Consider the following 57,671-nt stretch of genomic DNA (forward strand, 5'->3'; position numbering starts at 1 on the left):
GGTCAGCATTAAATGGTCTACTGATCATGTTTTTACCTTTACTCTTCTTACCGTTTTTAGGAGATTTAGGACTCGCTTCAACGACCTTCTCAGATACTGACTTTTTAGTTGTTGGCATTGTATTTGGTAATATCGTCAAATATTTAGGCATTGTGGGTCTGGTCATAGGTATTATCATTGTAGTTGCCGTCGCGATTGTATTACAAAAGCGCGGTCGTACAGTTTCAGAAGCGACAAAGTCTTAATGCATCTGCATTTAAAATAAACTTGCACCTTTCTTAAAGAGACGCTATAATAGTGTCATAAGATTTCACACATGTACTACACCAAACCCCCTCACTCTGGACCAGTGAGGGGGTTTTTATGGTGTGGCTACAATCGCCTATTTTTGTCTCTGTTGTCTTTTTTGTGTAGCCAATAGGCAAATAAAGCAACAGTACAGCCACTTAAAGTAGTGGCTATATAGTGAAAAAAGATTTCACACATATGTCTACACCTCCCTTCTATGCCAAAATGACACCTAAAGGATAGGCGATACCCTATTATATAACATTATAAATGCAAAAATAAAGTTATAATATAAAAATAGTCGTTTATTGTTTTTCTGCTGATGAATGGTTCTCTGTTTTTTTAAAAGTCAATCTCACATCGCGTGATACTTCAATTGTTCGACGTTCATTGACGTCACTTTTAAAAATTTTGTGATAAGCGCCTAGAAACATATGAGAGTAAATTTAGTTTTCATCAATAGAGTTACAATTTTTATAAAGAAAGGTTATAATAAAGATGTAAAATTTTACAATAGGTTTACACCTCACTTCCTCACTGTACCAGAGTGAGAGGGGTTTTTAATGGTGTGGCTACAATCGCCTATTTTTTTACCGTTATTTTTATTTCATAGCCAATGGACAATCAAAGCAATGGTACACCTACTGAGAACAGTGAGTGTGTATTGCTTTAAGATTTCACACACGACCCTTCACTTTTTATTCAAAGTGAGGGGGTTTTTATTATCGCTTATTTCTCATCTGACTCGTTTCTCACAATGCGATAATACATAGAGATATTCCTCATATTTAAAATCCATCCCCAACAAATCTAACGACGATACACGTGATTTAACTAAAAAAAATCGTACGATGAAGTTCCTTTTGACACCTTCTATCTCACAACGCTTTGTTCACATAATGTTAAAAAAGAAATGACAAATCGGTTAATGATTCAGATATCATTTGAAAATCACTATATATGGTGTTTATGATTGTTTATAGACACTACATATAGAAAAGAGTGATATTTTGACACAACTTGAAAAACAATTAACAGGTTTAATGACAAAAGATCCAACGATTGTAAATGAAAATGCTAATAAGGATAGTGAGACTTTTTCAACAATGCGCGATTTAACGGCAGGTGTCGTTTCAAAATCATACGCGTTACAACATTTATTACCCCCGCATGTTGCGATGGCGCATCAAAAAGGAGAAATTCACTTCCATGATTTAGATTACCATCCATTCCAACCGCTAACGAACTGTTGTCTCATCGATGCGAAAGGAATGATGGCACATGGTTTTCAAATTGGGAACGCACAAGTGACATCTCCAAAGTCAATTCAAACTGCCGCGGCCCAACTTGTTCAAATTATTGCGAATGTGTCTAGCAGTCAGTACGGTGGTTGCACGATTGATCGTGTTGATGAATTATTGAGTCATTATGCAAAGTTTAATGAAGAGAAACATCGTGAGGTTGCACGTGAATTTGTTAAGAGTGATCAAATTGATGACTATGTAGATAAACGGGTAACCCAAGATATTGCAGATGCGGTCGAAAGTTTAGAATATGAAATTAATACGCTCTATACTTCAAATGGTCAGACGCCGTTCGTTACATTAGGGTTTGGATTAGGCATAGATGAGCTTAGTCGCAAAGTACAAACAGCAATTTTAAAGACACGGATTAAAGGACTCGGTAAAGACCGCATTACAGCGATATTTCCAAAACTCGTGTTTTCCATTAAAAAAGGGACTAATTTTGCACCAGAAGACCCGAATTATGACATCAAACAGTTGGCGTTACAATGTGCGATGAAGCGGATGTATCCAGATATTTTGAATTACGATAAAACTGTAGAACTTTTAGGTGACTTTAAAGCGCCAATGGGATGTCGCTCATTTTTACCTGCATGGCAAAATGCACAAGGTGAGTTTGAAAATAATGGGCGCTGTAATTTAGGCGTGGTCACGCTAAACATTCCACGTATAGCGATTGAGTCGGCTGGTGATATGACGCGTTTTTGGGATTTGTTTGATGAGCGGATGCAAGTCCTACACGATGCGCTCGTTTATCGTATCGAGCGTGTGAAAGAAGCTGTACCGAACAATGCACCAATATTATACAAACGTGGCGCTTTCAAACACCGAATTAATGAAGAAGATCCGGTCGATACATTTTTCAACCAACGACGCGCAACGATTTCGATGGGCTATATTGGATTATATGAAGCAGCGACTGTGTTCTTTGGTCCAAATTGGGAGACGAATCCTGAAGCGAAAGATTTTACATTAAATATTTTAAAACAAATGAAAAATTATCAACTTGAATGGACAGATCAATATGATGTATGGTTTAGCATCTATAGTACGCCTAGCGAGTCGTTGACGGACCGTTTTTGTCGCTTGGATCGAGAAGCATTTGGTGACATACCAGATATTACAGATAAAGGTTATTACCAAAATTCTTTTCACTACGATGTGCGTAAAGATGTCACACCCTTTGAAAAGTTAGATTTTGAGAAAGACTACCCTTATTTAGCATCGGGTGGCTATATCCACTACTGTGAATACCCTAAATTAGATCATAATGTGAAAGCGCTCGAAACTGTATGGGATTATGCGTATGACCGAGTGAGTTATTTAGGGACTAACATTCCGATTGACCATTGCTATGATTGCGGTTTTGAAGGTGATTTTGATACGACTGAGACAGGTTATCGTTGTCCGGAATGTGGCAATCAAAATCCAGAAACGGTGGATGTGGTGAAGCGGACATGTGGTTATCTTGGTAATCCTGTGCAACGTCCGACGATTGAAGGCCGCCATAAAGAAATGTGTGCACGAGTCAAACATCTGAAGGTACGTCAATCATGAGTGTATTAGATGTAAGCACTGGTGCCGGTTATATTGCGAAAATCGAATACCAAAGTTTTGTCGATGGTGAAGGTGTCCGATGTAGTGTTTATGTCTCTGGTTGTCCATTTCAATGTCAAGGTTGCTACAATAAAGCAGCCCAACATTTTCGCTATGGTGAAGCAATGACGCATACGGTGATGGAAGAAGTGCTTGATGCGTGTGCGCCAGAATATATAGCTGGATTAAGTATTTTAGGAGGCGAACCTTTTTGCAATTTGAAAGTTGTTGCGCCACTTGTTCAAGCTTTTCGTGCACGATACGGTCGTGAAAAGTCATTATGGATATGGACGGGATATTTATTCGAATATTTATGGCGTGCTAATGACCAACGGACAGAGATCATAAAACAAACTGATGTGATTGTAGACGGCATGTTCATGCAAAAATTATATCAACCTAATTTGCCCTATAAAGGGTCATTAAACCAACGTGTCATTGATGTTCATCAATTTATTAAAACTAAGATGATGAGCCAGTCGATTTACATTGAATAAACAGATGCGTGCTGATTCTCATAAATATAATTTTTCGAATTTTTGCAACTTGCAAGAAAATTCGGATTTGTATATTGACATCGTTAAGGATGTTAGATAGACTTGTTGTAACATTAAAAGCCAGTAAAACACCCGCACGGTTATTGCATTGGCCGTTCTATTTTCGCGATACATCTTGCATTTTAACAATTGAATCATACTTATCAAGATTGGTGGAGGGACAGGCCCTTTGAAACCAGGCAACCTATTCAGTTAGGTGCTAATTCCTGCAGGTGATTTTACCTGAGAGATAAGTCTTCTAGTAAAAGTCTATCTTTATCAGGTAGGCTTTTATTTTTTATGATTAGGAGGAATGTCAAATGAGAAGTGATTTTAAATTTGAAACGTTGCAATTGCACTCAGGACAAGAAGTCGACGAAAGTAGCCATTCACGTGCTTTACCAATTTATCAAACGACATCTTTTACTTTTGACGATACAGCACATGCGGCGAATTTATTCGGTTTAGATGAACTTGGAAATATTTACACACGTCTGATGAATCCTACAACGAACGTTCTTGAAACACGGGTAACCGAACTTGAAGGGGGTGTCGCTGGTGTAGCGGTTGCTTCAGGTATGGCAGCGATTACTTATGCGATTCAAGCTGTCGCGCAAAAGGGTGATCATATCGTAGCAAGTTCTACATTATATGGCGGGACACATACACTGTTCACACATACGTTACCGAAATATGGGATTGATGTCACATTAGTCGATACGACAGAAGTTAGTCATATAGAAAATGCGCTTCAAGACAATACGAAGGCCTTATTTGTAGAAACGATTGGTAATCCAGAAGGTAATGTTGAGGATTTTGATGCACTTGTAACAATTACAAAAGCACAAGGTATTCCACTTATTGTTGATAATACATTCGCGACGCCTTATCTTTCACGTCCGATTGAACATGGCGCGAACATTGTTGTTCACTCTGCAACCAAATTTATTGGTGGACACGGAACATCAATGGGCGGGGTCATTGTTGATGCAGGTAATTTTAATTGGGATAATGGCAAGTTTCCAGGATTAAGTGAACCCGATCCATCTTATCATGGTTTAGTATTCAGTGAAAAGTTTGGTGAAGCCGCACTTGCTTTTAAAATTCGAACAACAATATTAAGAGATACAGGAGCAGCAATCTCACCATTTAATGCATTTTTACTAACGCAAGGATTAGAGACGCTTTCATTACGGTTAGAACGTCATGTAGAAAATGCTGAAAAAGTTGCACAATATCTTGAAAAGCATGACAAAGTCGCATGGGTTAAATATGCTGGCTTGCCAACGAGTGAGTATTATGCGTTAAAAGAGAAGTATTTACCAAAAGGCGCAAGTTCCATCTTTACCTTTGGTGTCAAAGGTGGATACGAAGCTGGCAAAAAATTTATTGAAGGCTTAGAATTATTTTCTTTGTTAGCGAATGTAGGAGACGCCAAATCGCTTGTCATCCACCCCGCATCAACGACACATCAACAATTGACGGAGGCAGAACAAACAGCAGCAGGTATTGCCCCTGAAACGATTCGTCTTTCTATAGGCCTTGAGCATATCGATGATATTATTGCGGATTTGGAAAAAGGCTTTGCTAAACTTTAATTTTTAAACGTCGCACAAAATAAAGGGAAATTCATGATACGGTAGATTGAAATGAATGCTTTTAAACAATGAAACTTCATATGGAAGATGCAGTTGTTCTACCGCCATGATTTTACCTTTCATTAATTAAAAAGTATCCCCATGAATATACATCATCGTCTTATCAAGAGAGATGGAGGGACTGGCCCAATGAAATCTCGGCAACAGGAATTGATTCACTGTGCCAATTCCAGTAGCACAATTGCTAGAAGATAAGTCAACTTTCACTATGCCTTATCTTCCTATTTTTAGGAGGTAATGTTCATGACACGAAAACAAATTCATTTTAACGGATTCGTCCAAAACTCTCCCGCTCCCCATGCTGCAGGTTTATGGAAACACCCAAAAGATAAAGGAGCGACACACCACAATTTAAAATATTGGACGAATATAGCTCAAACTTTAGAACGTGGTTTATTTGATGGTATTTTTATTGCTGATGTATTAGGTACTTATAGTGTTTATAATCAGTCCCATGACGCCGCAGTGAAACACGCAGTTCAACTCCCCGCACACGACCCTATCCCACTCGTTTCTGCTATTGCAGCAGTAACGGAGCATATTGGTATTGCACCTACTGTTTCTACTACTTATGCACAACCGTATAAACTAGCCCGTCAATTGTCTACACTCGATCATCTGACAAATGGTCGATTAGGTTGGAATGTTGTGACGTCTTATTTAGAAAGCGAGGCAGTGAACTTAGGTTTAAAAGAACGCTTGCCTAAAGCGCTGCGTTACAGTCGTGCTGACGAATTCTTGCAAGTGAGTTATCAGCTGTGGGAAGACAGTTGGGAGGACGATGCAGTTGTTAAAACGCGTGAGACAGATACGTATGCTGATCCTTCCAAAGTTCATGCGATTCACCATAAAGGTACATTTTTCGATATACCTGGACCGCATCTTGTAGAGCCTTCCCCTCAAAGAACACCTGTTTTATTTCAAGCTGGTGCCTCCGAAAAAGGTAAAACGTTTGCTGCGAAGCATGCAGAGGCTGTGTTTACTAAACATACCTCTATTGAATCATTACGAGCATATGTCACAGACATTCGTACAAGGGCACAACAATTTGGCCGTAATGGTGAAGATATCCTTGTTTTTCCAATGGTTTTACCTATTATCGGTGAAACTGAAGAAGAGGCTTATGAAAAATATGAAGCACTGCAAAATGAAGTCAGTTATGAAGGTTCAGTCGCATTGTTAAGCGGACATACGGGTATTGATTTTTCTCAGTATGATCCAGATGAATATATCGAAAATATAGAGACAGAAGCGATGCAAGGCAATCTTAATTTGTATACAAAAGATCCACATCGAAAATGGACATTGCGGGAAGCGGTGAAAAACCACGGGCTCGGTAATGGGACGGCTAAGTTCATTGGCACACCAACACAAATTGCTGATCAATTGGAATTGTGGGCGAATGAAGGCGGTGCAGACGGTTTTAATATTGCACAAGCCTATTCTCCAGGTACGTTTGAAGAATTTGTGGACTTCATCATCCCTGAATTACAAAAAAGAGGTATATATCGTACAGAATATGAAGGTGAAACTTTACGTGAAAACATGTTTGGCAAAGGCCATACGAAAGTGAAACCGACACATCCCGCGCGAAATAAAAAAGTCAATTTAGTACAAATATAGGGGGATGATTATGAATGACGTTAAAGTGTATACATGGATAGGCTTTATTGTTTTTATGGCGCTCATGATTACGGTAGGTTTTGTCAGTTCTAGAAAGATGAAAAGTATTTCAGATTTTGCGACGGGCTTTGGAAGGATTGGACCACGTACGCTAGGCTTGTCTTTTGCAGCGACGTATTTAAGTGCTGCAACCTTTCTAGGTTATCCAGGATGGTCGTATACGTGGGGCCTCAATAATTTATGGTTATTTTTAGCGATGTTTATCGGTGGACCTACAGGCGTTTTAATGGTCGCTAAAAGAGTCAGATCATTAAACACAACACAACAATCCCTCTCACTACCAGATTGGTTGGGCGATTTTTATGACAGTTCTATTTTACGTGTTGGGACAGCTATGATCTTATTATTTAATATTTTCTATATCGCAAGTCAGCTTGTCGCAGGCGCTTTGATTTTTAAATATTTACTCGGTATGAGTTACTTTTCAAGTTTAATTGTTATCACAGTCATTGTTGTGCTTTATGTATACGTAGGTGGTGCACTTGCAGATATTTATACAGATGCCTTACAAGTTATCATGATGGCAGTAGCTGGTCTCACCATTTTTATCTCTGGCATTGTGCTATTTTGGAAGGGGAGCATCCATGATACGTTTTCGGGTATTGTACAAAACTTAAACCACCAAAATCATTACTTAGTCCAAGTTTTTAATCCTGACTCTGTTCACTTTCACTCTTTTACAATGATTATCGGCGCGATTATTATTCAATGGGCTTTTGCATCAGCGCCCCACTTATTTAATAAAATTTTAGGTTTAAAAAGTGAAAAAGATTTAGGACGCATGATTCGAACTTATATTTTTGTAATGTCAATCTGTTTACTTGTTCTTTTTGGCGGTATTTTCAGTCGTGTGGCATTAGGTGGGCAAGTTGAGAGTTCAGATTTAGCCCTATTACAATATATTGAGTGGGCATTCCCTGCTGGCATTGTTGCTTTATTCGGTGTCGTTATATTGGCAGCAGCCATGTCAACTACAGATGGTTTGTTTGTTTCAATTTCTACAGTGTTTGCGAATGATTTATTTTTAAAACTGATTGTCAAACAGAAGTGGGTGAGTCTTGAAGAAGAGAAAGCCAATCGAATTGCTTTTCGCATTAGTCGTGTTTCTGTGCCGGTTGTAGGACTTTTATCGTTTTTATTAGTTTTGAAGCCACCGCTCTATATGAGTGACTTCATGTGGATTGGGATTTCGGGTATTGCAGCCGGTACAATGGGTCCTATTTTGCATGCGGTATATGCGAAACGAAAAGCACCTGGCCGTGCAGCAGAACTATCGATGGTTGTAGGCTTAGTTTCCTATCTCGTTATTTATTTTGGTGGTGTCATCCCAAGTACAATGTCTGCTGGGGCTATCGCAACAATATTAGGCATATTGGCAATTACAGTGATGTCATCTGTCATGCACCATCGTGCTAGCCAACTTTCTGTAGATAAGGGGGAAGCATAATGTTTGTAAATGAAATGTTATCCATTTGGCTATATGGTTATATAGGGATATTTGTTGGACTACTTCTCGCATTAAAATGGGGTTACTCAAATCATGACGAAAAGGAGAATGATTAATGCCAATAATTAAAATTGATTTGATTAAAGGAAAAAGCAAAGATTATATTAAGGAGGTTTTGGATATTTCATATGAAGTGATGCTAGAAGCCTTTCATGCACCAGTAGGGGATCGCTATCAAATTGTGACACAACACGAAGCGTATGAGATGCAAATCTTAGATACAGGTTTAGGCGTAGAACGGACGACGGATGTGTTAGTTTTTACACTTATCACGCGCCCAAGAACGCAAGAACAAAAAACGATTTTTTATCGCAAGCTAGTAGAAATATTACATCTAAAATTAGGCATTCGAAAAGAAGACGTAATCATTACTCTTGTAGAAAACACAGATGAGAATTGGAGCTTTTTCAATGGGGAGGCGCAATTCTTGAATGGAGACTTATAATATGACAAGAAAAATATCATCTAAAATCTCTCTGCTCTCTTGAGTTGTATTGATTGGTAAAAGAGTTCAGTGGTAAGCATATAAATTCATCAACACTGCAAATTATATGGTTGAGTAAGAAAAATTAGTAGTCTACAACTAAGCAAACGTTAAATGCCAACAAACGTATTCAGACAACACATAGCGATGAACTGTAAAATCTGATGATTAGAAAAGATTTTACAGTTCTTTTTATTGAATCTCAGGTGCTTTTCACTCTAATCACTGCCGTCATGAGGTCTGAAATCATAGTCGTTAAGCATCGTATTAAGTGCATAGAGAAAAGTTCGTTATAATAGTGAAAAAGACGAAAGATGTGTTCAAAATGAAAAAAATAATGATTGTGAATACGAGTTATGATCAATTTGATGGCTTTGATTTACCAACAGGTTTATGGTTAAGCGAACTTGTGCATTTTTATGATGTATTCCAAAATAATCCGAATTATCAATTGGATATATACAATATCAACGGAGGCGAAACGCCAATAGATCCTGTCAGTATGAATAAAGTGACGTTAGATCGTTTGACCAAAAAATATTATGAAGATGAAACTTTTATGCGAAAATTACACGATTCACCATCCATTGATGAAGCAGATGTGACACAGTATGATGTGATTTATTTTACCGGTGGCCATGGTGTGATGTATGACTTCCGAGGACATGATACGATTGCCCGTGCGGTAAACGACATTTACGATCGTGGGGGTCTCGTTTCTTCAGTTTGTCATGGTACGAGTGCTTTACTTGAAATTAAGCGCCCAAACGATCATTTTCTTATAGAAGGTCAGAAGTTGACAGGTTTCTCAAATCGAGAAGAAAGTATAGCGCGACGTAAAAAACAAGTACCATATCAGTTAGAAACCGCATTAAAAGAAAAAGGCGCACTTTACCAAAAAAGCATCATACCATTAAAAAGCTTTGTCGTTGAAGAGGAACAATTAATTACAGGACAAAACCCAGCGTCAGCACGTGATGTAGGTGAAGCAATTAAACTCAGATTAGATGTGAAGTGAAAACAAAAAAATTAGAATAGGACTTAAAGAGTTGAGGTGAAATAAAAGAGCCACTCAAACGGCTTTTTATTTCACTTTTTTAGTATCTTGTCGTAAAAATATGACCATCCTAACCTGTGATGATTTTAATGAAAAAGATACACTTTAAACACAATACATCTTGCAATTTCTCATTTTTAGAAAATAATGATTTTAAAAATGCATATTGCGCTTATGAAATGTTTAGCGTATAATTTTAAATCGAAATCATTACTATTTTAGGAGGAGACCACATCATGAAAAAAAGTTTCAAATTATTAGCGACTGTGGTATTGTCGGGTTCTATGTTAGCGGCTTGTGGTCAAGGTGACGATAAAGCATCATCAAACGACCAATTAAAAGTAACAACGACGGTTTTCCCATTACAATCGTTTGTTAAACAAATTGGTGGTGAGCATGTTGAAGTAGATTCTATTTATCCGAAAGGGGCAGACTTGCATAGCTTTGAGCCGACACAAAAAGATATTATCGATGCAAGCAAGTCTGATTTATTCATTTATACTGGTGATGATCTAGACCCTGTAGCGAAAAAAGTAGCAAATGCGATTAAGAAAGATGATCATAAATTATCATTAGAAAGTAGTTTAGATAAAGCCACTTTATTAACAGACCAACATGAACATGGTGAGCACGAAGAACATGGTGAACATGAAGAACACGGTGAGCATGAAGAACATGGTGAGCATGGAGAACACGGTGAGCATGAAGAACATGGTGAGCATGAAGAACACGGTGAACATGAAGAGCATGGGGAAGAGGGACACAAGCACAGTGAAGCGCATGATGAACATGAGCACCACCATCATCATGGGGGTTATGATCCACACGTATGGTTAGATCCACAATTAGATAAAAAATTCGTATCTGCAATTCGTGATGATTTAAGCAAACGTGACCCTAAACATAAAGCAGAATATGATAAAAATGCAGACAAAGTATTAAAAGATTTAGACAGCATTGATAAAGAGTTAAAAGATGTGACAAAAGATCATCAAGGTCATGCGGTATTTATTTCACATGAATCATTAGGTTATTTAGCTGATCGTTATGGTTTTGTACAAAAAGGCGTTCAAAGTTTAAATGCTGAAGACCCATCACAAAAAGAATTGACTGAAATTGTGAAAGAAATTAATGAAACGGGTGCGAAATATATTCTTTACGAAGAAAACGTTGCAAACAAGGTGACAGATACGATTCGTAAAGAAACAGATGCGAAACCATTGAAATTTAATAATATGGAAGCTGTATCTAAAGACCAAGCGAAAGATGCTACTTATCAATCATTGATGAAAGAAAATGTGAAAAACATTGAAAAAGCGCTCAACGACAAAATTAAAGTAGAAGACGATAAAGCAGCAAATAAACACAGCAAAGCGATTCAAGATGGCTATTTCAAAGACGATCAAGTGAAAGATCGTGATTTATCTGACTATGCTGGTGAATGGCAATCAGTTTATCCATTACTAAAAGATGGTACGCTCGATGAAGTTTTTGAACATAAAGCAGAAGACAAAGGTGACAAATCTGCAAAAGAGTACAAAGCTTATTATGATAAAGGTTACAAAACTGATGTAGAAAAGATTAAGATTACAGATAATCAAATTACTTTTACAAAGAATGGTAAGTCTATGACAGGCACATATACGTATGATGGTAAAGACATTTTGCAATATGAGGGTGGCAACCGTGGTGTGCGTTATACTTTCAAACTTGAAGGTGACGCGTCAGAAGGATTACCAAAATATGTACAATTTAGCGATCATAACATTGCGCCTACGAAAACAGGACATTTCCATATCTTTACAGGAAATGACCGTGAGAAAGTATTGAAAGAGTTAGAAAATTGGCCAACATATTATCCAGCTAATCTTACAAAAGAACAAGTTAAAGATGAAATGTTAGAGCATTAATATGATTTAATAAAAGAACCGGACGAGACGTGTATCTCTTCTGGTTCTTTTGATGTTTGAGGTGGTTGGGTTGCTTCTACATTGAGCAACAAGAAAGACTGATTGTTTAACGTAGGCCGCTTCTTCTCTATCGTTTAATTTTATGCTTTTTTTGGCTCGAATAGCTCTGTTGGATTGACTGCATATTAACAAGCCGCTATCCATTTTTTCATTATGAAAATATCATCCTGCTTTTTCTGTATGTAACTGTATCAAATTTTAAAATTGATAGGATGAAATACAAGATAATTTGAATATAGCAATAATCTTTTAAAACGGATGTCATACACTGAAAATGAGATGGCAGAGCGCGTTAATGCGTGTGAGTATATTTTGAATTGTAGCCAATTTGTAAAATAAAAATATGGATAACGTCATCATTTCAACATTAAGCAAAATGAGCGCTATCCATAATTGAGTTTTAGGGATGAGTTAAAAACTGAGCCATACCACTTAGACTTTATTGACTGATGCGTCGTAAATGGCATCAATCGTTTGGCCTAATAAGCGATCAAATTCTTCGTCAGATTGGCTCACACGTAAGTCATTAATTAATGCACGTGAGAAACTTGCGATCAAGCCGTGATTTGTTTTTAAGAACTCATTCGCTTTTTCAAGGCTGTAACCCCCTGATAATGCCACCACACGAACTACATTTGGATGGTTGATTAATGATTGATATTGATTTTTTTGAGTTGGAATGGTAATCTTTAACATCACATAATCTTCAGAACCAAGTTTGTCTAATTGTTTTTGAATAGATTCAGCTAAATAAGCTTCAATTTCGGCTTTTTGTTCTGCATCAATATTCACTTCAGGCTCGATGATTGGCACGAGACCTTTTGAAATGATTTGGCGTGCAATCCCAAATTGTTGTTCAACAACAGCGTCGATACCTTCTTTATTGAATTCTAAAATGTTAGAACGCATTTTTGTACCGAAGATTTTGTGTTCATTCGCACGATCTAATAAGCTGTCTAATTCAGGAATAGGCTTCATGAGTTGAACGCCATTTTCTTTATCTTCAAGCCCTTTATCTACTTTTAAGAAAGGCACAATACCTTTGTCAGCTAAATATTCACCAGTGTGCTTACCTTCTACTTCACGATCCATCGTTTGTTCGAATAAAATCGCACCAAGCACTTTATCTGCAGTAAATGACGGAGAAGTCACAATACGCGTACGCATGTCATGAACGAGGTTGAACATTTCGTCATCATTAGTGTATTGATCTTCTGAAACACCGTAGCCACGTAACGCTTTAGGTGTACTACCACCACTTTGGTCAAGGGCTGCGATAAAACCATTTCCATTTTTAATTTTATCAAATTGTTCTTGATTCATACTGACTTTCCTCCTTGAAACATTTTTCTACATCTAGTATGACGAATTATGATAACAGATTCAAATGAAATGAGAAATCTAAAAATTGAAAAAAGTAGCGATAAAACGCTGTCATAGCAGGCACCAGAGGATTTTGTCTATAAAGTGAACATTTTGAAGAAAGGTAAATGTGAGGAAATAAAAAACCACTGCACCACGCATTGTTGGAATATGCATGGTACAGCAGCGGATACATGGCTGACGTCTAAAATTGCGCATTTCATTTAATTCAAGACAAGTCATCTGACATTGATGATGGAATAAATTTTGAATACTTTCACTGCATCGATTTTGGTGGAAACTCATCTTTCTTATGATTTATTTGCTAAGGCGTCATATGATATCGTGTCAAATACTTAATGTTTGTTTATTCAGGGAAATATGGAATAAACAATGGTTCAACGGTTGGACAGATTACTGAGAAACCGTCAAAACTTTGGAATGATGCACGCGCAGCTACAACGTTAAAGCTCATCACTTTTCCAACGATATGATGGTGCTCTGAAACGAAATAGGCGCTAAACCCAGGCGGATGAATACCACTCAGCTCATGGGGTGTAAATAGAACTAAAATAGTGCCTTTGATTTCACGAATTGTACGTTCAACTTCGGATAAAGTAATCGGTTGTATGTGTTGAGATGATGGTTCGATGACTGGGTGTTTTTCATAAATGCTGAGATGTAAATCACTCAAGTCACCGTGTATTCTTGTTATGGAAAACAACTGATTGCTTTCGAACTTTTGTTTGATTCTTTCAAAAACATAGGTATGATGCATGTCAGTGATGTCAAAAGTCAATTGAGCACGGTCACGGTAAATGGCGCCATACGGTACTTTCTCTCTACCATTAAGTCCGTGATGCTCATCAAACTGATTCATATGAACGGGCTGACCATCAATAATCACAAAATCGCCATCTGCATGATTCAATGTGCCGAAGCCATAATCACCGTAACGTAACAGTTCAGCAATCGTGACTTCACTCTCTAGGTGACCTTCTAATAATGATTTCATCGTGCCAACTTGATGAATATAGTGACGATATTCTTTCATTGGATCAGCCTCCTTTTTATTTCTCAATACAATCTGAAATATCGCAGACTTCCTATTTTAATACTGTGCCTCATTGGCCAAAGATAGCAAAGCGCTTCGTCGACGAATAAGATTTTAAAATATATTTTGTTGCTTGCTATGTAAAGAGTATAAACGCCGGCAGTAAAAAAATCAACATAATTTTCTGAAAAAAATGACATAAATTTTCTGGCAATGGCATAATGCGCTGATTATCAGGCTTTTAATGTCAAAATTTGAACTAAAAATTATATACATTTCTGTAGTTGTGTGAACCATTTTCATGCGTCGAGTGTACAAAATCCAACGCAATATGTTTTAACCGCTTCATATGAATTTCAACAGTGAGATTTTAGAGAGAGTTAAAAATAATAAAGTATAAAAAGGTAAGTATGTTGACCTATTGGGGTAAAAAAAGAGGAACGCCTTGGCCAACTTACTTACCTCATTCAAGATGGTTAAAATGTCGTTGATTATTTCACGTGTTTCATTTCTAATTCATGAATCAAGTGCGTCAGCATTTCGTTATTCGGTGTAGCAATACCGAGCTCACGACCGTACTTTGCGATTTGACCGTTCAAGTAGTCGATTTCTGTATAGCGCCCGTTGTACAAATCTTGATGCATCGAAGGATAGTGTAAACCTTGTGCTTCATTTGGATACGCCGCTTCAATTTTATCAAGCAATGCTGCTGCACTTAGTGAGACACCTCGCGCTTCTGCAACTGCGACAATTTCTCCAATGAGAGGTTCGACAATGTCACGTGCTTTTTCATATTGACTGAATTCATTAATGGTTTTGTCTAAAATCGTACAGAGCGGGTTTAAAACACTGTTTAATGTCGCTTTACTCCAAATTGACTTAAATACATTGTCACTAATTTTAGCGTTTAATTTTGCATCATTAAACACTTGATTAATACGTTCTGTACGTTCATCCGCTTGACCATCAGCACGTTGGAATTCAATAGAACCTTGTCCTTCTAATAACAATTGACCTGGTCCACGCAAACCAGCTGTCCACATTGTTACTGCTAAGAAAATTTGTGTTTTTGGAACGATAGCAGAGAGACGATCGCCATGACCTAAACCATTCATCATAGACAATAGAGCGGTATCTTCATTGATTGCTTTGTTGTCGTATAGTGTACGTAACATTTGTTTAGCTTGCATTGATTTCGTCAAAATAATCACTAAATCAAATGTTTCGTTTACTTGGTGTGGCAAAACAGCAGGAATCTCTAGCGTGTAAGTATCGGTTTCTGTTTGGATTTCAAGTCCTTTTTCATTGATTGTATTCACATGTTCTTCCCACATATCAATCAATTTCACATCATAGCCGGCTTCTTTAATTTGGCTCCCGATACGTCCACCCATAGCCCCTGCACCAGCAATAGCAATTTTTTTCATAAAACAATGCCTCCTTATATAAAATTAGTTACAACTTAAGTTTAGATTTCACTTTTTGTATCCGTCAATAAAAAGTTACAGAGACTTTCGAAAATTAGTATTATATGTGATGAAATATTGAAATTTGCTACAAGAAAGCCCAATGTGTAGATTAACGCATTCAGTTCAATGCCTTTGTTCAGTATTTCGGATAAAACGATAATTTTTAGGATATTAAGCGCTTTCATCAGGTGCTATAGTGAAGTCAAATGAAGACAGAGGTGAACCACATGAACTTTTTCGACATTCAAAAGATCCCTAACAAAGGGATTTCGCTTTCAATGCAACGTAAACTTTGGCTACGTTATTTCTTGCAAGCTTTCTTCGTTGTGTTTTTCGCTTACATGGCGATGTACTTGATTCGTAATAACTTTAAGGCGGCGCAACCTTTACTTAAAGAAGAGATTGGATTGACGACGTTACAACTCGGGTATATCGGTTTAGCATTTAGTATTACATATGGATTAGGGAAGACATTACTCGGCTATTTTGTAGATGGTCGTAATACGAAAAAAATCATTTCCTTTTTACTTGTTTTATCTGCAACAGTCGTTTTAATTATGGGATTTGTATTAAGTTACTTCGGTTCTGTAATGGGCTTATTAATTGTTTTATGGGGATTAAATGGGATATTCCAATCGGTCGGTGGGCCAGCAAGTTACTCAACGATATCACGCTGGGCACCACGTACAAAGCGCGGTCGTTATTTAGGTTTCTGGAATACATCACATAATATTGGTGGTGCCATTGCAGGGGGTCTTGCGTTATGGGGAGCGAACGTTTTCTTCCATGGTAGTGTCATTGGAATGTTTGTGTTCCCATCAGTCATCGCGTTGATAATTGGGATAGCGACACTCTTTATCGGTAAGGATGATCCTGAAGAACTCGGTTGGAATCGTGCAGAAGAGATTTGGGAAGAGCCTGTCGAACAAGAAAATATTGATGCACAAGACATGACGAAATGGCAAATTTTCACGAAATATATTTTAAAGAATCCTGTGATTTGGATTTTGTGTGTATCTAACGTATTTGTTTATATCGTAAGAATTGGTATCGACAACTGGGCGCCATTGTACGTATCGGAATACCTTCATTTTGATAAGGCAGATGCGGTAAATACGATATTTTACTTTGAAATTGGCGCATTAGTCGCAAGTTTATTATGGGGTTATGTGTCGGATTTACTCAAAGGACGTCGTGCCGTTGTAGCAATCGGATGTATGTTTTTAATTACATTTGTTGTGCATTTCTACACTCATGCAACAAGTGTGACAATGGTTAACGTTTCATTATTCGCTTTAGGTGCACTTATTTTCGGACCGCAATTATTAATTGGTGTTGCATTAACAGGCTTTGTACCTAAAAATGCGATTAGTGTAGCGAATGGGATGACCGGCTCATTTGCGTATTTATTTGGTGATTCAATGGCGAAAGTTGGACTTGCAGCGATTGCAGATCCTCAGCGCAACGGATTAACAGTATTTGGTTATACATTAAGTGGTTGGACAGATGTCTTTATCGTCTTTTATGCCGCACTCTTTATAGGTATTATTCTACTCGGTTTTGTTGCTTATTTTGAAGAAAAGAAAATTAGAAGTTTAAATATTTAATGTACAATTGGGAGGCTTAGACGTTCAATCGTCTAAGCCCCTTAGTTTTTTTGATTAATAGATGTGCTTTTACATAACTTTACATGTTTAATATGACAGAAGTTAGCCTGCATTCGAGTCACGACGAATCACTTATAAAAAGTTTTGTGCAAGTAGATGTCATCAGTGAATGAAGTGGTGAATCATACTCAGTGTTCATACATTATTTTGAATTCACGTATTCTCGTGGTGACATTTTCAAATACTTTTTAAAATGATAACTGAAACTTTTGTAATCAGAAAAACCGACTTTATGGGCAATTTCATAATGTTTATCCCCACTTTGCAACAATGACATCGCTTGATAAATCCGATAACGATTTAAATAATCTAACATCGTAATTCCGACATGGGTTTTAAAAATCCGCATCAAATAAGATTCACTCACGCCGAGCTCTGTGGTTAATGCATTACTTTGCCATTTTTGATCATAATGATGATGGATATGTTGAACAACGTAATTGACGTAATAGTCAGGATACTCTAATTTCATTAACGGTTGAAATATAGGTAATGTTGTCGTCATTGTTGTTTTTTGCTCGTGTGCATGTGGAACAAATTGCGCCAAACGTTGATTTAACTGCTCTGAATCAATCGGTTTCAATAAATAATCTAACACGTGATGATGAATCCCTGCTTGCATATATTCAAAATCATCATAACTCGATAAAATTATCTTCTGACACGGCAAGTCTTTAATCGCTTCTAACAGTTCGACCCCATCCATACGCGGCATACGAATGTCTGTAATCACAAGGTCGGGTTGATGTTCTCGAATCAGTGACAACCCTTCGATGCCGTCTTTAGCGAGCCAAACTTCATGAAAATGATAGTCTTCCCACGAGATTGCCTGCTTCAGTCCTTCACGAATAATACGTTCATCATCACAAATGACCACTTTATACATCAGTTTGCTCCTCTCTTGGTAGTTGAAATGCGATTAATGTCCCTTGTTGATAAGCTGAAAAAATTCTCAATCTTGCACGTACACCATATTGAATTTGTACTTTATGGTTAAGGTGATTCAAACCTAAATGTGACGTATCAAATACATTTTCTTGCAACATTTGTCTCACTTGCGCACGTCTGTCCACTGTCATACCCATCCCATTATCATGGACGAAAATACGTAAATATTTGGCAGTTTGCTTAATACGTATCGTGATGATTAAAGGTTCGGATTCACGACCGTGCTTAATTGCATTTTCAATTAAAGGGTGAATCATCATTTTACGAATCAGCTCATTTTCAAGACGATGGTCCATATCTATATTTAACGTAATACTGTCATCGAAGCGGATGTTTTGAATGGTGACATATTTTTGAATATAAGCAAGCTCCTCTTTTAATGGCACTTTGTCCGTCTTGACGCGCAATGTATAACGCAACATTTGTGACAACTGTTGTACAACTTTTTGTGCTTGATGCGGTGACAGTGTAATTAAATACTGTATCGTTTGCATCGTATTAAAGAGGAAATGGGGTTGGAATTGACGCTCGATTTCCTTTAATTGTATTTTCCGTAATTGCTGTTCTGTCTGTTCAATTGAGTGAATGAGTGTTTCGTTTGATTCGACTAATTCATAAATATAAGTGTTGATATCTTCAAGTTCACTCGGTTGGCCTAAAGGTTGATATGCCCCGAGTTCACGACGTTGTGCTTGGTTGATACGATCAATCATTAATTCGATATCACGTGTTTGGCGTTTGGCCATGCGATGTGCATTCATAAAACCAAAAATCATTAACAGCACGAAAGCAATACAAATAATGGCTAACAACCGTAGACCATCTTCTAATGCATCGTGGATATCTTTAAATTGAATCATTTGTTCACCTTTATCGTTCAGGCGAATACGTTCTGATATAAAGCCGAATGGTGGGGGTGGAAAAGCATCATCAACGTGAAAATGTTCCGAGTTGGAATACAAAATATTATCAAAGCGATCCAAAATCAAAGTTGTATGACCATAGCGGTCTTGAATTTCTTCTATATGTGGCGTTTGAGCAAGGTAGAAAGACAGTGCGACACTTTCGTGCAACAGTTGAATACGTTGTTGATGCATTAAGTACAACTGATGGACATCTTTCTTTTCATAATTGTTCGTAATAGATGTCTTACCATTATCGACCACGTAATAGACCGTACCTGGCTGTTGATGCACAAGTTCAAGTAATAGACGTTTGAAAGTGGTCACATCAGACTTTTTGGATAAATCGAGTTGTTTCAATGTCGATTTTTCGGTTTGAAGGGTCGTTTTTATTTGATTTTCAGTATGCGCTAAATCATGTTCAGCTTCGTGCAAATGTTGGTGAATGTGTCGATGTTCCACCCAAATATATAAAGTGTAAAAACTGACGAGTCCAAGTAAAATCACAAGGAAAACAGGCAAAATCGTCGAAATAAACAGCGAACGACGCAATTGATAACGATAAGGTTGATACGTTTTCATTCTACACGCTCCAAAAATTTTTGATGAGTTTCATGTGGCAATGCAGTTTCAGGGATGACTGGAATATCTCGTAATTGAGCAATTCCGGGTTCTTTGATTTCTGAGACATCACGACGTATCGGTTTTACCCCATTTTCCTGGGCTAACCGTTGTTGTACAGTGTAGCTTGTTAAGTAATGTATGAGTGCAGTTCTTTTAGGGTGCGGGTGTTGACTGTTCACTAACGCAATACCGTCTATATTGAGCACTGTACCTTCATCCGGATAGATGACTTTTAACGGATAGCCTTTTTGAAGCCAGGTGCGCGCATCTTGTTCGTAACTGAGTCCAGCATAATACCGTCCTTGAGCTACTTGGGCAATGACATCAGAAGACTTAGAAAGCGCCACTGCTTGTTGGCGGAATTGATGAATTGCGTCAGTATTGTTATGAATATGGTATAACCCGCGCATATGTTGATAACCTGTCGTTGTCGTTTTAGGGTTCGAATAGGCGACTTTTTGTTTGAGTGCCGGTTGCATAAGGTCCGTATAGCCATTGATGTGAATATCACCTTGTAAGTCTGTATTCACAACAATTACTGTCGGCATTAATATAAACGGTGTGACGATAGGTTGGTCCGATAATGAAATACGAAACTTCGATAGATCTGGTGCTTTATAAGGCACAAAATCTTCGGGATGCTCGATAGTTTCACTTAATACCCCACCTACAAAAATATCTCCGCGTCCATGTTTCGGCGTCTGATGAATTTTTGATAATAAAACTTGTGTCGAATCTTCAATGACTGTTACCTTTACATTTTCTTGATGTTCAAAGTCTTTGAGTATAGGTTGAATCAAATGTTTCGGATAGGGGGAATAAATGGTTAATGTATCGTTCGCATTCGATGTATCTTGTTGACAACCACAAAGAAGTATAATGAGTAGACACCATAACCATTTTTTCATTCGTATAATCCTTTCCTATCTCAAGTATTGTATTTATCTTACCAATATTTATTTAATTTGTAGAGAAAAAAATTAATATTATGACTTTCTTATGATTTTGGATGATTGAAATTTAGATTGGTGGAGTTATTTAACAGTCACAGGGGCATGTAAATATAAAAGCGGTGTGATACGCATGAGTAGGCCTCAAATTTTAAGTTTATTTTAAAGATATGCGGAACAAGAAGTAAGAAATTTTTAATGTTCATTTAAAGGACGTTAGGCTTATTAAAAAAGAAATGATAAACTAATGACAATATAGACTTTATAAAGAGAAGTATTAAGTTGACTAGAGTTTGATGAGTGTTAAATAAATAGAAAAGTAAGGTGAAACTCACAATGAAGAAAATAACGAAAGCTGTGATTCCCGCAGCAGGTTTAGGTACACGTTTTTTACCTGCGACGAAAGCTATGCCGAAAGAGATGTTGCCGATTTTAGATAAGCCGACGATTCAATATATTGTGGAAGAAGCGGTACGTGCGGGCATTGAAGATATTATTATCGTTACTGGTAAACATAAACGTGCGATTGAAGATCATTTTGACAATCAAATCGAGCTCGAAATGAACTTGGCTGAAAAAGGCAAGGATGATTTGTTAGAAAAGGTTCAACATGCGACACAATTGGCGAATATGTTTTACGTCCGTCAAAAAGAGCAAAAAGGGTTAGGGCATGCGATTTGGACGGCGAAACAATTTATTGGTGACGAGCCTTTCGCGGTATTGCTAGGTGATGATATTGTCGAATCAGAGACGCCAGCGATTCAACAGCTGATGGAAGAATATGAGCGCACAGGTAAATCCGTCATCGGTGTGCAAGAAGTGCCTGAACGTGAAACGCATCGTTACGGGATTGTTGACCCGAAAAATCAACAAGAACGTTTGTATGAAGTGACGCAATTTGTTGAAAAGCCAGTCTTTGGTACAGCACCATCTAATTTGGCGATTATGGGTCGCTATGTATTGACACCGGATATTTTCGATTATTTGGAAAATCAAGAAGAGGGAGCTGGCGGTGAAATTCAATTAACCGATGCGATTGAGCGTTTAAATCAGTCGCAACAAGTATTTGCCTACCGTTTCGAAGGTGAGCGATTTGATGTGGGTGAAAAAGTCGGTTTCGTCAAAACAACGATTCAATTTGCTTTACGTGATGCAGAAATGGCTGACGAAATTCGTGTATTTTTAAAAGAAGTGCAATGATAACAAGTTGAACACATATTGTAATAATGCAAAAATTATTTAAAGTGACTATCGAGTTCTTTTCATATGAGACAATAATATGATGCAATTGTTCTATTTTAGACATGAATTTGCAGTTTTACATATTAAAGTGATAACGTAACTGTGTTAGAATGTTCACATGAAAATTTAGAAAAGAGGAAGAAAAAGATGCTTCTTTTTACGATAGAAATTTTAATAATGATTCTCGCGATTGTATTGGGCCTCCGTACTGCTGGGGCACTCGGTTGCGGGATTTTTGCACTTGTAGCCCAAATTGTAATGATTTTCGGTTTTGGTTTACCACCGGGCTCAGCACCAGTCACTGCAGTATTGATCATTTTATCTATCGGTATTGCTGGTGGAACATTACAAGCGACAGGTGGGATTGATTACTTAGTGCACCTCGCTTCCAAAATGATAGAACGTTTTCCGAAATCTATTATTTTTATTGCACCAATGATTGTATTTGTGTTTGTTTTCGGTATCGGTACAACGAATATTGCATTATCACTAGAACCGATTATTGCGAAAACAGCATTAAAGGCGCGTATTCAACCTAAAAAAGCATTGACCGCTTCTGTATTGACGGCCAACATTGCATTGCTTTGTAGTCCAGCAGCTTCAGCAACAGCCTATATGATTTCAGAATTTGCAGGCTTAGGCATTTCAATGGGGCAATACCTTTCTATCGTACTTCCGACTGCATTATTGAGCATGTTAGTCCTCAGTTGTTTTAACACATTTGTCGGCCGTACTAAGATTGATGAACAACATGCACAAACGATGCTTCAAAAAATGGCTGTGGACCAAGAAGAAACGACGAAACAGTATGATACACGTGTGAAGTTAGGTGTATTTGCGTTTATCGTCGCAGTTGGCTTTATTTTGCTCTTCGGTATTTTCCCAGAAGTTGGACCGAAATTCCAAGTAGATGGTAAAGTCGTCGAACTTCAAATGACGGATTTAGTGCAATTGTTTATGTATATGAGTGCGATGATTAATCTACTACTCGTCAAAGTCCAACCGAACCAAATATTGACCACGCATATTACACAGGCCGCGATTGGTGCAATTTTTGCGGTATTAGGGCCTGGTTGGTTAGGGGCAACGATATTCAGTGCACCCTCGAACCGTGCCATGATGGAAGACGGGATTGGTGGACTCATTGCTCAAGCACCGTGGCTCATTATTATCTTAGTCGGTTTAGTAGCAATGATTGTCATTTCTCAATCTGCAACTGCTTCGATTATGGTACCGATTGTGTTGAGTTTAGGCATTCCGCCAATGTTTTTCATTGCGATTGTGCAAACGTTAAATGTCAACTTTGTGATTCCAGCACAGCCAACGATTTTATTTGCGGTAGATGTAGATGAAACGCGTTCAACAAAAGTAACGAGCTTCTTAATTCCTGGCTTTTTCTTAATTACAACAACTGTAGTGATAGGATTAACGATTAAGACGATTTTAGGCATGTAATGAAAAGTGAAAGATTTGGATTGTTAAACCGTGCTACACATTCTGAGTTGTGGAAGTTTTAACGTAAGAGGACAATGAATCAATAGACATATCAAAAACACCCCCAAAGCTATCAAATGCGGATAGCTTGAGGGTGTTTTTGATATTAATGTACGTTACATTGGATGGGCATAGCGTTTACTGTACAGACTACTCAATATTCCGACGACTAAAATCGCGGCAGCAAAGATCAGTGCATCATTGTAGCTATGCGTACGTTCGATTAATATACCTGAAATGTAAGGAGCAATCATTTGTCCGACACTGTAAATCAATGTCATTACTGCGACTAAGTTGTTGCCTTTCGTTTCAAATGTAATCTGGTGCGACTTCGACATGAAAAGGGTCGTTAGCCCTAAAAACGTCGCACCGAAAATCATCGAACTGAGTGCAATCGCAAAGGCATTGACTGTAAAGATAGGCATCAGTACCGCAACAATTTGTAATAAAAAGGCGAGTATGACTGAAAGACAAATGCCAATGCGCTGACCAATCATTGACCATAAGACAGTAGCTGGAATGGCGCCAAGTCCGACAAACATCCAACTGAGTGCCGCATATTCCGATAACGTGGGCATCGTTTTAACAATTGCAACGAGAAAAGTCCCTGTAATGATATAACCGGCACCTTCGCAAAAATAAGCAATCGCAAAGGGAATATAAAACTTTTTAGAATAACGTATCACTTTCTCGGGACCATGTGCCTTATGAGATGCAGGTTCGGGTAATGTTGGGTTTTCACGTAAACACACGATAATGATGAGCGTTAAAATGAAAGCGGCACTGCCTAACCAAATCCACGTTTCGCGCCAATGGGTCACATCTGTATATAGGAAAATAAATAAACTGCTCGAAAATAAACCGAGACCGACTGCGCTATATAACAGACCAGCAATTCCTTCACGACGCGCTAAATGTAAAGCTTCCAATACAATATTAGATGCGAGTACAAATACAGCACCACTAGAAATCCCGTTTAATAAACGAAGGAGCGACCAAATGACAAAGTGATCTGTCACCCCAAACAATAACATCGTTGCGACATTTAATAAAAGATAACACTTCAAATCGAAAACTTTATTTTTCATTATGTAAAAAATAGGTAACATAGCACCAATTAAATAACCTAAATAGTTAAATGTTGCTAACAGGCCGACACTTTTGTTATCCAGTCCAGTATCCAACTGCATAAAAGGTAAGATCGGTGTATAAGCAAAACGGCCTAACGCAATAACGATAAACAGTGCTATCATCCCTAATGCTAATTGACGATAACCATGTATTCTGAGATCTTGTATTTCTCTCAAATGGATTCCTCCTAAATGGTAAAGATGTTCCTATTATACGCGAAATTTAAGGTTATGAAAATAACGAATTATATACCTATAGAATTAATTATAATAAAATTATGATTGGCAACATTTTAAAAAATAAAATTGGAGTATTTTGTTTGTTAATAACATTAAAGGTGTGATTTTTCTTATTAAACCTTCCTATATCGATTGAGTTGTAGTATTTCTTTTAAAGTCCATATTTTTAAAAGTGTAAAAAATGATATCTTTGCACGATTAACCTTAAGTGTTTTCATTTAAACGTGCTATTTAATCATAAAAGTTGAATGTTGTCATTTTGCATTGCGACTTGTGGATGATTTCAAGAGAATGACGTTTGTTCATGGAAAACGATAAAATGTTTCTTATAAATTAGTAAACAGGAAACATTTTGACATGATTTATCACCATAGAACAATATTACACCTTCAAGAAACATGATATTTTATTTGTGTATGAAAGCGTTTTAAAAAAAGAAAAGAAGGTGTTCGTATTTGAAGCAACAACTATCACAAATACAAAAACTCTCATTTGGCTTTGGCGCAATTGGCAAAGATGCGATCTTCAACATAGTTAGTCTTTATCTTATGTATTACATCACCGATATTGTCGGTCTTTCGCCAGCTTTTGTAGGTATACTCTTTTTTATAGCAAGAATATGGGATGCGATTAATGACCCCTTTATGGGTATGATTGTCGACAACACACATAACCGGTTCGGCAAATTCAAAACATGGCTAGTGATTGGCACAGTTATTAATGCCGTCGTAACTGTTTTATTATTTACCCATTTTGATTTACCTGGTATATGGATGTACGTTTACATCGCAGTGATGTACATTTTGTGGGGGATGACGTATACGATGATGGACATTCCGTACTGGTCTTGGTTGCCAAATTTGACGCATCAAGCAAAAGAGCGGGAAGCTTTATCCGTGATTCCGCGTTTTTTTGCAAGTCTTGCGGCATTTACGGTGGGGACATTCGGGTTGTATTTCATTGAGCTGTTAGGTCATGGCAATGCATCGACTGGGATTTTTATATTTGCTGTGGTTTGTAGTGTAGTTTTTATTCTAACTATTGCCATAACAGTCATTGTCGTACCAGAAGATCGCGCAATGGAAGAGCAAGAAGGGATTAAAGTCCGTTTTCGAGATATAAAACGTATCTTATTTCAAAATAAAGAATTACTGGCAATGATGGGCGTTTTGTTAACATTTAATTTATGTGTACAAACCCTCAATGGGACAATCATCTACTATTTTAAATATGTGGTTGCGATGCCGCACTTTTTTTCATACTTTAATGCAATGATTTTAGCTGAAATGACAGGATTATTGATGTTACCATTTTGGATTAGGCAAGTCGGTCGTCAAGTTGCATTTAATAGTGCGATTACCGCCATTGTAGGTGGCTTAACGGTGATTCTGATTTTCGGTTGGTTTGATCCTAAAGCGCTGATTTGGGTTATCATCGGTGCGATGATTTTAAGAATAGGTACGGGGTTTATGATTGGGATAACTACGATTGCGATTGCGGATGTGATTGATTATGGTGAAGTGAAGTTCGGTCATCGTAATGAAAGCATTATTACTTCAACCAATACATTTTTGACGAAAACTTCACAAGCCATTTCTGCATTAATTGTCGGATTAGGATTATCTATTTTAGGTTTTGTACCGAATGAAACACAAAGTATTGCGACACAAAATGGTTTGCGAATCATGGTGATTGTAGCGCCTATTATTTTAGTGTTCATCAGTGCGTTGTTATACCATAAAGCATTCCATCTTAAAGGTGATTATTTAAGAGATATCGAACGGACGCTAACTTTTAAACGTCAAAGAGAACAACAATTAAATTCAAACGAGTAAGATGTAATCTATGAGGAGGTTCTTTTTTATGGAATTTAATTTTCATACGAATGTCAACATACAACATGTGAACATGTTACCCCGAACAGCATACAAGCTCCCTTACACAAGTATAGAGGAATATCAAACGAATCCTGAGCGTCACCACATGCATCGTGTGACGTCACTGAATGGGGAATGGGATTTTCAATATTTTGCATCACTCGATCACTTTCGTCAGCGTTCATCATATGCGCAAAAGGGTATCATCACGGTGCCTAGTGTTTGGAATTTACAAGGTTATGACCAACTACAATATTGTAATGTGCAATTTCCGATTCCATTTGATTTACCCCATGTGCCAGATAATACATCGTGTGGTTATTATGAAAAGATTTTTACGATTAAAAATTATCAAGAGGGTTTGGATTATCATTTAACATTTGAAGGTGTGAGTGGTGCGCATTATATTTGGGTGAATGGAGAGTTTGTCGGTTATGCACAAGTCTCGCACGCACTTTCTCAGTTTGATATTACTGAACGGGTGACGGAAGGTGATAACCATATTGCAGTGCTCGTATTGAAATATTCTGATGCGACGTATTTTGAAGACCAAGATATGTTCCGTCATTCAGGCATTTTTCGTGATGTGTATATTGTTGCGCGTCAGCGTGAACGGTTGAATGATTACCAAATTCATACGGCGATCGGTGACAGTGTCGGTTATATCGATGTCACTGTACAAGATGTTGCAGAAGGTGTGACGCTTCATTATCAATTACTGAATCCGGACCAACGTAGCATAACTGAAGGGACGCTGAATGAGAGGATGACGCGCATCTCTGTGACGGAACCGCGACTATGGAGTGCTGAACATCCTGATTTGTATACGCTGATCATTGAAGCGAATGGTGAATATTTCGTACAACGCGTCGGTATTCGAGAAGTGAAGATTGCGCAACAACAATTTTGGATGAATGGACAAGCTGTGAAACTGCGCGGGGTCAATTATCACGATAGCCACCCACAAACGGGGTATACGGTGACGGAAGAACAGCTCATCAAAGATTTAACACTCATGAAAAAAGCGAATTTCAATGCGATTCGTACGGCACATTATCCGAAAAGTCCTCGCTTTTATGAATTAACCGATCAATATGGCTTTTATGTGATGAGTGAAGCGGATTTAGAAACACATGGCGTTGTGCTTTTGTATGGCGATGAAAATTTAGATGATTTCAACCTAATCATGGATGATCCCCGCTATGAACAAGCTGTTGTTGATCGTATTGATGCATCGATAGTCCCGTTTAAAAATTTTAGTTCGATTATTTCGTGGTCAATGGGGAATGAATCTGGCTATGGTTGTAATATGGAACGTGGTCTCGCACATGCGAAAGCGTTGGATGCATCTCGCCCACTCCATTATGAAGGGGCCCATTATGCCGCGTCACATCATGATCGTTCAAATTTAGATATGATTTCACGCATGTATCCGTCACCTGAAGAAATTGAAACGCGTTATTTAACGAAACCGAACTTGGATAAGCCGTTTGTTTTATGTGAATATGCCCATGCGATGGGGAATTCTCCAGGTGGGTTAAAGGCGTACCATGAGTTGATGGAACGTTATGATAGCTTTATTGGTGCTTTCGTGTGGGAATGGTGTGACCATGCGATACAAGTAGGGATGAAAGAGGGGCGTCCAATGTATCGTTACGGTGGCGACTTTGGTGAAAAGGTGCATGACGGCCATTTTTGTGTAGATGGTATTGTGAGTCCTCAACGCACCCCACATGCAGGTTATTACGAATTTCAACAAGTGCATCGTCCGCTCGTTTTCATTGCACGTGAAGGCACGCGTTTAACGTTTAAAAACAAATTGGACTTTACGAATATTCATGACTATGTAACACTTCAAATAATGGTGACAACGATTACAGGTGAGACAGCAACATTTACAGTGGATGCCCCTTATATTGAACCACATGCGCAAGGTGAGTTGGATATTGCGCCATATGTTCATCTTGACATAAAGGACTTGAGCACATGTACGATCCAATATATTTTAAAGGCAGATCATCCTTTATTGACTCCGGGAGAACGTATAGGTCATGATCAAGTCGTCTTTCAGCGTATCGAAAGTACACATTTTGTACCGGAGACAACGGAAATCCCATTGTATTTGAATGAGACGGAAACGACTATTCAAGTGAAGCGCGGGAGATGGTGCTATATATTGGATAAGCATACAGCAAACTTACAACAAGTGTCTCATCAACAGACAATGTTACTATCAGAAGGTAGCCAGTTGAACATTTGGCGTGCGCCGACAGACAATGATATTCAAATTCAACAAGGTTGGCGTACAGCGAAGTATGATACAGCTTATCCGAAAGTGTACCATACGCATGTGCAACAACAAGAGGACCATGTGATTATCACATTTGATATGAGCATGGTGGAAGACTCACGTCCGCGTTTAGTTGAAGGGATAGTGACATGGACGATATCCGAAGACGGTACGATTCATGTGGCACATCAATTAAAGAAAGACGTGCGCATGCCGAGCTTACCAAGATTAGGTGTAACATTCGGCTTGCCGGACCGCTTCCAAGCACTGACGTATTACGGACAAGGTCCATACGAAAGCTATCAAGATAAGCAAGAAGCGAGTTATTTATCTGTGTTCAATACCACTATTCGTGATCAATATGAACATCCTATTTTCCCTCAAGAGGTCGGCGCGCATATCGATACCACTTATGTAGGGTTACATGATGGGAACTATACATGTGCCGTTTGGTCAGAGACGCCACTCAGTATGAATGCTAAACCATATTCCGATGCGATGTTGACCGGGGCACATCATGATGATGAATTAGAAGAAACAGGCGTGAGTTATTTGCATATAGATACAGCACAGAGCGGTATCGGCACGAATAGTTGTGGACCGGAATTACCCGAGCAGTACCGATTACTACAAGAACATTATCACTTTGACTTTAAACTCAAATTTTATGAACAAACTTCAATAACAGAATAAAAAAACATACTAAGATTAGCTGTGAAGAAATTTATGACGATAGATTTCTTCACAGCTATTTTTTATAGTTGTAGAGAGAAGTAGATCGCGCAGTCTCGTGGATCTTTGAATCCGTAAAAAAACTGATCAGCTTTACTCCCTTTTTGAAATTCGATTGAAGTATGTTGGGTTCTAGAAACCGTGTATAGGAAAATGAAATGAAAAAGGCTAAGTAAAGTTAAAGATTTCTCAATTCAATAAAGAAAGGTATGATTTTTATCAACTGTTTAGGTATTGATATAGGTAAGTCAGAAAGTGTGGTCGCACATTATAAGGATGAAGTTTTGGTTAAAGAAATGGTCATTCAAAATAATCAAAATGGCTATCGTTATCTTAAAAATTACATCAAGCATCTTGATTCTCTATTTATCCTCTTTGAATCAACAGGTATTTATTCAAGAGGCATGAAACGCTTTTGTGAAATTCACAAAATAGATTACTTAGAAATGAATCCCCTAGAAGCCAAGTTCAAAACGAGCTCATTAAGATCATGGAAAACAGATAAGTCAGACGCACATAAACTTGCACTTCTTGCCTTTAGAATGAAAGATTCAAAGGTACAACGTCAGTCTGAAGAGATTTACTTTGAACTGAGAGAACGTGCGCGCTTTCACTTAGAAATGGAGATAAACCAAAATCGTCTCAAAGTTGAGTTAGTCGAAACACTACATCAAACATTTCCAGGGTTAGAAAAGCTATTTACTAACAGATATTCAAAAATCGCATTAAGTATAGCTAAAGCATTTCCTCATCCTGATTTTGTAAGTACTTTGACTCATGATGAATTGGTGGAAAAAGTACTTCATTCAACTGATAAAGGCATTTCAGTTAATAAAGCTCACAAGTATGTCCAAAAATTAATTGAAATACAGATTAATAGTTTTCCGAATGTGGACAAGTCTTCTTTCCTCCTACAAAAAGTCCAATACTTATGCGACAAACTGCTTATTGGGATAGAAGAAATGAAAGAATTTGATCAGGAAATGATTGACTTAGCTAAAAATACAACTGAGTTTGAAAACATTATTTCAATTCCTGGCATCGGAGAACTCACAGCTGCATTGCTTATTGGGGAACTTGGTAATATTAGAGAATTTAAAACAAATAAACAATTGAATGCATTTGTAGGTATTGATATTAAACGGTATCAATCAGGAACTTCAAAAAGTAGGGATACGATCAACAAAAGAGGAAATAAAAAAGCAAGACGTTTATTGTACTTAATCATTATGAACATTATTAGGGGAAGAAATCATTATCAAAGCCATATTGTGGATTATTATTATAAATTAAGAGAGCAGCCTCATGGGAAAACCCACAAGACTGCCGTAATAGCGAGTATCAATCGCTTATTAAAGACCATTCACTACTTGATAGTCAATAATAAATTATATGATTATCAGAAAGCACCACACTAACGCAACCATATAATCATATACATCATAACACCTTATTCAAAAAAGTAAAAATTGGACGGTCTAGTTCAGTAATGTCAATTTTAATTATTGAACCCTTGACAAATCGTAGGAAGAAGAGGCGGGGACATTCTGATATGCTCACTCCGAAGTGGACATTGAAAAAATGAAAACTTTGGAGGGAGCATATCAGAAATCCATAGCCTCTTTTTATTAAAAGTGACTTATAAATCCGTGCCGACTTTTTTCGCTAAATCCGTAATGTATCGGAAAAAGTCATCACGTTCGACATGATTAATCACTTGAATTTCACGACCATGTACTTCATCAAGGTATGTGCGGCCTTGACTCGGTCCTTTCGTATCAACAGACGCCTTCACTTTTTCCTTTTTAACGAGTTCAGGTTTACCGATATAAGCTGTCGTCAATACATCCCATAAAAAGTAAGTGGAGTTCGTTTGGAAATGTGTCAGTGGTGGAACTGCAGCGTAACTCACACCTAAAAAGTCCACGCCTGGATAATGACGTTCATCTGCCCACATTTGACGGACATCTAATGTTAATGGGACTTGATTCGTACTTTCCAATGCGACCATATCAATCGCGATGTCACTGTTGAACACAGTTTCCACAGCTTCAGGATCCCAAAATGCATTCCACTCCGCTGTACCATCATGTTCAGGTTCTTCGACATTACCACGTTCTAAAAATGTACCGCCCATCCACACGAGGCGTTCGATTTTTTGCGTAATGTGTGGCGCAACTTCTAACGCTTTCGCTAAGTCCGTTAAAGGTCCTGTAAATAATAAAGTTACAGGTTGATGGGCATTTTCGATACGCTCAATGATATCTTCATAAGCATGAATGTCTCTCAAACGAGACTGTACCGGCACACGTTCATTTAAAATTGGTAGTGCATCCATGAAAAAGGCATGCATACGCCAATCTTTCGGAAACGGATTTTTACCTCGCTCTTCCGACGCTGCCACATCTAGCGGATATTTTGAGAAGCGGTTAATGATTTTTCGTGAAGCACTTTCAGCAGGCTCAACATAACTGTCTGCCCCAATAGCGCTCACACCGATAAGTTGCACATCATCCATATGTAAAAGTAAAAATAACGAAATTAAATCATCTACACCACCATCATGATTGAAATAAACTGGTTTCATGTTGTTCTCCTTCAAATTAAAATTGAGTCGTCTCACACGCTCTGTCTAAAATGTACAATGTCTCGTATACATCCGCAAGTCAATACATTAATTGAGATGTCGAAAATTTAAGAAGAAAAAAGATGATTGCGTAGAATGGCATGATGTATTAGATGCTACTCCGTCAACCATCTTCAAGTGATATAACCTTTAAAGTTAATTTTTACGTGCGACCATTTCTGTAATCCAGCTTGCGACATCTTCAAAAATGACGTTATTGTAATGTGATTCATTGAAAAGCTCATGTTCTAAACCGTCGTATAGGCGTAATGATTTATGTTCTGACGCGATTTCACTATAAAATTGTAAAGCATCTTGGGGGTTGACGAGGCCATCTGCTGTGCCGTGCATAATGAGTACATCGTCTACAAAGTCATTGGGTCTAGATTTTAATTCAATGACACCATCGATAATCGCATAAGTTAAGCCCATCGACACTTCTTTTAATACGAGGTCGTCACGTTGATAATTTTCAACGACACGTGGATCTGAACATAGACCGTCGCTCATGTCATTTGGAAAATACGTATCGGCTGGAATTTGACGTTCACCGTATGCTTCTTCAAATAATTGGTTATTGTCGCGTGTCACTGCACCAGAAGTAATAATGCCATCGACACGACCCGGGAAACGTGTACCAAACATAGAGACAGCGAAACCGCCCATACTATGACCGATTAAGAACACTTTACCTTCAAAATGAGCTTTCACATAGTCTACTACGGCTGTTAAATCTTCAATGATTTGGTCTTGATTGTCATAATAAGCTCTTGGTCCTTCAGAACGCCCATGACCGCGTTGGTCGTAACGAATGACATTGTAATCATAATTGACCAAATAATCAGTTAATTCATCGTAACGATCAAGATGTTCAGCTAAACCATGTACAATAATCACATTAATTGTTTCATCTCCAAAAGAGAATAATTCGTCAGCGGTATTGATTTTCGTATAAAGCTGCGTGCCGTCATGCGAAGAAATATATTTGATATAATTCATTGTAAAACCTCCTTATTGATTTACTTCAGTGTATACTAAAATAACAATAACGTGAAAGAATATGAAGATAAATTCAAAAGTGATATATTGATGAATGTGATTGATAAAATATATGATTGAAATCAGTGTAAAGGAGGTTTTCGCGATGCAACTCATATTTGATCCTGCTGTGAATACGATTTATCGCATCTTTTTAGGCGTCGTTTTTCTTATGAATATTGTGCTCGCGTTCGTCATTATTTTTATGGAAAGAGATCGGCGGGATGCGACATCGACATGGGCATGGTTACTGTTACTTTTTATTATGCCGACATTTGGCTTCTTGTTGTATCTCTTCTTTGGTCGGGCGGTCAAATTGAAACAAACACGTTATGATGAAAGTAAAGAGGTAGAAGATGCAAGGACACGTGTTAAAGACCAAAAAGAAAACTTTAAAAATAAACAATTTAGTACAGATAATCCTGTAGTAGAGAAGCAATCTGATTTGGTTGAAATGATGTTAACACGAGAAGCGAGCTTTTTAAGTGAAAACAATCATGTCTCCATTTTTACAGATGGCCATGAATTATTTAATCGAATGAAACAAGACTTGAAAGATGCGCAACAATACATTCATATGGAGTTTTATATTTTAAATATGGATGGGTTAGGTACTGAGATACTTCAAATATTGAAAGACAAAGCTCGGGAAGGCCTCGAAGTGAAGTTGTTGTATGATGCGGTCGGTTCTAAACAACTGAGAAAGTCAAAATTAAAAGGTTTGGTTGATGCGGGTGTTGAAGTGGAAGCCTTTTTCCATGCAAAAATCATTCCATTTATCAATTTCCGTGTGAACAATCGGAACCACCGTAAAAATGTTGTCATTGATGGCGATATTGGGTATGTCGGTGGCTTTAATATTGGAGATGAATACCTCGGTTTAGACAAGAAAATGGGTTACTGGCGTGATACACATTTGCGCATTCAAGGTGACGGGGTAGACGCATTACAATTGAGTTTTATTCATGATTGGAACTCACAAGTAGATGAAGACGAACAATTGAAATACATATCTCGATACTTCCCTAAAAATGCACGTAAAGATGGAAACGTCGCATTGCAACTTGGTTTAAGCGGACCAGACAGAGAGTGGCCGCAACTTGAATTTGCATATTTGAAAATGATTATGAATGCGAAGTCCACCATTTACATGCATTCACCTTATTTTGTGCCAGACATTGGTTATGTGAATGCCTTACGTATTGCCGCCAAAGCAGGCGTTGACATTCATCTGATCGTCCCTAATAAGCCAGATCAACCGTTTGTGCACTGGGCGACGTTAACGACAGTCGCGCAACTGATGAAGGATGGCGTCAATGTGTACACGTATGAAAACGGCTTTATTCACTCTAAAATGATGGTCATTGATGGTGAAGTCGCATCGGTCGGTTCAGCGAATATGGACGAACGAAGCTTTAAACTGAACTTTGAAGTCAATGCGATTATGTATAACGAAGAGATTGCGCAAACATTAATAGCAGCGTTTAAAGAAGATTTGAAAGTGTCGAAAAAATTGACACCAGAACGTTATGCGGCCCGCTCAAATTGGGTGAAATTCAAGCAGTCTATCGCAAAACTACTGTCCCCGATTTTATAAACTTTTTTTGTATTTGAACTTGATATTACGATTGTCATCAAAGGTTCGCGTTCCCAGGGACTGACCCTTCAACTAACCAACGCTTTGTTTATACAGTTACATGAGACGACGCGTTGGTGGATTTTCCGGGCCATCTGATCCCTCGGGAGTCTCACCCAGATGCCAATCATGCGTTAAATACAGCCAAGAAACAAATAGCCGAATTTTTATGGATGTCAGAATATTTTACGTCAAATTTGATGGATGTGTATATTTCATATATGCAAGGTATCGTTTGGTGGTTATTTAGATAACACATTGATCAACTTTTTGTTTATATTGAAGAAGTATATAAAAGCAATATATAGAAAACTATATTCTACTTAATTTGATAATCAAATGACAAAAATAAAATAATTCAATCAATTTTATGATAGTAATTGTCATTTTACATTTTTAGTGATACGATACTGTTGTAAAACTAAAAATTGAACTTGCTAGGGGTGCCATTAATGCGCTGAAAGAGGTGAACGCCTCAACCCTTTGAACCTGATCTAGATCATACTAGCGTAGGGAAGCAAACGAAACCTTCATGACTGACTGGTGCGCATTTGTCAGGCGAAATCGTGTTGTGATGCAACATACATGATTTGGACTCACTTTTGACGCATTTTAATAGATTCGTTCGTTTTCGTACGCACTTTAGAATTATTCTGAGTGCGTTTTTATTTTGCCTATTATTTTCAGTGTTGTTAATGCCTCTTAGTGAAGTCAGAGGGGGTTAATGGAATGAAACAAGAACAAATTGAATTAAAGAAAAACTTTCCAGCAAGTCAACGTATTTTTAAGCAAGGTGAAGATGCGGATATTCAAGTCCCATTTCGCCAAATCGCATTGTCTGAAACAGTAACTGAACAAGGGACAACGGAAAATGAACCTTTCATCGTCTATGATACAGCGGGGCCTTATCATGATGACACATATGAAGTCGATGTTACGAAAGGCATTCCGGCACTGCGCACAAATTGGATTGAAGACCGTCAAGATGTCGAACATTATGAAGGCCGTCGTGTGCAATCAATCGACAATGGTTACCATTCAGCAACGCATAAAAATATTGTTGAACATCCATTCAAATATCAACCGAGACGTGCACAAGAGGGGAAACGCGTGACACAAATGTATTATGCGAAACAAGGTATCATCACTAAAGAAATGAAGTTCGTTGCAGCACGTGAAAATGTCAGTCCAGAATTTGTCAGAGATGAGATTGCGAGAGGGCGCGCGATTATTCCGAACAACATCAATCATCCTGAATCAGAACCCATGATTATCGGTAAAAACTTTCAAGTGAAGATTAATGCAAATATCGGTAACTCTGCTGTATCGTCCTCTATTGAAGCAGAAATTGAAAAGTTAGTCTGGGCGATTCATTGGGGGGCTGATACGATGATGGACTTATCGACAGGAAAAAACATTCATGCGACACGAGAGTATTTAATCTGTAACTCGCCAGTTCCAGTTGGTACGGTGCCGATTTATCAAGCGTTGGAAAAAGTGAACGGTATCGCGGAAGACTTAACCTGGGAAATATATCGAGATACTTTAATTGAACAAGCTGAACAAGGTGTGGATTACTTTACGATTCATGCAGGTGTCTTATTACGCTATGTGCCATTAACAGTGGATCGTTTAACAGGCATCGTGTCTCGTGGTGGCTCAATTATGGCGCAATGGTGTTTGGCCCATCACGAAGAAAGCTTTTTATACACGCATTTTGATGAAATTTGTCAAATATTGAACCGTTATGATATTGCGGTGTCATTAGGTGATGGTTTACGTCCGGGTTCGATTTATGATGCAAATGATGAAAGTCAAATTGCTGAACTGAAAACGTTAGGTGAATTGACCGATATTGCTTGGGAACACGATGTCCAAGTGATGATAGAAGGACCTGGGCATGTACCGATGCATAAAATTAAAGAAAACCAAGAGTTGGCAGACTTTTATTGTAAAGAAGCGCCATTTTATACACTCGGACCGCTAACAACCGATATTGCACCGGCATATGACCACATCACATCAGCGATTGGTGCAGCTCAAATCGCGAGTCATGGGACAGCGATGTTATGTTATGTGACACCTAAAGAGCATCTCGGCTTACCGAATAAAGAGGACGTGCGTGATGGCGTCGTGACGTACAAAATCGCCGCACATGCCGCTGATATCGCTAAAGGGTTACCGGGTGCGACAGATCGAGATGATGCGATTAGTAAAGCCCGCTTTGAATTTAGATGGATAGATCAGTTTAACTTATCGCTTGATCCTGAACGCGCACGTGCTTTTCATGATGAAACATTGCCGGCAGAATCAGCTAAAGTGGCGCATTTCTGTAGTATGTGTGGACCGAAATTCTGTTCAATGCGTATTTCTCACAATATCCGTGATGCGCATAAAGAAAAATTAGCAGGGATGCAAGAAATGGCTGAAGAATTTAAAGCACAAGGAAGTAAGATTTACCATTAATCGAAATAAGGAAGAGGGTGGGATCAATATAGTTTTCCCAGCCTCTATTCATTTTATTTTTGCTTGTTTGGTAGGTATACAAGTTTTGTGTTATATAAAAAATATCATTATTCTCTAAATGTTTTCTATAGATGTATTACAGCTAAAAATTTGAAATTATGGGAAAAAGTTGTATGATTTTATTATCTCAAAATAGAAATAGGTGAAAATGAAATGAATAACACAAAAAATATCAAACATGCCTATCCTTATCTCGGCATTGTCATTTTATTACATATTGTCGGTATTGTATTAATGTGGATTGGAGGCGCGCAATATCCGTTATTAATGAGCATGGGGGTGATTGCTTATACACTCGGATTGCGTCATGCGTTTGATGCGGACCATATTGCGGCGATTGATAATACCGTGCGCAAATTACTCCAACAAAAACAAAATCCAATGGGTGTAGGTTTTTACTTTTCATTAGGGCATTCCTCCGTTGTTTTCTTAATGGCCGCTGCTCTAGGTATTGCGGTGACTTGGGCACAACGTCATATGGAAAGCTTTCAAACGACAGGTGGATTAATCGGTACTATTGTTTCAGGTGTCTTTTTATTGTTAATTGGTATTTTAAACTTAGTCATTTTAGTGCAACTGATTCAATTATTCCGTCAATTAAGTCAAAGAAATATTACAGACGCACAAATGGATGAACTCATCGAATCGCGTGGCTTAGTTATGCGTTTTGTTCGACCACTCTTCCAGTTTATTCAAAAAAGTTGGCACATTTTCCCATTAGGTTTCTTATTTGGACTTGGTTTTGATAATGCGAGTGAAGTGTCATTACTCGCATTATCAGCGGGGGCAGCGCAACATACTGTACCGTTTTTAGGGATTATCGCGTTACCTATATTGTTTGCGGCGGGGATGAGTTTGTTAGACACATTGGATGGGGTATTGATGACAAACGCGTATCATTGGGCATTTGACAAACCTGCACGTAAAATCTTCTATAACATTACGATGACAGCCATTTCAGTCGTTGCCGCACTACTAATCGGTGGCGTAGAAATCATGCAATTACTGGGTGAAAAGTGGCATTGGAAAAATGGTTTTCTCGGCTGGGTGACCCAACTAGATTTCGGTTGGCTCGGCTATGCATTAGTCGTCGTGCTCATACTTTCATGGATTATTGCGATGGTCGTGTGGAAAGTCGGCCGCTTTGAAGAAAGATGGGGTTAATTTCATGATAAAAAAACGTTTTAAGCAAACGGAAAGACAGACGTCAGTTTGAAAAATCATTCAAACCACGCCTGTCTTTTAAATTGGATGAAAAGTGATGAGAATGTAAGAACAACTCGAGAAACTTGAAAATATGCTAAGTCAAATCAAGCGTTAAGGTTCTAATGTCTTTTCAATAGTTGTGTTTCGTCCTGATCTTGATCCAATTGTCATAATCGCAAGACCTGTCACGAGTAATACTGATAGCGACACGATCCATTGTCCAGTCCAATCGTGTAAAATACCAAAGAACATGGGTCCGATACATGCGAATAAATAGCCCACTGCTTGAGACATACCCGCTAATTTTGCTGCTGTCAAACCGCTTTCTGTACGTAAACTAAACAATGTGTTCACGAGACCGAAAGCGATGCCGAGTGCGATTCCGATGATAATCAGAGAAACAAGTGCCATACGCGGCGCAAACATTAATATTAAAATCGCTACAGTAAAGAGAACGCCAGTGAATGCGATAGGTAAGACTTGATTTTTAAGTCGTGCGGCATAAATCGGTGTAACAAAAGTTAATGGAATAATCGCAATTTGTAATAGCGATAAATAAAGGCCTGCACGTGAGACCGGAATATCATACGATAATAAAAATTCTGGTAGCCAGTTAATCAGTGAATAGAAAATAAGAGACTGTCCACCCATGAGTAGCGTAATTTGCCAAGCGAGTGGCGATTTCCATACATTGACAGCCTCTGAGAGGTCGACTTGTTTTTGTGCTGCATGATGACGTAATTGAAACGTCCATAAGAGTACAGCAATGAACGCGACGATGCCAATACTGCCTAATGCAACATTATAATTATAATGTTTAAGTAGCGGTGCGGCACCATAAGATGAGAGTGCCCCAAAGATGTTCATCACAACAGTATAATAACCTGTCATAATGCCAATACGATACGGAAATTTGGATTTAATCATACCGGGCGCAAGAACATTCCCAAATGCAATCCCGACACCAATCAGTATTGTCCCAATATATAATAAACTGACCTCTGTAATGCTTCTTAATATGACACCGAATAGAATCAATAATAAAGCGACAAAGAGTGAGCGCTCCATCCCGAAACGGTGACTGACTTTAGCGACAAGTGATGAAATAATCGCAAAAGCTAATAGAGGAATAATGGAAATAAAGCTGACGGCTGTGTTGGATAAGTTTAATGAATCTTTAATCGCGGGTAATACCACGCCTACTGAAGTAATAGGTGCTCTTAAATTAGCGGCAATAAGCATAATACCGATAAAAAGTAACCAGTTAATACGGTTAGATTGTTGTTCCAAGGTGTCAACTCCTCTCTATATTTGATATAATTGACGAAACGTTCTATATAAAGAACACAGTATATCGTACATGATGTTCACTATATTGTAAATAGAAGGTGCTCAAAAATGGAAAATATTAACACAGTCGTTGCAGAAAACTTACAATATTACCGTCAAGCACATCGTCTCAGTTTAGATAAAATCGCACAGTTGACCGGTATTAGTAAAACAATGATTAGTCAAATTGAAAAAGGGGTAGCGAATCCAAGTATCAATACGTTGTGGAAAATCGCAAATGGGTTACGTATTCCGTTGACCTCATTAATTAGTGAAGAAAATGAAGCGATTCAAAAAATAGACCGCTCAGACATACAGCCGATTTATAATGATAATCGCTCGGTCGTCGTTTTTCCGTACTTTCCATATGAGGCGGCACATGCGTTTGAAATGTTTTGTATGCGTATGGATGCGGACAGTATACTTGAATCAGATGCACATCAAGAAGGCGCGAAAGAATACATTATTGTGAACGAGGGTACTTTAACGCTCACTGTTGGAGACACACATTATGAAATTGAAGCGGGCCAAGCCATCAGTTTTAATGCTAATACAGCGCATACGTATCGCAATCAAACAAGTGAAGAGCTAAGAATTACGGCGACCATCCAATATTAATAGTGAAGGGAGTCTGCGGTAAGCGTGCCGGTAGACTGCCTCGCATTGTAGAGTTATGAAAAATTAAATAACATAGGAATAGAGATGAGTGCATGAAAGGGGCATAGAATGCGAAAGGAAACTAAAGATATCATCATAGTAATTGTAACCGTCCTAGTGATTGTCGGTTTTGTTAAATGGTTGATTTTCACGCCTTACACGGTCAATGGGGCCTCTATGCACCCTACATTTGAAACAGGTGACCGTGTCATTGTGAATCAACTGTCAAAAAAGCTCAACACGCTAACTCACGGGGATGTGATTGTGTTCCATGAAGATGCGGAACGTGATTTTATCAAGCGCATTATAGGTTTACCTGGTGATCGCGTGGCTTACGAAAATGATCAATTGTATATTAATGGTCAAAAGGTAGAGGAACCTTATTTAAAAGTGAATAAAAAAGAAAAGGCAGCTGAATTTTTAACCGAAAACTTTGATGTATCGGATATTGAGGGCTCAGAGGGAAGGACAATGATACCTCAGGGACATTATCTCGTTCTTGGTGACAATCGCATGAACAGTATCGATAGTCGTTCGTATACAGTAGGACTCGTGCCACACAAGCGTATTGTAGGCAAAGCATTTGTGAGATATTGGCCATTAGAACGTGCGAAACTTCAGTTTAATCCGGGGACATTTGAAAAAGTTGAAGCATAAGGATGTTTCATGTGAAACGACGGCATTTAAAGTAATGTCAAAATCACGGCCATACTTCGTTGTTTGAAGTGTGACCGTGATTTTTTGCTTTGTTTTTAACATTTGCACCGATGGCTGAACGATGTTGCGCGTTCCTAGACACTTTATTAGCAATTAAATTTGCGGAATATTTTCGATGGCAATGACTTGATCGTTTTGTGTGTATACTTTGATGGTATAGGGGTTGTCTTGGCGACTATCGTAATACCATATATTGCCATCTGTCATGTTAGGCGCTTGATGAACATCGATAAATTGTGCTGTTGTGACTTGATGTGGTGTGACATAAATATGTTCGACTTGGTGTTGTGCATTATAACTGACAGCAAGGTCGCCATATGATGCCGCGTCACGACCATCAATTTCAACAGTTTTTTCTGGAGGGCCATGGGTTGCCTCGACATCTTTACGCGTCTCTCCGATATGAAAGTCTTGATAACCATCAATGTGATCACTATGCATGAAGTCTTGGCTAAAGTCGTATGACAGTACATCGAGGTGAACGGTTGCTGTATTTTGCTCGCTTTGAGTGGTTGTCGCTTGATTGTCTGTAGTGTTCAAATGGAGCTTTACTTGAGACAAACGGTAACCGCCATATATCATCCCACCAAGTACAATGATAATCAGTAAAATGATGAGTGCAATGAGCCATTTCGGATTAGATGATGGAGAGGGTTCATACTTGGGCTGACGTTGTTGATGTGATGGATGAGCATGTTTATGTTTACGAGACGTGAGGTCGCTTTTCAAAAAATAACCTCCTTTATTTCTTTTAATATTGTCATTATAAGTAGTTGCAGAATTGGAAACAACTATAAAAGGCAAAATATAACGAAAAAATTGTATGCCAAATAAACATTCTCATCTATTTCCAATGCAATTCAAATCATTTTTCGTATGATAATCACAAAATAAGAACTAGTTGGCATGTAGCATTGACTTTTATCATTGTCATTTATAAAAAAATAAAAATTAACCGCACTATCCCTACGTTCTCAATTTTTTAAGTGGCTCATTCCTTTTATGATGATTTTTATAGTGATGTTAGGTTTGTTTTTATATACAGGGGACTGAGTAGGGAGAGAGGTGCTGCTCTTCCTTTTTTTACATACTTTTAATCATAACCTCACACCATATTTAAATTATTTCATTACAATGGCAGTGTATTGAATATTTGCTATGGGGGTTATGACAATTATGAAATTTAAAAGGCAGTTTGCACAATTATCCATCGCGAGTGCACTGATCGCATCAACATTAGGAGCGGGACATGTGGCATCCGCATCAAGTGCAGGTGAAGGTCCTGAGCAACAAGCGACGATGTACGGTGACACGAGCCATCCTAAAAATGTGATTTTCTTAGTGGGAGACGGCATGGGACCGGCGTACAACACAGCATACCGTTATTTTGCGGATAATCCAGATACAAAAGAAGTGGAAAACACAGCTTTTGATGATTATTTAGTAGGGACACAACAAACGTATTCCGATGATGATAAAGAAAACATTACCGATTCTGCAGCGGCAGGAACGGCATTTAGTTCTGGCCATAAAACGTATAATGGCGCAATTGGTGTAGATAAAAAGCAAAATGACTTAGAAACTGTACTCGAACGTGCGAAAAAGTTAGGCAAATCAACCGGTTTAGTCTCAACTGCTGAAATTACAGATGCGACACCCGCTGCTTATACTGCAAATGTTGATGACCGTGATAAAAAAGATGAGATTGCCCATCAATTTTATGATCAACGTATTAACAACCAACATAAAGTCGACGTCATTTTAGGTGGCGGTGCGAAATATTTTGGCAAGGAAAATGGAAACATCACGGACCAGTTTAAAAATGATGGCTATGGTGTGGTGACTAATCGCCAACAATTAGAGAACGCGAGTGAAGAGCAATTGCTAGGATTGTTTGCGGATAAAAATATGCCGCTCGCGATTGATGCAGAAGAGGACCAACCTGAATTGTTAGACATGCAAAACGCTGCACTTGAGCGCCTTTCTAAAAATGATAAAGGTTTCTTCTTAATGGTGGAAGGAGCGTCTATCGATAAACAAGGTCATGCGAACGATATTACAGGGGTCATGTCCGAAATGGAAGGGTTCGAAAAAGCATTTGCGAACGCGATTGATTACGCCAAATCACATCCGGATACACTCGTTATTGCGACTGCTGACCATTCAACAGGTGGTTTAAGTATGGGACAAGGCAGTGCATACGAATGGAACCCAGAGCCGATTCAACAAATGAAACATTCTGGCAAATGGATGACAGAGCAAATTGCTGACGGTAAAGGTGTAGAAGAAACGATTCAAGCAGGATATGGATTTGACTTGAGTGAGAAAGAGTTGAACGCCATTCAACAAGAAGCGGATGCATTGAAGAAGTTAGACGAAGAAAGTGACGACTATGAAGCCCAACAACAAAAACTGGAAGACGCCATTCAAGCACCGATTAACAAAAAATCCAATACAGGTTGGACAACAAACGGTCATACAGGTGAAGACGTGAACACCTATGCATTTGGACCTGGCGCTGATCAGTTCCAGGGTAATATCGATAATACAGACAACGCGAAAAACATCTTCAACTTTTTTGGGGATGTTAAGCAGTAGAAGTGAATAAGGAAAAATAAAGGTACAAAGACTGGGATATCATTGCATTATCCTGGTCTTTTTTTAATTTTTGCAGTAAATAATGCACATTCAAACATTTTATGAGATCATTTATAATATATATAATGAAACTTGAGGAAGGGGCATACATGATGAAGAAAACGATTCATGTCGTAGGTGCTGTTATCTTTGATCAACATAAAGTGCTATGCGCGCAAAGAAGTGAAAGTATGAGTTTACCTTTATTATGGGAATTTCCAGGCGGCAAAATTGAGCAAGGAGAAACGGACGTTGAAGCTTTAAAGAGAGAAATTCGTGAAGAAATGAAGTGTGATTTAGAAGTGGGCGACAAAGTCACAACGACTGAATATGAATATGATTTTGCTGTCATCGTGTTAACGACTTACCGTTGTACATTGAAAGACACCTTGCCGACACTTACTGAACACCGAGCGATTGAATGGTTAGATAGCAAAGATTTGTATCGTTTGGAGTGGGCGCCAGCTGATATTCCAGCAGTAGATATCATAGTAAACGAGGCGTAACGAGATGGACCATTTACTTGATGATTTTAAAAATTCGTTACATAAAGGTTTTATCGATCGTTCTATTGAAAAACAAGGTCACTTTTTGCCTAAACTTCTCATTAATAATGCACAAGAAAATGTATTAGCGACGATTATTGATGAGTTGTATCGCTGTGAATCATTTAGTATTTCTGTCGCATTTGTAACTGAGAGTGGTTTAGCCAGTTTGAAAACACATCTTTATGAATTGAAGCTGAAAGGTGTTAGGGGCCGCATTTTAACTTCTAACTATTTATCATTTAATTCACCTAAAATGTATGAAGAGTTAATGAAGTTAGAAAATGTAGATGTGCGAGTCACAAATGTGAATGGTTTTCATGCAAAAGGCTATATTTTTGATCATGATTACTATACGTCGATGATTGTTGGCAGTTCTAATCTGACGTCTCATGCATTAAAAGTAAATTACGAACATAATATTATGTTTTCATCTCATCGCAATGGTGATATCGTACATAAAGTTAAAAATCAATTTGAACAGTTATGGGAAGCAAGTGAGCCATTAACAGCGTCGTGGATTGAAAGCTATCGTAAATTGTACCAACCGAAAACGAGACAAGCGATATTTGAAGTAGAACAAGCGCAAATTGAAAAACAACGACAATTACAATCTGCTCAAGCGATCATACCGAACATGATGCAACAAGAAGCATTGAGAGAACTGGAAATGATTAGACAGCAAGGAGAAAGTAGAAGCTTGATCATTTCAGCGACAGGTACAGGAAAAACAATCATGTCTGCACTTGACGTGAGACAGGTACAACCAGAAAAATTCCTTTTTGTCGTACATAATGAAGGGATTTTGCGAAGAGCGATGGAAGATTATCGACGTGTGTTAGCAGATGAACCTGCTGATGCATTTGGGTTATTAACTGGAAATGATAAGCAAACAACTGCAAAATACTTATTTTCAACGATTCAAACGATTTCGAAACCTGATATTTATGAACAGTTTTCACGGGAACATTTTGATTACATCGTATTTGATGAAGCGCACCGTGTAGCTGCCGCTTCATATCGGCGCGTGTTTAATTATTTTACACCTGAGTTCATTTTAGGTATGACAGCGACACCTGAACGTAATGATACACTAAATATTTTTGAACTGTTTCATTACAACATAGCTTATGAAATTCGCTTGCAAGCAGCATTGGAAAATGACATCTTATGTCCATTCCATTATTTTGGTGTCACGGATTATGAGGTGGACGGTATCATTAGCGACGATACGATTTCACTTCAAAAGCTTGCTTCAGACGCCCGTGTTCAACATATCATTGAACGTACCGAATATTACGGTTACTCTGGTGATCAACTGAAGGGGCTTATTTTCGTAAGTCGTAAAAATGAAGCGCATGCGTTAGCTGAAAAGTTATCGGCTTTTGGTTATCCATCAGTGGCGCTTACGGGTGATGATGCGCAACAACGCCGTGCTGAAGTGATTGCACAGTTGCGTTTAGGTGAGCTGAATTATATTATTACAGTCGATTTATTTAATGAAGGTATCGACATCCCTGAAGTGAACCAAGTTGTCATGCTCAGAGCGACGACATCGAGTATTATTTTTGTTCAACAACTCGGTCGAGGTCTCCGTAAAAGTAGTAATAAAGAGTATGTAACAGTGATAGATTTTATTGGTAACTATAAAAATAATTACTTAATCCCGATTGCATTATCTGGAGACCCAAGTTACCACAAAGATAACTATCGCCAATTTTTAACAAATCCGGCTGTGTTAAATGGCGTTTCTACGATTAATTTTGAAGAAGTCGCTAAAAAACAAATTTTCGAGTCATTGACTAAAGCAACTTTAAATAGTGTCAAAATTTTAGATGATGCCTATGAAAATGTTGCGCGTCGGATTGGTCGTCAACCTTTACTGATGGATTTTAATGACCAGAATGCGATTGATCCATTGATTATTTTAGAGAAATACAAAAACTATCATGAGTTTCTTGAAAAACGTGGTTATACAACAGAAGTTTTAGAGCCAGATGCTTTTAAAAATCTCACATTTTTATCAAGAGAAGTTGCACCAGGATTAAAAAACACAGAACATTTCATTTTGCAACGTTTGATCGAAGGCGATGCGAGAATAGCAGAATTATTAGAACACATGCAACAGATTGATTCAGCAGTGACCGTAGCAGATATTGAAACGACCTTGAAAATTTTGGATTTTAGCTACTTTAAAAACGATATTGAAAAGTCGTACGGTCCGCCAGTCATTCATCGACAAGGTGATGTCATTGAATTGGCCGCACATTTTCAACACCAACTCAAAAATGAACGGTTTCAACGTTATGTTGAGGACATCATTCGCCTTGGACAATATAACAATGAGATGAAATTTGAAGGTCAAAATGAGTTCATACGCTATCAAAAGTATTTCCGTAAAGACTTTGTGAAAATAATGAATTGGGATAAAGATGTGTCGAGTACGATATATGGTTATCAAGTAAGGCATCATATGGTACCTATTTTTGTCACTTATCATAAACAAGAAGATATTACGACATCTACACAGTATGGCGACACATTTATAAGTCAAAGTGAATTTAAATGGTATACCCGTTCCAATCGTTCACTTAAATCTTCAGAAGTAGATGATATTGTTCATCATCAAGCGCGCAACATTCCGTTATATCTATTTGTGAAAAAAGAAGATGCAGAAGGTAAAAACTTCTACTATTTAGGGCGTGTGCATGTCATTGAAGGCACCGTGGAAGAAACAACGATGAAATCTGGAGAACCTGTTGTCACAATGCATTTTAACTTAGAAACGCCTGTTCGAGACGATATTTACCGTTATATCGTCGAACACTAACTCTCAACTCAAATACTATTTTTCAAAAGCGATTGCGATATGCGTCGCTTTTAATTTTGTCTCAATTCATATATAATAACAATATTAATTTAGGTGGTCCTAATTTAATGGATAGATATGACATTTAATGATAGAGATAGAAGAGGAAAAGGTAGAGTAAAATGAGAAAAAGTTTAGAAGAGATTAATGGAACGGTCGCATATCATCGTGATGCACCGTCATGGAAAAAAGTGTTTTTCTTTCTCGGACCGGGTGCCCTTGTAGCGGTGGGTTATATGGATCCGGGAAACTGGATGACGTCGATGGCAGGTGGTGCGCAATATGGCTATATCCTGTTATCGGTCATTTTAATTTCGAGTTTAGCTGCGATGTTACTCCAAAGCATGTGTGCGCGTTTAGGTATCGCGAGTGGGATGGATTTAGCACAAGTCACACGTGCAATGACTTCTAAAAAAGTAGCAGTCGTGTTATGGCTTTTCACAGAACTTGCGATTATGGCGACGGATATTGCAGAGGTTATCGGAAGTGCGATTGCATTGAATTTACTTTTTCATATTCCATTATGGATCGGTGTGACGGTGACAGTATTAGACGTCTTTTTACTTTTAGCCATTATTAAACTCGGATTTCGTAAAATTGAGGCACTCGTTACGGTATTAGTGTTAACTGTATTTATCATTTTCGTCTTTGAAGTTTATTTGTCAGATCCTGTATGGGGCGATGTGTTCAGTGGATTTTTACCACAGGCTTCCGTCGTGACACAACCGGGTGCTCTATATATCGCATTAGGGATTATCGGTGCGACGATTATGCCACATAACTTATACTTACATTCATCTATCGTCCAATCACGAAATTATGAACGTCAATCAGATGAAGAAAAACGAGAAGCCATTCGTTATGCGACGATTGATTCGAACGTCCAATTGTCACTCGCATTTATCGTTAACTGTTTATTATTAATTTTAGGGGCAACACTATTTTTTGGAAGCGGTGAAGCACTTGGTGGTTTTTATGATTTATATGATGCACTGACACATTCGGAAGTATCTACTGTAATTGGTGGTGCGGTGATGAGTACATTGTTTGCGGTAGCGTTATTAGCTTCAGGACAAAACGCCACAATCACTGGCACGTTATCAGGCCAAATTATTATGGAAGGTTTCGTTCATTTGAAAATGGCACAATGGCTTCGACGCTTTGTGACACGTATTATTGCGGTGATTCCTGTCTTTTTCTGTTTATGGTTATACGGTTCGAGTACTGAAAAAATCGAAAATCTACTCATCTTTACACAAGTCTTTTTAAGTTTAGCCTTACCATTAAGTGTTATTCCATTAGTCATAGCGACGAATAATCCTAAAATTATGGGCAAAGACTTTACCAATCCACGTTGGGTCAATCTCATTGCGTGGGCATTAGCGATTATCTTAACAATTCTGAATATCTATCTTATTTACGCGACTTTTGGAGAACTTGGTTAATACGGTTAAGTCGGGGGCTTGGACATGCATTGTTCAGGCCCTTAATTTTGTTTAAAAAAATGTGAAATGAATCGAGTAGATTGTTTTAATATGTTTCTTTTTGCTCTCAGGGCGCACACCCACTATAAATAAATATATATTCGTAAATTATGCATAAATAATCAAAATTCAAATCGTTAAATAAATTTTTAACATTCTTTATGTACTTTATAAAGGCGTTTTCACAATATTTTGGTTGTTGAAAAGTTATATATATTCAAAACGGACAGTTAAATTGAATGTATGAAATTTGCATTAAAATTTAATTTTCGATAACCTATTGCTTGTATCAAGACGTTAAGCATCAAGAATCAACAGAAAAGGAGTTAAAAAGAATAAGGGGTGCTTAAAATTGCATAAAAATAATAAATTGATGGATTGGGTCGTGTTCATCGGTACGGCAATCGTATTATTGATGGCCGTCATACCGATGATGGTGTTTCCTGAACAAAGTCGCGCAGTCGTCGTCGCGATGAATGGGTTCGTTACATCTAAAATGGGCGCCATCTATCTCGTATTGGGACTTGCGATTTTTTGTTTTGTATTATACATAGCTTTTGGTAAATATGGTTCGGTCACTTTAGGTCGTGCCAATGACAAGCCAGAATTTAGTGACTTTGCGTGGGCTTCGATGCTGTTTTGCGCAGGTATCGGTTCAGATATTTTGTACTGGGGTGTCATTGAGTGGGCGTATTATTTTCAAGCGCCACCACACAGTGCGAAACCCTTTTCTGAGGAAGCTTTAAACTATGCGACAATGTATGGAATGTTTCATTGGGGACCTATAGCATGGGCGATTTACGTTTTGCCAGCATTACCGATCGCATATTTAGTATTCGTCAAAAAGCAACCGGTTTTCAAAATTAGCCAAGCTTGTCGTCCGATTTTAAAAGGGCAGACAGATAAAGCATTAGGTAAAATTGTAGATATTTTATTCATTTTCGGACTCATTGGCGGTACAGCGACGTCACTCGCATTAGGTGTACCGATGATTTCTGCAGGTCTTGAAAAGTTATTCGGCTTTGACGGGTCAAGTATGGTCGTCAAAAGTATTGTGTTAATTTGTATCACGATTGTATTTGCCTATAGTTCGTACCAAGGTTTGAAAAAAGGGATTCAAGTGTTAAGTGACTTGAATGTCTGGTTATCATTTATTTTATTAGGCTTTATCTTTGTCGTTGGTCCGACTATTTTCATTATGGAAACAACAGTGACAGGCTTTGGGAACATGTTGAAAAACTTTTTCCAAATGGCGACATGGCTCGAACCATTCGGTGGTATCGGAGGACGTGAAGAGACGAACTTCCCACAACAATGGACGATATTCTATTGGTCATGGTGGATAGTTTACGCGCCATTTATCGGTTTATTCATTGCGCGTATTTCAAAAGGACGTACATTAAAAGAGGTCATTTTAGGTACGATTGTTTACGGGACATTCGGATGTGTTCTATTCTTCGGTATTTTTGGTAACTTCGCCGTGTATTTACAAATCTCAGGTCAATTCGATGTCATCCAATTTTTAAATTCACACGGTACGGAAGCGACAATCATCGAAGTCATTAGTCAACTGCCATTCTCAAAAATCATTATCGGACTGTTCATCTTGTCGGCGTTCTTATTCTTAGTCACAACATTTGACTCAGCATCATACATTGTTGCGGCAGCTACGCAAACACGCGTTAAAGGGGAACCTATTAAGCTAAATCGTCTATTTTGGGCATTTGCGCTTTGTTTACTTCCGTTTTCACTCATGTTAGTCGGTGGAGAAAAAGCATTAGAAATCTTACAAACTGCTTCTATCGTTGCAGGTGTACCACTGATTGTCATCTTTATCATCATCATGATTTCCTTTATGATGATTTTAGGTGGAGACCGCATTGCCTTACAAAGCCGTGCCGATCGCTTTAAGCGCATCGAACGTCGCTCACTAAGAATTTTACGTGTCGGTGAAGACGAAGAAGACGACAATTTATAACGATACAAAATAATGGTGTAGGACAGAAACCACAACGTCGAGGTCTTAATGTTCTACACCATTTTTATATGATTTTCAATAAACATTGTTATTTGGAACTTATTCATAAATCAGGATTGGTCTAATAATTGTTAGGCTGTCGTGAATTGAAAACTTTTTTGTGAGAATGAGTAGGGTGGAATTAATTCGTAAGGTGAACATATATGCATTTTTATAATGATTTTTAAAGAAGCATCATACATCAGCCAAAGTGAAATTTTAGTACTTTTAATGGGAGGGAAATCTGAGTATCATCAATTGCATAAAACATAGAAGCCTATTAGTCATATGTCAATCATTCTCACCTATGAAATTTATAATGATATGAGGTGATAGCATATGACAATCATAATCAATTTAGATGTTTATATACCAATATCTTTGACGATGATGGGTACTTTATGCATGACCATTGTTTTGTATAAAAAGTCAAAAAAAATAGGCTCCCGTTACACCACTAACGAGAGCACCTCATCATAGGCTATAATGATTAACATACGTTGAGTTACCAGCTCACTAATATGTTGCTATTTTTTGCACCTAGCTCAAGTTTAACCAACTTGCTAGGTGTTTTTTGATAATCAAATTATAGCACCACGATAAAGAAGAGACAACACTTTTTAAATGCCAGTCAGAATGCTCACTATACCCACTCTCAAATCGGGTCGAGAAGAAGAGGAAAAGGTTTTAGAGAAGTATTTTATCCATCTCCCAAAGTCGAAGTGATGTAAGTTTATAAGTACTGATAGAAAATAAAGCTTGCTCACACCCCAGATTGCAAGAAAGCCCGAGACTCCCGAGGGATCAACCGCAGTCGAAAATCCGCTAGCGCTTCACCTATGTATCATTTAATCAAGCGTTAGCTAGTTGAGACAAGGCCTCTGGGAACGCGAGGGCAAATTCTGCAATCGGTCTGAGATTGCTATCCAATGCATATTTTCTATACAAAAAAGCTTTATGCATGTCATTCAAACCACATCGCATAAAGCCCTTATCATCATTCCTTCGACTCCGGAATCGGAAAATATTCAAAAATCTTCCCACTCTTCAACGCATCAGTAATCGACTCAAGCCAATAATAATACACACGAGAATCTTCCAACTGCGCCTTAATCTCAACAGCCTCTTCTTTCACCGCATCCGCCACAGCATCTGCCGCAATAATCTCATCAATCATTGCCTCAGACTCTTTCAACGCAGCCAAATTAATCGAAATTTCACGATTCCATTTTTGCGTGAAAAAATTACAGAAAAACTCAAAGAAATCTTTCTCAGCCTCAAAATGTTGTTTACGACTGCCGCGTGTTAGGCGTTGCTTCACAATATCAAACTCTTGCAACTTTTTCACACCTGCGCTCATACTCGGCTTACTCATCTGTAACTCTTGGCGCATTTCATCGAGTGTCATACTTTCTTTAAAAAGCATAATGCCATACAAATTTCCAACGCTACGATTAATGCCATAAAGGTCCATCGTCTCAGCGATAGAATTAATGACAATATCTTTCGCTTCTTCTAATTTGGCTTCATATGTTTTTGCACGTGCCATAATGACGACACCTCCTATCATCATAAAACATTTTAACATTTAACTTGAGAAAAGCGAGTTATTAATTAAAAAAATTTGTAACATTCTTTATCAATTTAACGCTTTTTGTAGGAAGGTGTAAAGCAATCGCTAGCAGTTGACAGTGTCATTTTTCATATGTTAAAGTTAAATTTGTGAAATTCGTTAAATAAAAACTTAACAAACTTAACGGAGGGATACTGATGGAAGCTGTAAACCGATTATCTCGTCGCCAATATATAGACGGTGAATGGGTCGAGAGTAGTAATAAAGCAACACGTGAAATCATTAATCCGTACAATCAAGAGGTCATTTTAGAGGTGGCAGAAGGAACTGAAGCAGATGTTGAACGTGCTATCCTTGCAGCTCGTCGCGCATTTGATGAAGGGCGTTATGCGAACGAAACGGGTGAAACGAAAGGCCAAAAAGTGCGTGCGATTGCGGACAAAATTAAAGAAAACCGTGAAGAGTTAGCTTATTTAGAAACATTAGATACAGGTAAAACGTATGAAGAGTCATTAGTTGACATGGATGACATTCATAACGTGTTTATGTATTTTGCAGGTTTAGCAGATAAAGACGGTGGCGAATTGATTAACTCACCGATTGAAAACACAGAAAGCAAAGTTGTGAAAGAGCCCATCGGTGTTGTGACACAAATCACACCGTGGAACTATCCGCTATTACAAGCATCATGGAAGATTGCGCCTGCATTAGCGACAGGTTGTTCCCTTGTAATGAAGCCAAGTGAAATCACACCTTTAACGACCATTCGTGTTTTTGAATTAATGGAGGAAGTTGGTTTTCCAAAGGGTGTCATCAATTTAGTTTTAGGTGCAGGTTCTGAAATTGGCGATGTTTTATCTTCACACCCTGAAGTGGACTTAGTGTCATTCACAGGTGGTATTAAAACAGGTAAACACATTATGAAAAAAGCTGCCGATCATGTGACAAACATCGCGCTTGAATTAGGCGGTAAAAATCCAAATATTATTTTTGATGATGCAGACTTTGATCTTGCGGTAGACCAAGCGTTGAATGGTGGCTTTTTCCACGCTGGTCAAGTATGTTCAGCAGGTTCACGTATTATCGTTCACAATTCTATTAAAGACAAATTCGAAAAAGCGTTAATCGATGCGGTGAAAAAAATCCGCTTAGGTAACGGTTTTGATAAGTCGACCGAACTCGGACCATTGATTTCAGCAGAACATCGTGCGAAAGTTGAAAATTATATGAAAGTCGCGAAAGAAGATGGCGCTACGATTGCGGTTGGCGGTCAACGCCCAGAACGTGAAGACCTACAAAATGGCTTTTTCTTTGAGCCAACTGTGATTACAGATTGTGATACATCGATGCGTATCGTTCAAGAGGAAGTATTTGGTCCTGTTGTGACAGTGGAAGGCTTTGAGACAGAAGAAGAAGCGATTCGTTTAGCGAACGACTCTATTTACGGTCTTGCGGGTGGTGTTTTTACGAAAGATATCGGTAAAGCCCAACGCGTCGCAAGCAAAATGAGAATGGGTACCGTTTGGATTAATGACTTCCATCCTTATTTCGCACAAGCCCCATGGGGTGGTTACAAACAATCAGGTATCGGCCGTGAACTCGGGCATCAAGGTTTAGAAGAATATTTAGAAACGAAACATATTTTAATGAATACTAACCCTGAACCAGTGAAATGGTTTAGCCAATCTTAATACACGAATGTTGAACAGATTGACGAAGAAGGTCATGATTAACATCACGTCCCGACAACCACGACAGTTCATGACTTTTTGTACATAAAAAGATGAGAAAATATAAAGTTGTGGAGGAGTTTTTGTTATGAGTAAAGCGTACGATAAAATGTATGACTATATCATTATCGGTGGCGGTAGTGCAGGGTCTGTTTTAGGTGCACGTTTAAGCGAAGACAAAGATAAAAAGGTGTTGGTCCTAGAAGCAGGACGTAGTGACTACTCATGGGACTTATTAATTCAAATGCCTGCCGCTTTAATGTATCCATCTGGCAATCGTTTCTATGACTGGAAATATGAAACAGACGGTGAACCGCATATGGGTGGCCGTAAAGTATTCCACACACGTGGGAAAGTGTTAGGTGGTTCAAGTTCAATTAACGGTATGATTTATCAACGGGGTAATCCGTTAGACTATGAAAAATGGGGGCAACCTGAAGGCATGGACACATGGGATTATGCACACTGTCTACCTTACTTCAAACGTTTAGAGACGACATTCGGCGCAGATGCTGATGATCCGATTCGTGGCTTAAATGGCCCGATTAAACTACGTCGAGGTCCAGCTGATAACCCACTATTCCACGCCTTTTTCGATGCGGCAGTTGAAGCAGGTTATCGCAAAACAAAAGACGTGAATGGTTTCCGTCAAGAAGGTTTTGGTCCATTTGACAGCCAAATTCATAACGGTCGTCGTGTATCAGCTTCACGTGCGTATTTACGCCCAGCCATGAAACGCCCGAATTTAACGGTAAAAACACGCGCATTTGTAGAAAAGCTTCATTTCGATGGTAATACGGTTACAGGTGTGACATATAAACGTAACGGCCGTTTACACAAAGTGCTCGCGAAAGAAGTGATTTTATCTGGCGGTGCATTCAATACACCACAATTATTACAACTGTCAGGTATTGGTGATTCAGAACATTTACGTTCACTGGGTATCGAACCGCGTATTCACCTACCAGGTGTGGGTGAAAACTTTGAAGACCATTTAGAAGTTTACATCCAACATACATGTAAAGAACCTGTATCGATGCAACCAAGTCTAAATAAACTAAAAATGCCGTTCATCGGTTTAGAATGGCTCACACGCCGTACAGGTGCCGCGGCAAGTAACCACTTTGAAGGTGGCGGCTTCGTGCGCTCAAATGATGAAGTAGATTATCCAAACTTAATGTTCCACTTCTTACCATTAGCTGTACGTTACGACGGTCAAAAAGCAGAAACTGCACATGGCTATCAAGTACACGTTGGTCCGATGTATTCTAACTCACGTGGTAGTTTGAAAATTACGTCAACGAACCCTTATGTGAAGCCGAAATTCGTGTTTAACTACTTATCAACAGAAGAAGATAAACGTGAATGGGTTGAAGCCATTCGTGTCGCACGTAACATTTTAAAACAACCTGCATTAGACCAATTTAACGGTGGCGAAATTTCACCAGGACCAAGTGTACAAACAGATGAAGAAATTTTAGACTGGGTACGTCGTGATGCGGAAACAGCATTACACCCATCATGTAGTGCGAAAATGGGACCAGCGAGCGATCCAATGGCAGTGGTAGACCCATTAACAATGAAAGTTCATGGTATGGAAAACTTACGTGTTGTGGATGCATCTGTAATGCCAACTACGACAAATGGTAATATTCATTCACCTGTATTGATGTTGGCGGAAAAAGCAGCTGACATCATCCGTGGTAGACAACCATTAGAACCTGAATATGTAGATTATTATATTCATGGTAAGAGTCATCCAGATGCAGGTGCGATTGATTAAGAGATGATCATAATAGCGATTGATTTTGAGATTGTTGCGACGATTTCAAGATCAGTCGCTTTTTTATGTAGGAAACGAAAAAGAGGATTAAACATTTTCAGTTTCTTCTATTGTAAAAGCAATAATCACAAAACTATCGTATTTTATGGTTGAATATATGAGGTATAAGATTCTGCTTTTTGGGATAATCTTTTCAGAGCGCTTAAATTTCAATCGCTAATACTAACGCTTCTGATACAGAAAAGCGGTTGACTTAGAGTTGTTCTAAATGTATAATAATGCGATATAAAGAATAAATAATCATAAAAGGTGTGATGAAGATGGGACGTACACGACTACTTTAAAGAAACTGAAGGCTTTTAAAGGGAAAAGTTTATTGAAAACAAAGGATTTTGATGCTGAGGCTTTAATGACGTTAATTGACTTTTCGATGGCGTTAAAACATAAGAAGCAGCATCACTTGCCACATCCGTTTTTGAAAGGGAAAAACATTGCGCTTATTTTTGAAAAGCCCTCTACACGAACAAGAGCAGCATTCAGCGTAGCGGCACATGATTTAGGTGCACATGTGGATTATTATGAAAAAGGGGATATTCATCTAGGGGTCAAAGAATCGATTGCCGATACAGCGCAAGTTTTCGGACGTATGTATGATGGTATCGAGTTTCGTGGCTACCACCAGTCAGATGTAGAAGAGTTAAGTCAACATTCGGGTGTGCCTGTATGGAATGGTTTGACGAATGAATGGCATCCGACACAAATGATTGCAGACTTTATGACTATCAAAGAACATTTTGGCGCATTAGAAAATCGCACATTAACGTATGTCGGTGATGCGTCAAACAATGTGGCACATGATTTACTTGTGACAGGGGCAATATTAGGCGTCAATATTCATATCGCCGCACCAGAAAATTTACAACCCCATCTTGATGTTCAAACCATTGCCCACCAGTATGCAGAGCAATCAGGCGGGAATATCATGATTACTGAAAATGTCCAACAAGCCGTCTATCATACGGATGTACTCTATACAGACGTCTGGGTATCGATGGGGACAGATGAAAGTGAGTGGGGCACACGCATCGAAAACATGTTGCCTTATCAAATTAATGATACGCTTCTTGTTCAAGCAGACAACCCAGACCTCATCGTCATGCATTGTTTACCAGCGTTTCATAACTTAGAAACGACCACGAGTCAAAAACTTTATGACCAGTTCGGATTAGAAGCG

Annotated in this window: 41 protein-coding genes and 3 riboswitches (2 of these 44 only partly in view); of the genes, 28 read left to right on the forward strand and 13 right to left on the reverse strand. The window is 38.3% G+C overall.

The genetic code is table 11. The features are described from left to right. Positions 1–245, forward strand: the 3' portion of a protein-coding gene (locus P3U61_RS00930) for a PTS ascorbate transporter subunit IIC (RefSeq protein ID WP_015729719.1). Its footprint begins 1,117 nt before the window's first position; only the last 245 of its 1,362 coding nucleotides appear in the window; the start codon falls outside the window, past its left edge; it ends in the stop codon at positions 243–245. Positions 246–372: 127 nt separating this feature from the next. Here the strand turns inward: P3U61_RS00930 and P3U61_RS00935 are convergent, their stop codons facing one another. Then, positions 373–486 (reverse strand): type I toxin-antitoxin system Fst family toxin, encoded by a 114-nt coding sequence (locus tag P3U61_RS00935; RefSeq protein ID WP_110144662.1) that lies wholly within the window; start codon positions 484–486, stop codon positions 373–375. An 845-nt stretch (positions 487–1,331) separates the two neighbouring features. Here P3U61_RS00935 and nrdD point away from each other — a divergent pair. The 8 genes from nrdD (at position 1,332) to adcA (ending at position 12,023) form a co-directional block, all read left to right on the forward strand. Next, the gene (gene nrdD / locus P3U61_RS00940) at positions 1,332–3,149 is read left to right on the forward strand and encodes an anaerobic ribonucleoside-triphosphate reductase (protein WP_373568390.1); all 1,818 of its coding nucleotides are present in this window, start codon (positions 1,332–1,334) and stop codon (positions 3,147–3,149) included. Continuing rightward, entirely contained in the window at positions 3,146–3,685 is a 540-nt protein-coding gene (gene nrdG / locus P3U61_RS00945) for an anaerobic ribonucleoside-triphosphate reductase activating protein (protein WP_014612853.1), read from the forward strand. The genes nrdD and nrdG overlap by 4 nt, the downstream gene beginning before the upstream one ends. Positions 3,686–3,882: 197 nt before the next feature. Continuing rightward, positions 3,883–3,981, forward strand: a riboswitch (SAM riboswitch). A 63-nt stretch (positions 3,982–4,044) separates the two neighbouring features. After that, positions 4,045–5,322: an O-acetylhomoserine aminocarboxypropyltransferase/cysteine synthase family protein gene (locus tag P3U61_RS00950; RefSeq protein WP_014612854.1), complete on the forward strand. Its 1,278-nt coding sequence runs from the start codon at positions 4,045–4,047 to the stop codon at positions 5,320–5,322. A 157-nt stretch (positions 5,323–5,479) separates the two neighbouring features. Then, a riboswitch (SAM riboswitch) is annotated at positions 5,480–5,580 on the forward strand. Positions 5,581–5,625: 45 nt separating this feature from the next. After that, the gene (locus P3U61_RS00955) at positions 5,626–7,005 is read left to right on the forward strand and encodes an LLM class flavin-dependent oxidoreductase (protein ID WP_015729717.1); all 1,380 of its coding nucleotides are present in this window, start codon (positions 5,626–5,628) and stop codon (positions 7,003–7,005) included. Positions 7,006–7,015: 10 nt separating this feature from the next. Continuing rightward, a complete protein-coding gene (locus P3U61_RS00960) occupies positions 7,016–8,512 on the forward strand; it encodes a sodium:solute symporter family protein (RefSeq protein ID WP_015729716.1) in 1,497 nt (498 codons plus the stop codon). Positions 8,513–8,627: 115 nt separating this feature from the next. After that, a complete protein-coding gene (locus P3U61_RS00965; RefSeq protein WP_015729715.1) occupies positions 8,628–9,017 on the forward strand; it encodes a tautomerase family protein in 390 nt (129 codons plus the stop codon). 364 nt (positions 9,018–9,381) lie between these two features. Beyond that, complete coding sequence (locus P3U61_RS00970; RefSeq protein ID WP_193594670.1) at positions 9,382–10,074, forward strand: type 1 glutamine amidotransferase domain-containing protein; 693 nt, start codon at positions 9,382–9,384, stop codon at positions 10,072–10,074. Positions 10,075–10,349: 275 nt separating this feature from the next. Next, positions 10,350–12,023 carry a zinc ABC transporter substrate-binding lipoprotein AdcA gene (gene adcA, locus P3U61_RS00975; protein ID WP_015729713.1) on the forward strand — a complete coding sequence of 558 codons (1,674 nt, stop codon included), beginning with the start codon at positions 10,350–10,352 and terminating at the stop codon, positions 12,021–12,023. Positions 12,024–12,515: 492 nt separating this feature from the next. Here the strand turns inward: adcA and P3U61_RS00980 are convergent, their stop codons facing one another. The 3 genes from P3U61_RS00980 to P3U61_RS00990 all read right to left on the reverse strand — a co-directional run bounded on the left by P3U61_RS00980 (position 12,516) and on the right by P3U61_RS00990 (position 15,926). Further along, positions 12,516–13,406: a fructose bisphosphate aldolase gene (locus tag P3U61_RS00980; protein WP_015729712.1), complete on the reverse strand. Its 891-nt coding sequence runs from the start codon at positions 13,404–13,406 to the stop codon at positions 12,516–12,518. A 406-nt stretch (positions 13,407–13,812) separates the two neighbouring features. Further along, positions 13,813–14,499 carry an acetolactate decarboxylase gene (locus P3U61_RS00985; RefSeq protein ID WP_014612863.1) on the reverse strand — a complete coding sequence of 229 codons (687 nt, stop codon included), beginning with the start codon at positions 14,497–14,499 and terminating at the stop codon, positions 13,813–13,815. A 491-nt stretch (positions 14,500–14,990) separates the two neighbouring features. Then, positions 14,991–15,926 carry a ketopantoate reductase family protein gene (locus tag P3U61_RS00990; RefSeq protein WP_014612864.1) on the reverse strand — a complete coding sequence of 312 codons (936 nt, stop codon included), beginning with the start codon at positions 15,924–15,926 and terminating at the stop codon, positions 14,991–14,993. A 269-nt stretch (positions 15,927–16,195) separates the two neighbouring features. Between P3U61_RS00990 and uhpT the strand changes: the two genes are divergently transcribed. Then, complete coding sequence (gene uhpT, locus P3U61_RS00995) at positions 16,196–17,575, forward strand: hexose-6-phosphate:phosphate antiporter UhpT (RefSeq protein ID WP_014612865.1); 1,380 nt, start codon at positions 16,196–16,198, stop codon at positions 17,573–17,575. 202 nt (positions 17,576–17,777) lie between these two features. On the opposite strand, the gene P3U61_RS01000 is transcribed toward uhpT, so the two are convergent. The 3 genes from P3U61_RS01000 to P3U61_RS01010 are packed head-to-tail and all read right to left on the reverse strand — an operon-like array spanning position 17,778 to position 21,017. After that, a complete protein-coding gene (locus tag P3U61_RS01000) occupies positions 17,778–18,521 on the reverse strand; it encodes a response regulator transcription factor (protein WP_014612866.1) in 744 nt (247 codons plus the stop codon). Then, positions 18,514–20,067: a sensor histidine kinase gene (locus P3U61_RS01005; RefSeq protein ID WP_015729711.1), complete on the reverse strand. Its 1,554-nt coding sequence runs from the start codon at positions 20,065–20,067 to the stop codon at positions 18,514–18,516. Before P3U61_RS01005 ends, P3U61_RS01000 begins: the two co-directional genes overlap by 8 nt. Continuing rightward, positions 20,064–21,017 carry an extracellular solute-binding protein gene (locus P3U61_RS01010; protein WP_015729710.1) on the reverse strand — a complete coding sequence of 318 codons (954 nt, stop codon included), beginning with the start codon at positions 21,015–21,017 and terminating at the stop codon, positions 20,064–20,066. Before P3U61_RS01010 ends, P3U61_RS01005 begins: the two co-directional genes overlap by 4 nt. A 378-nt stretch (positions 21,018–21,395) precedes the next feature. On the opposite strand from P3U61_RS01010, the gene galU reads away from it, so the two are divergent. Together galU and P3U61_RS01020 are read left to right on the forward strand one after the other, a co-directional pair. Then, complete coding sequence (gene galU, locus P3U61_RS01015; protein ID WP_015729709.1) at positions 21,396–22,259, forward strand: UTP--glucose-1-phosphate uridylyltransferase GalU; 864 nt, start codon at positions 21,396–21,398, stop codon at positions 22,257–22,259. A 219-nt stretch (positions 22,260–22,478) separates the two neighbouring features. After that, complete coding sequence (locus P3U61_RS01020; protein WP_370863377.1) at positions 22,479–23,756, forward strand: anaerobic C4-dicarboxylate transporter family protein; 1,278 nt, start codon at positions 22,479–22,481, stop codon at positions 23,754–23,756. A 155-nt stretch (positions 23,757–23,911) separates the two neighbouring features. Here the strand turns inward: P3U61_RS01020 and P3U61_RS01025 are convergent, their stop codons facing one another. Next, a complete protein-coding gene (locus tag P3U61_RS01025; protein WP_014612871.1) occupies positions 23,912–25,102 on the reverse strand; it encodes a YbfB/YjiJ family MFS transporter in 1,191 nt (396 codons plus the stop codon). A gap of 518 nt (positions 25,103–25,620) precedes the next feature. On the opposite strand from P3U61_RS01025, the gene melB reads away from it, so the two are divergent. The 3 genes from melB (at position 25,621) to P3U61_RS01040 (ending at position 31,482) form a co-directional block, all read left to right on the forward strand. Beyond that, on the forward strand, positions 25,621–27,000 hold the full coding sequence (gene melB, locus P3U61_RS01030; RefSeq protein WP_014612872.1) for a melibiose:sodium transporter MelB: 1,380 nt from the start codon (positions 25,621–25,623) through the stop codon (positions 26,998–27,000). Positions 27,001–27,028: 28 nt separating this feature from the next. Continuing rightward, the gene (locus P3U61_RS01035; protein WP_199569123.1) at positions 27,029–30,025 is read left to right on the forward strand and encodes a glycoside hydrolase family 2 TIM barrel-domain containing protein; all 2,997 of its coding nucleotides are present in this window, start codon (positions 27,029–27,031) and stop codon (positions 30,023–30,025) included. A 257-nt stretch (positions 30,026–30,282) separates the two neighbouring features. Then, positions 30,283–31,482, forward strand: coding sequence for an IS110 family RNA-guided transposase (locus P3U61_RS01040; protein ID WP_282097177.1), 1,200 nt, complete (start codon positions 30,283–30,285; stop codon positions 31,480–31,482). Between the two features lie 221 nt (positions 31,483–31,703). On the opposite strand, the gene P3U61_RS01045 is transcribed toward P3U61_RS01040, so the two are convergent. Both P3U61_RS01045 and P3U61_RS01050 read right to left on the reverse strand, forming a co-directional pair. Further along, positions 31,704–32,651: a nucleoside hydrolase gene (locus P3U61_RS01045; protein WP_014612874.1), complete on the reverse strand. Its 948-nt coding sequence runs from the start codon at positions 32,649–32,651 to the stop codon at positions 31,704–31,706. 195 nt (positions 32,652–32,846) lie between these two features. Beyond that, a complete protein-coding gene (locus P3U61_RS01050) occupies positions 32,847–33,689 on the reverse strand; it encodes an alpha/beta hydrolase (RefSeq protein ID WP_014612875.1) in 843 nt (280 codons plus the stop codon). Between the two features lie 145 nt (positions 33,690–33,834). Between P3U61_RS01050 and cls the strand changes: the two genes are divergently transcribed. The 3 genes from cls (at position 33,835) to P3U61_RS01065 (ending at position 39,054) form a co-directional block, all read left to right on the forward strand. Beyond that, positions 33,835–35,325 carry a cardiolipin synthase gene (gene cls, locus P3U61_RS01055; protein ID WP_014612876.1) on the forward strand — a complete coding sequence of 497 codons (1,491 nt, stop codon included), beginning with the start codon at positions 33,835–33,837 and terminating at the stop codon, positions 35,323–35,325. A 468-nt stretch (positions 35,326–35,793) separates the two neighbouring features. Beyond that, positions 35,794–35,897: riboswitch (TPP riboswitch) on the forward strand. A 196-nt stretch (positions 35,898–36,093) separates the two neighbouring features. Further along, positions 36,094–37,830: a phosphomethylpyrimidine synthase ThiC gene (thiC, locus tag P3U61_RS01060; protein WP_096533421.1), complete on the forward strand. Its 1,737-nt coding sequence runs from the start codon at positions 36,094–36,096 to the stop codon at positions 37,828–37,830. A 213-nt stretch (positions 37,831–38,043) separates the two neighbouring features. After that, on the forward strand, positions 38,044–39,054 hold the full coding sequence (locus P3U61_RS01065) for a HoxN/HupN/NixA family nickel/cobalt transporter (RefSeq protein ID WP_140237878.1): 1,011 nt from the start codon (positions 38,044–38,046) through the stop codon (positions 39,052–39,054). Between the two features lie 153 nt (positions 39,055–39,207). On the opposite strand, the gene P3U61_RS01070 is transcribed toward P3U61_RS01065, so the two are convergent. After that, positions 39,208–40,386 carry a CynX/NimT family MFS transporter gene (locus P3U61_RS01070; protein WP_063284756.1) on the reverse strand — a complete coding sequence of 393 codons (1,179 nt, stop codon included), beginning with the start codon at positions 40,384–40,386 and terminating at the stop codon, positions 39,208–39,210. A gap of 108 nt (positions 40,387–40,494) precedes the next feature. Between P3U61_RS01070 and P3U61_RS01075 the strand changes: the two genes are divergently transcribed. Continuing rightward, positions 40,495–41,043 (forward strand): helix-turn-helix domain-containing protein, encoded by a 549-nt coding sequence (locus tag P3U61_RS01075; RefSeq protein ID WP_014612881.1) that lies wholly within the window; start codon positions 40,495–40,497, stop codon positions 41,041–41,043. Between the two features lie 108 nt (positions 41,044–41,151). Next, positions 41,152–41,739 carry a signal peptidase I gene (lepB, locus tag P3U61_RS01080; RefSeq protein ID WP_070407499.1) on the forward strand — a complete coding sequence of 196 codons (588 nt, stop codon included), beginning with the start codon at positions 41,152–41,154 and terminating at the stop codon, positions 41,737–41,739. A gap of 153 nt (positions 41,740–41,892) precedes the next feature. Here the strand turns inward: lepB and P3U61_RS01085 are convergent, their stop codons facing one another. Then, entirely contained in the window at positions 41,893–42,528 is a 636-nt protein-coding gene (locus P3U61_RS01085) for a hypothetical protein (protein WP_014612883.1), read from the reverse strand. Positions 42,529–42,975: 447 nt separating this feature from the next. On the opposite strand from P3U61_RS01085, the gene P3U61_RS01090 reads away from it, so the two are divergent. The 5 genes from P3U61_RS01090 (at position 42,976) to P3U61_RS01110 (ending at position 51,312) form a co-directional block, all read left to right on the forward strand. Beyond that, positions 42,976–44,397 (forward strand): alkaline phosphatase, encoded by a 1,422-nt coding sequence (locus P3U61_RS01090; protein ID WP_063278623.1) that lies wholly within the window; start codon positions 42,976–42,978, stop codon positions 44,395–44,397. A gap of 152 nt (positions 44,398–44,549) precedes the next feature. Continuing rightward, positions 44,550–44,942 (forward strand): (deoxy)nucleoside triphosphate pyrophosphohydrolase, encoded by a 393-nt coding sequence (locus tag P3U61_RS01095; RefSeq protein ID WP_014612885.1) that lies wholly within the window; start codon positions 44,550–44,552, stop codon positions 44,940–44,942. A 4-nt stretch (positions 44,943–44,946) separates the two neighbouring features. Then, positions 44,947–47,811, forward strand: a complete 2,865-nt coding sequence (locus tag P3U61_RS01100; protein WP_070407498.1) for a DEAD/DEAH box helicase — start codon at positions 44,947–44,949, stop codon at positions 47,809–47,811. Between the two features lie 161 nt (positions 47,812–47,972). After that, a complete protein-coding gene (locus P3U61_RS01105; RefSeq protein WP_199273872.1) occupies positions 47,973–49,295 on the forward strand; it encodes an Nramp family divalent metal transporter in 1,323 nt (440 codons plus the stop codon). 412 nt (positions 49,296–49,707) lie between these two features. Continuing rightward, positions 49,708–51,312: a BCCT family transporter gene (locus tag P3U61_RS01110; RefSeq protein ID WP_037544109.1), complete on the forward strand. Its 1,605-nt coding sequence runs from the start codon at positions 49,708–49,710 to the stop codon at positions 51,310–51,312. A gap of 1,036 nt (positions 51,313–52,348) precedes the next feature. Here P3U61_RS01110 and cudC read toward each other — a convergent pair. Further along, the gene (cudC, locus tag P3U61_RS01115) at positions 52,349–52,900 is read right to left on the reverse strand and encodes a choline uptake/conversion transcriptional regulator CudC (protein WP_014612890.1); all 552 of its coding nucleotides are present in this window, start codon (positions 52,898–52,900) and stop codon (positions 52,349–52,351) included. A gap of 221 nt (positions 52,901–53,121) precedes the next feature. On the opposite strand from cudC, the gene betB reads away from it, so the two are divergent. The 3 genes from betB to argF all read left to right on the forward strand — a co-directional run. After that, a complete protein-coding gene (gene betB / locus P3U61_RS01120; protein ID WP_014612891.1) occupies positions 53,122–54,615 on the forward strand; it encodes a betaine-aldehyde dehydrogenase in 1,494 nt (497 codons plus the stop codon). A 127-nt stretch (positions 54,616–54,742) separates the two neighbouring features. Beyond that, entirely contained in the window at positions 54,743–56,437 is a 1,695-nt protein-coding gene (gene betA, locus P3U61_RS01125; protein ID WP_199569124.1) for a choline dehydrogenase, read from the forward strand. Between the two features lie 409 nt (positions 56,438–56,846). Further along, positions 56,847–57,671, forward strand: the 5' portion of a protein-coding gene (gene argF / locus P3U61_RS01130) for an ornithine carbamoyltransferase (RefSeq protein WP_233506569.1). The gene runs 117 nt beyond the window's last position; 825 of the gene's 942 nt are visible here — the first part of the coding sequence; the start codon lies at positions 56,847–56,849; the stop codon falls past the right edge of the window.

This window comes from Staphylococcus pseudintermedius (assembly GCF_034042775.1).
Lineage (GTDB): Bacteria > Bacillota > Bacilli > Staphylococcales > Staphylococcaceae > Staphylococcus > Staphylococcus pseudintermedius.

Bases quoted from the DNA above. Each gene is read 5' to 3' on its own strand.
- P3U61_RS00935 (WP_110144662.1), bottom strand. From the start codon at position 486: ATGTGTGAAATCTTTTTTCACTATATAGCCACTACTTTAAGTGGCTGT.
- nrdD (WP_373568390.1), top strand. From the start codon at position 1,332: ATGACAAAAGATCCAACGATTGTAAATGAAAATGCTAATAAGGATAGT.
- nrdG (WP_014612853.1), top strand. From the start codon at position 3,146: ATGAGTGTATTAGATGTAAGCACTGGTGCCGGTTATATTGCGAAAATC.
- P3U61_RS00950 (WP_014612854.1), top strand. From the start codon at position 4,045: ATGAGAAGTGATTTTAAATTTGAAACGTTGCAATTGCACTCAGGACAA.
- P3U61_RS00955 (WP_015729717.1), top strand. From the start codon at position 5,626: ATGACACGAAAACAAATTCATTTTAACGGATTCGTCCAAAACTCTCCC.
- P3U61_RS00960 (WP_015729716.1), top strand. From the start codon at position 7,016: ATGAATGACGTTAAAGTGTATACATGGATAGGCTTTATTGTTTTTATG.
- P3U61_RS00965 (WP_015729715.1), top strand. From the start codon at position 8,628: ATGCCAATAATTAAAATTGATTTGATTAAAGGAAAAAGCAAAGATTAT.
- P3U61_RS00970 (WP_193594670.1), top strand. From the start codon at position 9,382: ATGAAAAAAATAATGATTGTGAATACGAGTTATGATCAATTTGATGGC.
- adcA (WP_015729713.1), top strand. From the start codon at position 10,350: ATGAAAAAAAGTTTCAAATTATTAGCGACTGTGGTATTGTCGGGTTCT.
- P3U61_RS00980 (WP_015729712.1), bottom strand. From the start codon at position 13,406: ATGAATCAAGAACAATTTGATAAAATTAAAAATGGAAATGGTTTTATC.
- P3U61_RS00985 (WP_014612863.1), bottom strand. From the start codon at position 14,499: ATGAAAGAATATCGTCACTATATTCATCAAGTTGGCACGATGAAATCA.
- P3U61_RS00990 (WP_014612864.1), bottom strand. From the start codon at position 15,926: ATGAAAAAAATTGCTATTGCTGGTGCAGGGGCTATGGGTGGACGTATC.
- uhpT (WP_014612865.1), top strand. From the start codon at position 16,196: ATGAACTTTTTCGACATTCAAAAGATCCCTAACAAAGGGATTTCGCTT.
- P3U61_RS01000 (WP_014612866.1), bottom strand. From the start codon at position 18,521: ATGTATAAAGTGGTCATTTGTGATGATGAACGTATTATTCGTGAAGGA.
- P3U61_RS01005 (WP_015729711.1), bottom strand. From the start codon at position 20,067: ATGAAAACGTATCAACCTTATCGTTATCAATTGCGTCGTTCGCTGTTT.
- P3U61_RS01010 (WP_015729710.1), bottom strand. From the start codon at position 21,017: ATGAAAAAATGGTTATGGTGTCTACTCATTATACTTCTTTGTGGTTGT.
- galU (WP_015729709.1), top strand. From the start codon at position 21,396: ATGAAGAAAATAACGAAAGCTGTGATTCCCGCAGCAGGTTTAGGTACA.
- P3U61_RS01020 (WP_370863377.1), top strand. From the start codon at position 22,479: ATGATTCTCGCGATTGTATTGGGCCTCCGTACTGCTGGGGCACTCGGT.
- P3U61_RS01035 (WP_199569123.1), top strand. From the start codon at position 27,029: ATGGAATTTAATTTTCATACGAATGTCAACATACAACATGTGAACATG.
- P3U61_RS01045 (WP_014612874.1), bottom strand. From the start codon at position 32,651: ATGAAACCAGTTTATTTCAATCATGATGGTGGTGTAGATGATTTAATT.
- P3U61_RS01050 (WP_014612875.1), bottom strand. From the start codon at position 33,689: ATGAATTATATCAAATATATTTCTTCGCATGACGGCACGCAGCTTTAT.
- cls (WP_014612876.1), top strand. From the start codon at position 33,835: ATGCAACTCATATTTGATCCTGCTGTGAATACGATTTATCGCATCTTT.
- thiC (WP_096533421.1), top strand. From the start codon at position 36,094: ATGAAACAAGAACAAATTGAATTAAAGAAAAACTTTCCAGCAAGTCAA.
- P3U61_RS01065 (WP_140237878.1), top strand. From the start codon at position 38,044: ATGAATAACACAAAAAATATCAAACATGCCTATCCTTATCTCGGCATT.
- P3U61_RS01075 (WP_014612881.1), top strand. From the start codon at position 40,495: ATGGAAAATATTAACACAGTCGTTGCAGAAAACTTACAATATTACCGT.
- lepB (WP_070407499.1), top strand. From the start codon at position 41,152: ATGCGAAAGGAAACTAAAGATATCATCATAGTAATTGTAACCGTCCTA.
- P3U61_RS01090 (WP_063278623.1), top strand. From the start codon at position 42,976: ATGAAATTTAAAAGGCAGTTTGCACAATTATCCATCGCGAGTGCACTG.
- P3U61_RS01095 (WP_014612885.1), top strand. From the start codon at position 44,550: ATGAAGAAAACGATTCATGTCGTAGGTGCTGTTATCTTTGATCAACAT.
- P3U61_RS01100 (WP_070407498.1), top strand. From the start codon at position 44,947: ATGGACCATTTACTTGATGATTTTAAAAATTCGTTACATAAAGGTTTT.
- P3U61_RS01105 (WP_199273872.1), top strand. From the start codon at position 47,973: ATGAGAAAAAGTTTAGAAGAGATTAATGGAACGGTCGCATATCATCGT.
- P3U61_RS01110 (WP_037544109.1), top strand. From the start codon at position 49,708: ATGGATTGGGTCGTGTTCATCGGTACGGCAATCGTATTATTGATGGCC.
- cudC (WP_014612890.1), bottom strand. From the start codon at position 52,900: ATGGCACGTGCAAAAACATATGAAGCCAAATTAGAAGAAGCGAAAGAT.
- betB (WP_014612891.1), top strand. From the start codon at position 53,122: ATGGAAGCTGTAAACCGATTATCTCGTCGCCAATATATAGACGGTGAA.
- betA (WP_199569124.1), top strand. From the start codon at position 54,743: ATGAGTAAAGCGTACGATAAAATGTATGACTATATCATTATCGGTGGC.